40 protein-coding genes, 1 tRNA gene and 6 pseudogenes (2 of these 47 only partly in view) are annotated in these 57671 nt (G+C 62.1%); 30 read left to right on the top strand and 17 right to left on the bottom strand.

Annotated elements, in window-relative coordinates; all coding sequences use genetic code 11:
- On the top strand, positions 1-927 hold the 3' portion of the coding sequence (locus tag ACH79_RS20655) for a hypothetical protein (protein WP_161852632.1). Its footprint begins 186 nt before the window's first position; 927 of the gene's 1113 nt are visible here — the last part of the coding sequence; its start codon lies beyond the left edge, outside the window; the stop codon is at positions 925-927.
- Between the two features lie 200 nt (positions 928-1127).
- Here the strand turns inward: ACH79_RS20655 and ACH79_RS20660 are convergent, their stop codons facing one another.
- On the bottom strand, positions 1128-2387 hold the full coding sequence (locus ACH79_RS20660; protein WP_246738616.1) for a D-alanyl-D-alanine carboxypeptidase family protein: 1260 nt from the start codon (positions 2385-2387) through the stop codon (positions 1128-1130).
- 309 nt (positions 2388-2696) lie between these two features.
- Positions 2697-4478 (bottom strand): acyl-CoA dehydrogenase, encoded by a 1782-nt coding sequence (locus tag ACH79_RS20665; protein WP_161852633.1) that lies wholly within the window; start codon positions 4476-4478, stop codon positions 2697-2699.
- A gap of 282 nt (positions 4479-4760) precedes the next feature.
- Between ACH79_RS20665 and ACH79_RS20670 the strand changes: the two genes are divergently transcribed.
- A tRNA-Gln gene (locus tag ACH79_RS20670) sits at positions 4761-4835 on the top strand.
- A gap of 352 nt (positions 4836-5187) precedes the next feature.
- Here ACH79_RS20670 and ACH79_RS20675 read toward each other — a convergent pair.
- Complete coding sequence (locus tag ACH79_RS20675; RefSeq protein WP_161852634.1) at positions 5188-5481, bottom strand: hypothetical protein; 294 nt, start codon at positions 5479-5481, stop codon at positions 5188-5190.
- A 271-nt stretch (positions 5482-5752) separates the two neighbouring features.
- Positions 5753-7588, bottom strand: a complete 1836-nt coding sequence (locus ACH79_RS43050; RefSeq protein ID WP_202639278.1) for a hypothetical protein — start codon at positions 7586-7588, stop codon at positions 5753-5755.
- 697 nt (positions 7589-8285) lie between these two features.
- Here ACH79_RS43050 and ACH79_RS20685 point away from each other — a divergent pair.
- From ACH79_RS20685 to ACH79_RS20725, 9 genes are all read left to right on the top strand, one after another.
- The gene (locus tag ACH79_RS20685) at positions 8286-11411 is read left to right on the top strand and encodes an efflux RND transporter permease subunit (RefSeq protein WP_161852635.1); all 3126 of its coding nucleotides are present in this window, start codon (positions 8286-8288) and stop codon (positions 11409-11411) included.
- Between the two features lie 46 nt (positions 11412-11457).
- Positions 11458-11892 (top strand): hypothetical protein, encoded by a 435-nt coding sequence (locus ACH79_RS20690; protein WP_161852636.1) that lies wholly within the window; start codon positions 11458-11460, stop codon positions 11890-11892.
- A gap of 62 nt (positions 11893-11954) precedes the next feature.
- Positions 11955-15107 (top strand): efflux RND transporter permease subunit, encoded by a 3153-nt coding sequence (locus tag ACH79_RS20695; protein ID WP_246738697.1) that lies wholly within the window; start codon positions 11955-11957, stop codon positions 15105-15107.
- A gap of 1 nt (position 15108) precedes the next feature.
- Entirely contained in the window at positions 15109-15810 is a 702-nt protein-coding gene (locus ACH79_RS20700) for a hypothetical protein (RefSeq protein WP_161852638.1), read from the top strand.
- Positions 15807-17012, top strand: coding sequence for a PepSY domain-containing protein (locus tag ACH79_RS20705; RefSeq protein WP_246738617.1), 1206 nt, complete (start codon positions 15807-15809; stop codon positions 17010-17012). The genes ACH79_RS20700 and ACH79_RS20705 overlap by 4 nt, the downstream gene beginning before the upstream one ends.
- 149 nt (positions 17013-17161) lie before the next feature.
- On the top strand, positions 17162-17464 hold the full coding sequence (locus ACH79_RS20710; protein WP_161852639.1) for a PepSY domain-containing protein: 303 nt from the start codon (positions 17162-17164) through the stop codon (positions 17462-17464).
- A gap of 74 nt (positions 17465-17538) precedes the next feature.
- Positions 17539-18396: a hypothetical protein gene (locus tag ACH79_RS20715; protein ID WP_246738618.1), complete on the top strand. Its 858-nt coding sequence runs from the start codon at positions 17539-17541 to the stop codon at positions 18394-18396.
- Positions 18397-18543: 147 nt separating this feature from the next.
- Positions 18544-20280 (top strand): peptidoglycan-binding protein, encoded by a 1737-nt coding sequence (locus tag ACH79_RS20720; protein ID WP_161852640.1) that lies wholly within the window; start codon positions 18544-18546, stop codon positions 20278-20280.
- Positions 20277-22250, top strand: a complete 1974-nt coding sequence (locus ACH79_RS20725) for an ATP-binding cassette domain-containing protein (protein ID WP_161852641.1) — start codon at positions 20277-20279, stop codon at positions 22248-22250. Before ACH79_RS20720 ends, ACH79_RS20725 begins: the two co-directional genes overlap by 4 nt.
- A 308-nt stretch (positions 22251-22558) precedes the next feature.
- On the opposite strand, the gene ACH79_RS20730 is transcribed toward ACH79_RS20725, so the two are convergent.
- The gene (locus ACH79_RS20730; RefSeq protein WP_161852642.1) at positions 22559-22969 is read right to left on the bottom strand and encodes a DsbA family protein; all 411 of its coding nucleotides are present in this window, start codon (positions 22967-22969) and stop codon (positions 22559-22561) included.
- A 201-nt stretch (positions 22970-23170) separates the two neighbouring features.
- Between ACH79_RS20730 and ACH79_RS20735 the strand changes: the two genes are divergently transcribed.
- Entirely contained in the window at positions 23171-23803 is a 633-nt protein-coding gene (locus ACH79_RS20735) for a nucleoside deaminase (RefSeq protein WP_161852643.1), read from the top strand.
- A gap of 533 nt (positions 23804-24336) precedes the next feature.
- Here ACH79_RS20735 and ACH79_RS20740 read toward each other — a convergent pair.
- The 3 genes and pseudogenes from ACH79_RS20740 to groL all read right to left on the bottom strand — a co-directional run.
- Positions 24337-24912, bottom strand: a complete 576-nt coding sequence (locus ACH79_RS20740; protein ID WP_161852644.1) for an isoprenylcysteine carboxylmethyltransferase family protein — start codon at positions 24910-24912, stop codon at positions 24337-24339.
- Positions 24913-25194: 282 nt separating this feature from the next.
- Complete coding sequence (locus tag ACH79_RS43055) at positions 25195-25485, bottom strand: hypothetical protein (RefSeq protein WP_202639394.1); 291 nt, start codon at positions 25483-25485, stop codon at positions 25195-25197.
- A 546-nt stretch (positions 25486-26031) separates the two neighbouring features.
- Positions 26032-27346, bottom strand: a pseudogene (gene groL, locus ACH79_RS20745) (chaperonin GroEL); the annotation flags it as partial.
- Between the two features lie 239 nt (positions 27347-27585).
- On the opposite strand from groL, the pseudogene ACH79_RS44945 reads away from it, so the two are divergent.
- From ACH79_RS44945 to ACH79_RS20760, 3 genes and pseudogenes are all read left to right on the top strand, one after another.
- Positions 27586-28133 (top strand): annotated as a pseudogene (locus ACH79_RS44945) (LysR family transcriptional regulator).
- A gap of 35 nt (positions 28134-28168) precedes the next feature.
- Positions 28169-28273 (top strand): annotated as a pseudogene (locus tag ACH79_RS20755) (SDR family oxidoreductase); the annotation flags it as partial.
- Between the two features lie 97 nt (positions 28274-28370).
- Positions 28371-30152: a Rieske (2Fe-2S) protein gene (locus ACH79_RS20760; protein ID WP_246738619.1), complete on the top strand. Its 1782-nt coding sequence runs from the start codon at positions 28371-28373 to the stop codon at positions 30150-30152.
- Between the two features lie 153 nt (positions 30153-30305).
- Here ACH79_RS20760 and ACH79_RS20765 read toward each other — a convergent pair whose 3' ends face one another.
- Positions 30306-30791, bottom strand: coding sequence for an adenosine-specific kinase (locus tag ACH79_RS20765; protein ID WP_161852645.1), 486 nt, complete (start codon positions 30789-30791; stop codon positions 30306-30308).
- A gap of 148 nt (positions 30792-30939) precedes the next feature.
- On the opposite strand from ACH79_RS20765, the gene ACH79_RS20770 reads away from it, so the two are divergent.
- A complete protein-coding gene (locus ACH79_RS20770; protein ID WP_210255658.1) occupies positions 30940-31386 on the top strand; it encodes a hypothetical protein in 447 nt (148 codons plus the stop codon).
- Here the strand turns inward: ACH79_RS20770 and ACH79_RS20775 are convergent.
- Entirely contained in the window at positions 31376-31555 is a 180-nt protein-coding gene (locus tag ACH79_RS20775) for a DUF2905 domain-containing protein (protein ID WP_161852647.1), read from the bottom strand. The two genes, ACH79_RS20770 and ACH79_RS20775, sit on opposite strands and share 11 nt — an antisense overlap.
- Before the next feature lie 182 nt (positions 31556-31737).
- Here ACH79_RS20775 and ACH79_RS20780 point away from each other — a divergent pair, with 182 nt between their 5' ends.
- The 5 genes and pseudogenes from ACH79_RS20780 to ACH79_RS20795 all read left to right on the top strand — a co-directional run bounded on the left by ACH79_RS20780 (position 31738) and on the right by ACH79_RS20795 (position 37383).
- The gene (locus ACH79_RS20780) at positions 31738-33393 is read left to right on the top strand and encodes an amidase (RefSeq protein ID WP_161852648.1); all 1656 of its coding nucleotides are present in this window, start codon (positions 31738-31740) and stop codon (positions 33391-33393) included.
- 14 nt (positions 33394-33407) lie between these two features.
- Positions 33408-33797 carry a hypothetical protein gene (locus tag ACH79_RS43070; RefSeq protein WP_202639282.1) on the top strand — a complete coding sequence of 130 codons (390 nt, stop codon included), beginning with the start codon at positions 33408-33410 and terminating at the stop codon, positions 33795-33797.
- Between the two features lie 231 nt (positions 33798-34028).
- Positions 34029-35714, top strand: a pseudogene (locus ACH79_RS20790) (AMP-binding protein); the annotation flags it as partial.
- A gap of 175 nt (positions 35715-35889) precedes the next feature.
- A pseudogene (locus ACH79_RS44080) lies at positions 35890-36150 on the top strand (PAS domain-containing protein); the annotation flags it as partial.
- Between the two features lie 27 nt (positions 36151-36177).
- Entirely contained in the window at positions 36178-37383 is a 1206-nt protein-coding gene (locus tag ACH79_RS20795) for an ATP-binding protein (protein ID WP_246738698.1), read from the top strand.
- A 45-nt stretch (positions 37384-37428) separates the two neighbouring features.
- On the opposite strand, the gene ACH79_RS20800 is transcribed toward ACH79_RS20795, so the two are convergent.
- Positions 37429-40539, bottom strand: coding sequence for an efflux RND transporter permease subunit (locus ACH79_RS20800; protein ID WP_161852650.1), 3111 nt, complete (start codon positions 40537-40539; stop codon positions 37429-37431).
- Positions 40536-41708, bottom strand: a complete 1173-nt coding sequence (locus ACH79_RS20805) for an efflux RND transporter periplasmic adaptor subunit (RefSeq protein ID WP_161852651.1) — start codon at positions 41706-41708, stop codon at positions 40536-40538. The genes ACH79_RS20800 and ACH79_RS20805 overlap by 4 nt, the downstream gene beginning before the upstream one ends.
- Between ACH79_RS20805 and ACH79_RS20810 the strand changes: the two genes are divergently transcribed.
- Complete coding sequence (locus ACH79_RS20810; RefSeq protein WP_161852652.1) at positions 41707-42630, top strand: hypothetical protein; 924 nt, start codon at positions 41707-41709, stop codon at positions 42628-42630. The genes ACH79_RS20805 and ACH79_RS20810 overlap by 2 nt on opposite strands.
- Here ACH79_RS20810 and ACH79_RS20815 read toward each other — a convergent pair.
- Positions 42627-42998 (bottom strand): hypothetical protein, encoded by a 372-nt coding sequence (locus ACH79_RS20815; protein WP_161852653.1) that lies wholly within the window; start codon positions 42996-42998, stop codon positions 42627-42629. The genes ACH79_RS20810 and ACH79_RS20815 overlap by 4 nt on opposite strands.
- Positions 42999-43255: 257 nt before the next feature.
- Positions 43256-43486 carry a hypothetical protein gene (locus ACH79_RS20820; protein WP_161852654.1) on the bottom strand — a complete coding sequence of 77 codons (231 nt, stop codon included), beginning with the start codon at positions 43484-43486 and terminating at the stop codon, positions 43256-43258.
- A 404-nt stretch (positions 43487-43890) separates the two neighbouring features.
- On the opposite strand from ACH79_RS20820, the gene ACH79_RS20825 reads away from it, so the two are divergent.
- A complete protein-coding gene (locus tag ACH79_RS20825) occupies positions 43891-44568 on the top strand; it encodes a response regulator transcription factor (protein ID WP_161852655.1) in 678 nt (225 codons plus the stop codon).
- A gap of 79 nt (positions 44569-44647) precedes the next feature.
- Positions 44648-46012 (top strand): HAMP domain-containing sensor histidine kinase, encoded by a 1365-nt coding sequence (locus ACH79_RS20830; protein WP_161852656.1) that lies wholly within the window; start codon positions 44648-44650, stop codon positions 46010-46012.
- A gap of 18 nt (positions 46013-46030) precedes the next feature.
- Here ACH79_RS20830 and ACH79_RS20835 read toward each other — a convergent pair whose 3' ends face one another.
- Entirely contained in the window at positions 46031-46324 is a 294-nt protein-coding gene (locus tag ACH79_RS20835) for a hypothetical protein (protein ID WP_161852657.1), read from the bottom strand.
- Positions 46325-46754: 430 nt separating this feature from the next.
- On the opposite strand from ACH79_RS20835, the gene ACH79_RS20840 reads away from it, so the two are divergent.
- Positions 46755-47675 carry an RNA polymerase factor sigma-32 gene (locus ACH79_RS20840; RefSeq protein WP_161852658.1) on the top strand — a complete coding sequence of 307 codons (921 nt, stop codon included), beginning with the start codon at positions 46755-46757 and terminating at the stop codon, positions 47673-47675.
- Positions 47676-47729: 54 nt separating this feature from the next.
- On the opposite strand, the pseudogene ACH79_RS20845 reads toward ACH79_RS20840, so the two are convergent.
- Positions 47730-48925 (bottom strand): annotated as a pseudogene (locus ACH79_RS20845) (acetyl-CoA C-acyltransferase).
- A gap of 520 nt (positions 48926-49445) precedes the next feature.
- Positions 49446-50294: a response regulator transcription factor gene (locus ACH79_RS20850; protein ID WP_246738620.1), complete on the bottom strand. Its 849-nt coding sequence runs from the start codon at positions 50292-50294 to the stop codon at positions 49446-49448.
- 368 nt (positions 50295-50662) lie between these two features.
- Between ACH79_RS20850 and ACH79_RS20855 the strand changes: the two genes are divergently transcribed.
- From ACH79_RS20855 to ACH79_RS20875, 5 genes are all read left to right on the top strand, one after another.
- Positions 50663-51214 (top strand): hypothetical protein, encoded by a 552-nt coding sequence (locus ACH79_RS20855; protein WP_371419438.1) that lies wholly within the window; start codon positions 50663-50665, stop codon positions 51212-51214.
- A gap of 296 nt (positions 51215-51510) precedes the next feature.
- Positions 51511-52320: a hypothetical protein gene (locus tag ACH79_RS20860; protein ID WP_161852660.1), complete on the top strand. Its 810-nt coding sequence runs from the start codon at positions 51511-51513 to the stop codon at positions 52318-52320.
- Positions 52321-52456: 136 nt separating this feature from the next.
- Positions 52457-54385, top strand: a complete 1929-nt coding sequence (locus ACH79_RS20865; RefSeq protein ID WP_161852661.1) for a hypothetical protein — start codon at positions 52457-52459, stop codon at positions 54383-54385.
- Positions 54386-54433: 48 nt separating this feature from the next.
- Complete coding sequence (locus tag ACH79_RS20870) at positions 54434-56602, top strand: type I secretion system permease/ATPase (protein ID WP_202639283.1); 2169 nt, start codon at positions 54434-54436, stop codon at positions 56600-56602.
- A 37-nt stretch (positions 56603-56639) separates the two neighbouring features.
- Positions 56640-57671, top strand: partial view of an HlyD family type I secretion periplasmic adaptor subunit gene (locus ACH79_RS20875; RefSeq protein WP_161852662.1) — the 5' portion only. 333 nt of this gene lie beyond the right edge of the window; 1032 of the gene's 1365 nt are visible here — the first part of the coding sequence; its start codon is at positions 56640-56642; its stop codon lies beyond the right edge, outside the window.

A 57671-nucleotide genomic window follows, 5' to 3' on the forward strand; every position in this document is an offset into this window, starting at 1 on the left:
AAACGCAGCCGCTCCTCTTCGGCGGCCGGTCGTAGCAAAGCCACCAGGGCGACCAAGGCCAAGGCATCGGCAACGGCAACGGAAGCGACCGAGGCCAACGTCGAGCCGGAGATGCCGAACGCGCCGCTTGAGCCGCCGACGGTTTCCGCCGAGGCGGCCGTGCCGGAGGCCGTTTCTGTCGTTCCCGCCCCACCAACGCGCGAACGCACCAGCCGCGCCTTTGCCATTGCTGCCGCTCTCGCGCTGGCGACGGTCGCTGCCTATTTTTCGGTCGCCGGCATGGCCGAAATATTTCCCGGCGATCCCGTTGCGGTCATGGTGCTCGCCGCCACGATGGAGGCCGGCAAGCTCGTGATCGCCGGATGGCTGGCCGCGCATTGGCGCCAGACCAGCTGGAAAATGCGCTCCGTCATGGTCGCGCTCGTCGCCGGCCTCGCGCTGATCAACGCCGCCGGCGTGTTCGGCAAGCTGGTCGAGGCGCATGTCAGCGTCGCGGCCACGGCGCGTTCAGGCGTCACCGAGCGCATTGAATCGCTCGACGCCCGCGTGGTGGCGCAAACGGCTGCCGTCGCCGATCTCACCGGCCGCATCGCGCAAATTGACCGGGCGGTCGATGAATCGACACGGCGCGGGCGGGTGACGCGGGCTCTCAACATCGTCAGCCAAGAGCGCGCGACGCGGGACGGGCTGGATACGCAGCGGCAGGCCGCTACCGCAATGCTGGTCGACCTGCAGGCACAACGCGCGGCGCTGGCCGGCGAACGCGCTCGCATCGAAGCGTCCACCGGTCCGATCCAGTATCTCGCCATGATGGTCGGCGCCGCGCCCGAAGCCGCGGTGCGATGGCTGATATTGCTGATGGTGCTCTGCTGCGATCCGGCAGCAATCGCCCTGACGGTCGCGGCGGCCAGTTCACGCCGCCAATGAATGGTGGGGCGATATCCGGGGCGTCAACTTCATTTGTTCCCGCATCTCGCGGAGCCCGTCATCTCTGCGCGAGCGCAATTGCGCTCGTCGCGGGCGCGCATTCGCGCGACCGTTGGCTCATGCGGGCTACGCGCCGTTCGCTTGACTGATCAAGCCTCGCCGTCTTCCCGCGTGGGCAGGAAGGGCATGCGGCGGACCGGCTACATGGTCCGGCCTTTGGACAATTTTGCCGTTTTGGCATTGGCTGTTTTCGTGCGCTTTGCCGTGCGGTGATTGTCTCGCGCGGTTAAGCGCTCGCGCTTCTTGATGCTCGCTTGCGCTTCCTGCGTCTTCGATCCGCCACGGCGGGAGGCATACTCCTTGCCGTCGATCGGTCCCACATGCGGCGGATCCCGGTCGAGATACGGCCGCCCGATGCCGAACGTCTTGCCGTTTTCGTCGATCCACTTCCAGAGCTTGTCGGTGGAGACCCAACGTTGCGCCCGCGTCGCGCCCTTGACGCTGACGATGTCGGCCGCGAGCCCGTGGCCATAACCGCCACGCAAACTCCCGCCATGGTAGGATCGATCGGTTGCCGCTTTCAGGCCGCTTGCGATTCCCTGGCGGTAGTCGTCGCGAAACGCGCTGGTGATGCCGGGCGATAGTCCGGCCTGCTCGGCGGCGTGCAGGGCATGAAAGAGCTTCAGCTTGAAGCTCTTGTCCATGCCACCGATCACGTAGTCGATCATCGCCATGCCGGCTCTGTCGGCCGCCTTCGGGTCCTTCCAGGTAAAATCCTCGTCGACGCGCTTGGTGAAGGTCCTGGTGACGGTGATCGTCTTGCCCTTCCTCTTGATCGTCACTTTCCGCCGCTCATGCACCTTGATGGCGTCGATCTTGGGCGCCCGCTCATAGAGCGCCCACAGATAGCGATCGATGCAGATTTCCGCGACCAGACATTCCTCGTTGATTTCGATGGTGCTCACCGCCGGCAGGCCAGTGTCGCGCATCGAAGCAGGTGTACTCGCCGCGGCCACATCGGCTGCAGGTGCGTCTGATGCCAGCACCTCTGTCGGATCGGTCAGCGAGGCCACGACAAAAGATTTCGGCTCTTCCGGGGCGGCCGTCGCGTCAGGCGCTTTCGTGATGTCCGGCGCTTTCTCGATCACGGTCGCCGCAGGGAGCGGCGCCTCGATGGCATCGATGGCGGCGCTTGCCAGCGCGATCACCGGCGGCGTGACCACGGGCGGCGTGACCACCGGCTCGGCGCTCGCGATGCGAGAAGGTTCCTTGCGTTCCGCGGTTGAAGCCGCCTCGGCGCTCTCGATCGAAGCGCCGGCATTCCTGACAGAAGCGCTGACTCGTTCGATGGGCGCCGCACCAGGGCTGGCGAGCCAGACGAGAACCCAGCTCAAGAGAGCCACGCCCGAGAGAAGGTTGATTCGACGCTGCGCCTTCGTCGCCAATCGCCATGGGTCCATTGTCCGGCCTCCAAGGCTCCGCAAGAGCCTGATTGCACAAGCACGCGATTGGCTCATTCTTCGGATTGCGAGATGAATGCGCAACGGCCGGAGACTACGGGATCATTCGTTTTTTCAGGGGTGTTGCTGCGGTACAACGCGCTGCGGCATGGAACTTGTTGTGTATTTTTGAGACTTGTGTGCGCTACCCGACAGAGGAACAAGAGATCGCACGACCGTACGGCGGTTAGCGAAGCGTAATCCGCCGTTGCTTCGTCGAGTCGCGCTTGTGAAAGCCGGTTACGTTTCACTAACCCATCTTGCGAATTGTTAGCCCAGCAACACCGCGTCGGCACCGTTCACCGCATCGGCTGAGTCCGTCACCGTCTTCTCCAGCGAGCTCGCCTGCACGGTGATGTTCTCGGCAAAGAATCGCGCCACCGTCACGTAGCGTTGCGGATCGCCGGCCTCGCCATTGCTCTTGGCGGCGAGCGCTTCGCCGGCCAGCATGCAGCCGCCGAGCGTCGACCCGAACAGGCGCAGGTAGGGCGTCGCGCCGGCGAGCGCGTCGTTCGGCGCGGAATTAACGCGCTCCAGCAGCCATTTGCTGGCGCGCTCGAGCGAGCCGAGCGCATCGCGCAGTTTGGCGCCCGTGCTGCCGAAGGCCGGATCGTTCGAGGTTTCGACCTGCTTGACGATGCCGCCCAGTTCGTCGAGCAGCGCCCACACCGCTGCGCCGCCATTGGCGGCGAGCTTGCGCGTGACGAGGTCGATCGACTGGATGCCGTTTGTGCCCTCGTAGATCGAGGTGATGCGCGCGTCGCGGTAGTGCTGTGCGGCGCCGGTCTCCTCGATAAAACCCATGCCGCCGTGGATCTGCACGCCGAGATACGTCACCTCGTTGCCGATGTCGGTGGAGAACGCTTTTGCAATCGGCGTCAGCAGCGCGCCGCGGGCGGCAGCATCGGCGCGCACCTTTGCGTCCTTGGCGCGGGTGGCAACGTCGAGCGCGACGGCAGTAGCGTAGCAGATGGAGCGCGCCGCAGCGGTCATGCTGCGCATCTGCAGCAGCATGCGCTTGACGTCGGGATGCACGATGATCGGATCGAGTCCGTCGCCCGTCTTGCCGACGGCGCGACCTTGCTTGCGCTCCTGCGCGAAGGCAAGGGCCTGCTGATAGGCCCGGTCGGCGATGCCGACGCCTTCGAGGCCGACGCCGAGGCGGGCCTGGTTCATCATCGTGAACATGCAGAGCATGCCCTTATTTTCCTCGCCGATCAGGTAACCGATCGCGCCGCCCTGATCGCCCATCGTCATGGTGCAGGTGGGGGAGGCGTGCATGCCGAGCTTGTGCTCGACGCCGCTAGGATAGATGTCGTTGCGCGCGCCGAGCGAGCCATCGGCATTGACCAGGAATTTCGGAATCAGGAATAGCGAAATCCCCTTGGTGCCCGCAGGTGCATCGGGCAGGCGGGCCAGCACGAAATGCACGATGTTATCGGTCATGTCGTGGTCGCCATAGGTGATGAAGATTTTTGTTCCTTTGATGCGGTAGGTGCCGTCACCGACAGGCTCGGCGCGCGTCCGCAGTGCGCCGACGTCGGAGCCGGCCTGCGGCTCGGTGAGCTGCATGGTGCCGGTCCATTCGCCGGAGACGAGCTTCTCCAGATAGATCCGCTTCAGCTCCTCGCTGCCATGGGCGTCGAGCGCCTCGATCGCCGAGAGCGTCAAGAGCGGGCAGAGGCCGAAGGCGATGTTCGAGGCGCTCCAGATTTCGGTGCAGGCGGCGTTGATCGCCAGCGGCAGGCCCTGGCCGCCGAAGGCTTCCGGCCCCGACACCGCGTTCCACCCGGCCGCGGCCCAGCGCTGATAGGCATCCGGCCAGCCGGGGGCGGTGGTCACCTTGTTGTCCGCCAGCTTGATGCCGTGTTCGTCGCCGACGCGGTTCAGCGGCGCCAGCACGTCGCCGGCGAATTTGCCGGCTTCCTCCAGCACAGCTGCGGCAATATCACCGTCGAAATCGCCGTAATGGCCGGCCTTCACGGCCGCCTGCAGCCCGGCGCCGTGGTTGAGCGAGATCAGGATGTCGGAGATCGGCGCGCGGTAGGTCATGACTAAAATCTCGCTTTTCTGGCCAATGTGCTGCCGCCGTCTTCCCACGAAACCGGGGTTCTCTCAACTCTCCGCCGGACGGTATTCGGCCGTGCAGGCGGCACCAGACCGGCCCAGGAGACCCGGAGCGGTGACCCATTATAAAGGGTCGGGGTCAATGCAGCCGATTTTGACGTGAAATTCGCCCCCACGGCCTGTTGAAATGGCGTGGCTCCCTCTATAGACCGGCGGTGCCGGACAAGGGATCGCGTTGGTCGATCCGACCGTTCCGGCCCGGCCTGTTGGGGCGTAGCCAAGCGGTAAGGCAGCGGATTTTGATTCCGCCATTCGGAGGTTCGATCCCTCCCGCCCCAGCCAATTGATATTGCTCGTCTAATCGCCTTTTTTGGTTGCTTCATTTGGAATGGCGCGATTCCGCTGCCCGTTGAAGAGAGATCGCTATTTCGTTCGCCACCTATTCGTTGCCAGTGCAAGTGACGCAGTCATCGGTGCATCGATGGGAGAAGCGGGTCTCCAATCTCAGGCGCTCATAAACTACGTCATGCGAAAGACTGGTTGAGATATCGTAGGTTCGGTTGGTGTGGGACCGGGACATCCCCGCGTGACGGTCACGCGGCGGCTCGGACCGATGCGCGATAACGGATGCTGTCGACCGGAGACGGTTACAGCATCCTCGCCGATGACATAAGAGCGGCCCTTTGCTTCCTGTCTACCAGCCGCGAATGATGAACCTTGGTCCGCCGTAGCGGCGATCGTAGTAGCCGGGGCCAGCGTAGTAGTTGTAGCCCCGGCCGGGGAAGTAGCTGGGGTCGTAGTAATAGCGCAGGACATAGCGTGGTCCCCGGGTCCGCCAGCAGCGCCCATAATACTCGTTGCAGATCAGACCGACCTGATCGACGTTGGAGATTTCGACGGAGCTGATCGTCGTCGCATTGATGGGCGCGGCGAAAGCGGCGGACGCGAGCAGCACGGAACCGAATACGCCCAGTGCGATGGCCTTCATGGATTTCTCCCTTCGGTTGGCCTTGCCGCAGCGTGCGTCCGGGGAAAGCATCAATTGGCGTTGGAACGCTACCGCTGACGACCGGGTTCTGGTGCTCCGAAACGCTCTCAGTCTGATATCCGGGCGATGAGATTGGCGTTGCCCGCGCGCAGGCCCTCCAAACGCGACCAGCCGCGTTGCTACTAACGCGGCTTGCTCGTCCCCGGGGGATATTCTCAATCGCTTCCAGGATTTCGGCACGCACGTCCTTATTGTGCTGGGCGAAGACGGATCAAAAATTGAGCTGGATCAATCCGAACAAGCCATGCGCGACCCTTCCCGTACCGCCGCTGCTCACCGGGTAGTCCCAATTGGCTGAATATTCCACGGCCACCTTCAGCCCATCCATTACCCACTCGCCTCCGGTAAGGAAAAGCCGGTGTTGCGGGACGAATCCGATCCGGGTTGGCACGCCGTTTTGCAGGATCGAAACACCCGCCATGTCTTTGCTGCCGGAATATCCCACCGAGATGAAATTGCCCTGCGCGCCTATCTCCGTTATCCATGGGTTCCAGTCAAACTGGTAGGCAATCGAGGCCTGCCAAGTCATCGGCATCATGCTCCGCGCAATGCCGAGCCCATCGACAAACCTGGCGTCCTGAATTGCTGCATTTACCTCGCCTACGAACGCGAACGGGCCGAAACTGGTTTTGAGGCTCGCGGCCATTCCGGGAATCTGCCCGATCTGGCTCAGGAACGGGAGGTAAGACGAACGCAGAAATCTGCTTTCGAAAACGGAGCTGCTATAGTCGACATGGAAGTCAAGGGTCCACGGACAAATCCACGAATCCGTCAGTTGGTCATACGGCACGCCGCAATGGCCCCTTGTCCGGAAACCGAGACTGACGTTGTAATCGTCGATTTTCGTTCGGCCGGGTATGATGCTGTCGCTACCTTTGTAGGTCATGACTGAGCCATAGAAGGGCGCCGGGTCGAAGGGGAATGTGACTGGCGTAGGCCGGAACGGACGCTCAGGCAGCGGGGTGTAGCCGAGCCAACCCATGAATTGTCTCACCGCCGGTGCGACGACCAACGGACTTACGCGTGGAACAACGACGGGCGCCGGCGGCGGCTGCCGCGGTGGGGTTGGCCAGGCGAATTCCAGGCCTCCCGCCGTCTGACGGTTTTCAAACACCTCGGTTGTCAGCGGAGTGCCGATCGATAGCGTATCCAGGCGCGCCACGCCCGTGGACGTACCGAAATGCAAAACCTCCACGCCGAAGCGGGCCGCGATCGGGAATTGCATCAGATCGCCTACCAAAATGTGAGTCCGATCAAGCGTGAAGCGATCCACGCCTATGCCAGCGACGTTGGTCGGTACCACTGGTTGATTCCCGGTCGGGAATATCGCGCCAGTGCCGCTCTCGAAGTGGAGAACCAGAGCACCGGTCAACCAGTCGCTCAGCTTGATATCGAAATCGAGTTCAGCTGTACCCAGCGACAGGTTTTCCTGGGTAGGGCCGGTGAATGAGCCGGTCCGCGAGGCCAGGCCTTCAACCACGCCGCTCAGCGAGAGGAAGCTATTAATTTTGGGTCCGGTCTTCGAGAGCGAGTCCCGGATGATCTGGCGCGTCGCGTTCTCGTTCGCCGCCCAGCCGATTTCCAGCCATCTTATACGCTCGTTAAGCGGCCTCTTCGCTGCGGCTTCGGACAAATCCGGAGCGGGCAGAGCGGGCGGAGCGACGGGCGGCGCCACAACAACCGTGGGCGCGGCTGCCGCCGCAGTCGCGGCAGGTGTCGGACGTTGCTGCGCCGGAGCGGGCTTGACACGCCGCGTCGGCGACGCGCCCTCTAGGGCACTGAGACGTTCGGAAAGTTTGCGGTTCTCCGCCTTTAGCTCCCCGAGCGTGCGCCGGAGAGCTGCCACGTCCTCGCTCTCCGCGGCGGCGGTATAAGAAGGGACAAACAACATGAGGCTGAACAATGCCGGTACAGCGCCAAAGGCCAGCGGGTACCGGGAATAGTCGCGGTGCCAACCGCGCGCAGTTGATCTTACGGTGCCAGTTTCTGCATCGTGCCACCGTCGCCCAGATCGGGCGACGCGCTCATTCCGCTTACCCCAGATCATGCGCGGCCCCATCACTACCGCAGTTCGACGTCACTCGGTCGAACCAACTCGTTCATAACAATTGCGCTCTGGTAATCAGACTGTCTCGGCCAGCGTTTCATCCGTCAGGCCGATTGCAGACAAGAGCCCGCTCAACAACGCGGAGCAAATAATTGCCGGAGCCCCCCAGCAATGTTGGGACAAGAGTGACGCGTATGACGAATTACGCAAGCGCCACGAAGTGATCTATCCAAAGTGATGTATCTAGATTACACGCAGGAGCTGCGAACAGCCTCGCCGGCTGTCAGGCAACTTCAAGTGGCGATAGAGTTTTTGCCATCTAAAGTGCGCAAGTGCGTGAAGACGCGTGACCCAATTGGAGCCGGCATGTAGTCCAAATAGGTGGATTGTGCCGACAAGAAGATCAACTTAAAATTTTCACTCGCCTTAATCTAGTCCTCGGTCGGGGAAAGGCAGCATTGCGGAATTTTGATTACGGCGAAGCCTCACTATGGCGTTAGCGCGACCGAAAATAAAGCCGGCGCAAGGCCGACGAAAAATTCGGACTCGTGGGAATAATATAGTTGGTCAACAATTGTGTTGCCTCTACGAGTGACACAGCGATCAGAAAATCCCGCGTTCAACGGGCCCTCGCAAACGGAGTTCGACTACAGCCACAGATCGAAGACAACCAGAGGTCAAAAGAGGGGGCGTCGAAATGTTGGCGTGGCTCATATCCTCTAGCGTGCGTTTGCGCACCCTCGTTGTAGTTGTCGCTGCTGGCCTGCTGATCCTGGGCGCCGTCGATGTCAGGAACAAGCCGCTCGATGTCATCCCCGAATTGGCGTTGCCCTCGCTCACTGTGAAAACGGAATCGCTTGGCCTCTCCAGCGCCGAGGTTGAATCGCTGATCACTGTGCCGCTGGAGGCGGACCTGCTCAACGGTGTGCCGTGGCTGCAGGTTATCCAGTCGGAATCGATGGCGGGGCTTTCGACGATCGAGATGATTTTCGCGCCCGGCACCGATCTGATGAAAGCGCGCCAGATGGTGCAGGAACGGCTGACGCAGGCGCACGCGCTGCCGAACGTCTCCAGCCCACCGACGATGCTTCAGCCGGTGTCCTCGGCCAGCCGAGTGATGAACGTCGGCCTGAGTTCGAAATCCGTCTCACTGATCGACATGTCCGTTCAGGCGCGCTGGAACATCGCACCGCGTCTCGCCGGAGTTCCGGGTGTGGCGAATGTGTCGATATGGGGTCAGCGCGAGCGGCAGGTGCAGGTGCTTGTCGATGCCCGGAACCTGAACAAGAAGGGCGTCAAGCTCGATCAGGTGATCAAGACGACAGGTGAGGCGGTGTGGTCCTCGCCGCTCACCTATCTGAACTCATCCACGCCTGGCACCGGCGGCTTCATCGAAACGCCGAACCAGCGGCTCAGCATCCGTCACCAGTTGCCGATCTCGACCGTAGGTACTTTCGCCAAGGTGCCGCTCAGCGGCACGACTACGAGCGTCGGCGACGTCGCCTATCTCGTGGAGGGGCATCAGGCGCTGATCGGAGACGCCATCGTCGGCGAAAACCCCGGCCTGATGGTGGCGATCGAGAAGTTCCCCGGCTTCAACACGTTGGACGTGACGCGCGGCGTGGAACGCGCGCTCAACGAGCTGAAACCCGGGCTGCCCGGTATCGAGATCAATACGACCATCTACCATCCCGCGAGCTTCCTCGAACGCGCGACCAGCAATCTGGGCAAGGCCATGCTCATTTCGATCATCCTGGCTGCCATCGTGCTTGGCCTTCTGATGGGCAGCTGGAGGAGCGCGGTTATCGCCCTGGTCGCGATCTCATTGTCGTTCGTCTGCGCTGAACTGCTGTTGAAGGCCGCCGGAATCCCGCTCAGCATGATAGTCGTCGGCGGCCTGCTGATGGCATCCGGCGTCATCGTTCATGACAGCATTATCGACTTCGAAAATGTGCTGCGCCGCTTGCGGGCACCGCAACGCGACGGACGGTCCAGCTTCATGGTCGTCGTCCGTGCGATGCTGGAAACGCGTCGGCCGATGCTGTACGCGTCGCTGATCGTCGTACTCGCAGTGTTACCCGTTCTGTTCATGTACAGCCGGTCCGCCGCGTTCTTTGCGCCGATGGCCTGGGCCTATATCGCAGCCGTGTCTATCTCGATGCTGGTGGCGCTGATCGTGACCCCCGCGCTGGCCGCCGTGCTGCTCGCCAATGCGCCACTGACGCCGGCGGACGGTCGGGTGATCAATAGGCTGGCCGTGCCTTTCGATCGGATCGTCGGCCGCGTCATCCACGCCCCGCTCGCCTGCATCGCCGCCTGCGTCGTGGCGGCGATCGCCTGTTTCGCGCTGTGGAGCCCGCTCGAACGCAATATGGTGCCCAGCTTCAGAGAGACCGATCTCTTGATCGAATGGCAGGGTCCGCCCGGCACCTCGCTGCAGGCAATGACCCGATCGACCGAGAATCTGATCCGCGATCTGCGGCAGATCCCGGGAGTTCAGAATGCTTTCGCCAATCTCGGGCGGGCCGTGCTTTGTAACTGCGAACGCGCGACGGACGTGAATGCAGGCCAGGTGTGGGTCAACATCGATCCGAAGGCCGATCGCGAAGCAACGGTGGATGCCGTCGAAGCTGCCATCACCACCTATCCCGGGATGCGCGGCAAGTTAGGGACATACCTGTCCACGAAGCTGCGCGAGGCGCTCACCGGTGACCCGGATTCCATCACCGTGCGTGTCTATGGCAACAGCCTCGATGTCATTCGCGCCAAGGCAGAGGAGATCCGCGCATTGATGGCGAAGATCCCCGGCATTGAAAATCCCCGGGTCGAACTACAGGTCGAAGAACCCTCGATCGAAGTCAAGGTGGATGTCGATCGCGCGGCTGGCTACGGCCTGAAGCCGGGCGATGTCCGCAGGGCGACCTCCGCGATGGTCGGCGGCATCACCGTCGGTGCGCTTTTCGAGGAGCAGAAAGTTTTCGACGTGGTTGTCTGGGGGCGACCGGAGTTGCGCGACAACATCGATGACGTGCGCAATCTGATGATCAACAGCGAGGGCGGGTCCCAGGTTCGCCTTGCTCAGGTTGCAGACGTCCGCATCGCGCCGGCCACCAGCATCATCCAGCGACAGGGGTCTTCGCGTCGCATCGATGTTTCCGCGAAAGTGGACGAGCGGGCGCTCGGTGATGTGGCGGATGATGTCGCCAGGAATGTAAAACAGATCGCATTCCCGTTCGAGCACCGTGCCGAGGTGCTCGGCGAATACAAGGAACAGCGAGCCGCCCTGCGGTCGATATACAGCTACATGGCGGCGGCGGCAGTATTGATGTTCCTGCTGACGCAGGCGGTGCTCCGCAGCTGGACACTCAGCGTCCTGTCGCTGCTCGGTGTACCGGTCGCTGCACTCGGCGGTCTCGCTACCACCGCAATCAATGACGGTGACTTCTCGCTTGGGTCTCTGCTGGGTCTGGCAGCGGTGCTCGCACTGATGGTGCGGCAGGGTATCGGTCTGGTCGCCCATTTCCAGCATCTGCAATTGAACGAGGGTGAGCCGTTCGGCGAACAGCTGGTACGTCGCGGCATGCAGGAACAGTTCCCGAGCATCATCGCGTCGTCGATGACGACGTTCGCGCTGGTGCTTCCGTTCGCGATCATGGGCGATGTCGCCGGACTCGAAATCGCGCACCCGCTCGCGCTCGCGGTCTTGGGCGGCGTCGTTACCATGACGCTCGGAACATTGTTCGTGCTGCCCGCGCTTTACCTGCGGTTCGGCGCCGGCTGGACCGCCGACCGGCTCGATCTTGAAATGGAGACCGCGTCATGACCGCCGCGCGCCTCACTTCGAACGTTGTGAAAGGGAGAAACATCTCATGGCGCGCTTCAGCGCATTGATGGTCGCGGCGTCCACCGCCTGCCTCGCCGCGTCGTGTGTCTCAGCCTCGGCCGCGGAGTCGGACGTCAAGAAGAGCGCGCCCGCGCGGGTCGAGGCCACGAATGACGCAAAGATCAAAAAGATCACGCTCACGCCAAAAGCGGCGGAACGGCTCGGCATCCTCATTGACGAGGTGCGCGCCGATCCGTCGGGCCGACGGATCGTGCCATATTCATCTGTCCTCTACGATCTGACCGGAAAGACGTGGGTCTATATCAGCGCCGATCCGTTGACCTTCGTTCGCGGCGCGGTGGTGATCGATACCATCAAGGGCGACAACGTGTACCTGACTGACGGGCCACCCACCGGCACGAAGGTGCTTGCGGCGGGAGTGCCGGAGGTCTTCGGAACAGAGGTGAAGGTAGGTCACTAGCTGCGCGTCGAAATTGTTTTTCCACAGCGGCTTCGGCCCGAGTGGTGGGATGTTTTCCGATGATGAGGCTGATTATTGGCTCTAGTCTGCGCTTTCGTTATCTCGTCCTCGCCCTTGGCGTGGTGCTGATCTGGTTTGGCTTGGCGCGCCTGCGCGACGTGCCAGTGGATGTATTCCCGGAATTCGCGCCGCCGCGGGTCGAGATCCAGACCATCTGTCTTGGGCTTTCATCCGCCGAAGTTGAGCAACTTGTCTCGGTGCCGCTGGAAAACGCGCTCAACGGCGTCCCTGGCGTCGACGTGATGCGGTCGAAGTCGGTGCCGCAACTGTCGTCGATCCTGCTGATCTTCAAGCCGGGTGCCGACGAAATCCGCGCGCGGCAACTGGTCAGCGAGCGGATGGCGCTCGCGAGCAAGACCCTGCCGACATGGGCCTCGCCGCCCTTCATGATGCCGCCATTGTCCTCGACCAGCCGGATCATGAAGGTCGGCATTACCTCAAAGGACAAGTCCGTGATGGACTTGTCGATGCTCGCCTATTGGACCATCCGGCAGCGGTTGCTCGGCGTTCCCGGCGTTGCGAACGTCGCGATCTGGGGAGAGCAGCTCAAGATGCTTCAGGTCATGGTTGATCCGAAGCGCTTGGCCGAGGTGGACGTTACGCTCGACCAGGTGCAGGAGGCGGTTTCCGATGCCCTCGACGTTGGCCTGCTGCGCTATGCCCGCGGCGCGCATATCGGCACCGGCGGCTTCGTCGAAACACCCAATCAGCGCTTTCAACTCCGCTTCGTCGGCGTCGGCGTTACGCCGGAGACGCTGGCCAAGGTGCCGGTGACCAAACCGGCCGGGAAGCCGCCGCTATTGCTGAGCGACGTGGCCAATCTTGTCTACGCACCGCAGGGCATGATTGGCGATGCCGTTATCAACGACGGCCCGGGCCTCATGCTCATCGTCGAAAAATTCCCCTGGGGCAACACGCTCGCCGTCACCCGCGGGGTGGAGGAGGCGCTGGAGAGGATGAAGCCCGGCCTTCCAGGGGTTGAGATCGATACGACAATCTTCCGGCCAGCGACTTTCGTCGAGGACTCGATCGCCAATCTGTCGTGGGCGTTATTGCTGGGCTGCGTGCTGGTCGTGGGAATCATATTCATCTTCCTTTACGAATTGCGCACCGCGATCGTCTGCATCGTCGCCATTCCGCTGTCGCTGCTCGCGGCGGGCCTCGTCCTGTTCCAGGCCGGCGCCACCGTCAACACGATGATGCTGGCGGGCTTCGTGATCGCGTTGGGGATCGTCGTCGACGACGCGATCATCGACGTCGAGAACATCATGCGGCGCCTGCGTCTCGCGCGGCGGGCGGGCGATGCGCGGAGCACCGCGCGCATCATTCTGGACGCTTCGCTCGAGGTGCGGGCGCCGATCGTCTACGCTACACTCATCGTGGTCGTCGCGGTCGTTCCCGTGCTGTTCATGGAAGGCCTGACTGGATCCTTCTTCAAGCCGCTGATTACGGCCTATGTGCTCGCGATTGCAGCCTCGCTCGTCGTGGCGATGACGGTGACGCCGGCGCTCTGTCTCCTCCTGCTGCGTAACGCGCGGCTCGAAGGGCGCGAATCGCCGGTAATCGTCTGGCTGCAGCGCCGCTACGCGCCCTTGCTGGAACGGGCCACTCGAACGCCGCGCGCGGCCTATGTCGCCGTCGGTGTCGTGACGCTCGTGGGGATCTGCGTTTGGCCACTGCTCGGGCACTCGCTGCTGCCTTCGTTCAAGGAGCGCGACTTCCTGATGCACTGGGTCACCACCCCCGACACGTCATTGCCCGAGATGCTGCGCATCACAACCCGCGCGAGCAGGGAATTGCGCGCCATTCCAGGTGTACGCAATTTCGGCGCCCATATTGGCCAGGCCTTCGCCGCCGATGAGGTCTACGGCGTCCATTTCGGGGAGAACTGGATCAGCATCAGCAAAGACGCCGACTACGACAAGACCTATGCCAAGGTCGAGGAAATGGTGGACGGCTATCCTGGCCTCTACCGCGATGTGCAGACCTATCTGAAGGAACGCATTCGCGAGGTCCTGACCGGGGCTGGTGAGGCGATCGTCATCCGCATCTTCGGCCCGGATCTGGAGGTACTGAGGGACAAGGCGGAGGAGGTTCGCGCTGCACTCGCGGACACTCCGGGCCTCGTCAACCTGCACAAGGAGTTGATGGTCGAAGTGCCGCACATTCAGGTGACGGTGAAGCTGGACGAGGCACAACGCCACGGTCTGAAGCCGGGTGATGTCCGGCGTGCCTCCGCGTCACTGATGGCCGGAACCGAGGTCGGCGACATTTTCATCGAGGGACGCACCTACGACGTGCAGGTGTGGACCGCGCCGGAAGCCCGCCACAGCATGGAATCGGTCCGCGACATGTTGATTGACACGCCGACCGGGCAGCGCGTCCGGCTGTCCGAGGTGGCCGATGTCAGCATTCAGCCGACACCAAATGCGATCAAGCGCGAGGCAAGCTCCCGTCGGATCGACGTGCAGGCGAATGTCCGGGGCCACGATCTCGCCGCCGTCGCCGTGGAGGTGCAGTCGCGCCTGCAGAAGATGGCGTTTCCACTTGGCTATTACGCGGTGCTGCAAGGCGAGTATGCGGAACTGCGCGCCAGCCGCGAGCGGCTGCAGCTGTTCGCCGTGCTGGCGCTCGCCGGCATACTCATACTTTTGCGACAGTCTTTCGACAGCTGGCGTCTGGCAGCGCTCAGTTTCCTCACCCTTCCTTCGGCGCTGGTGGGCGGCGTCCTCGCGGCGTGGCTCGCGGGCGGCGTAATTTCTCTTGGCTCGTTGATCGGTTTCCTGACCGTGCTTGGCATCGCCGCCCGCAACGGGATCATCATGATCAACCACTTCCAGTATCTGGAACGCCATGAGGGAGAGGCGTTCGGCATGAACCTCGTGCTTCGCGGCGCGAGCGAGCGGTTGCGGCCGATCCTGATGACGACCGGTGCCGCCGGGCTGGCGATTCTGCCGCTGGTGATTTTCGGCGACCTGCCGGGCCACGAGATCGAATATCCAATGGCGGTCGTCATCCTGGGCGGCCTCGTGACATCGACGCTCCTAAACCTGTTTATTTTACCTGCATTTTATCTCCGTTTCGGCCGCGGCACGGGCCTGTCGACGGATCGTCTGGCGGTTCCGGCACCGGCACCAGTATCCGGGGGCGCGTGATATGAAAGCCGTACGTCGCCACAATGGTTGGATTGTCGCCGCCGCTGCGACGTTATCTGCTCTTGCGTATCCGGTGACAGGAGCCGCGGCCGAGGATGGCCGCTTTGAAAAGCTCTCCGTCTATCTCGAACGCAATATACAGGATCACGATGCCGAAATCCGGTTCGAGGCTACCGGCGGGGACGATGGCCTGGCAGCGTTGAAGGTGATGGCGCCGGGGGAGCGCACGGTGATCGATCTCAGATCGCCGGACTCGAAGCTGGGAATTCGCAGTCTCACGCTTGAATCGCCCGAGCCCGATGATGACAAGATCGTGCGGGCGGATTTCCCGGCGGGCGCATATCGTTTTGAGGGAACGACGACCAAGGGGGCGAGCCTGCGCGGTGAGGCGCGGTTGAGTCACGTGTTTCCGAAACCCGCCGCGTTCGAATATCCGCGGCCTGATCAGAAAGACGTGCCCGCCACCGCGCTGACCCTGCGCTGGTCTGTGCCGGAGGGGATCGAGGGCTGCGCCGTCGTAATCGAGCAAACCGGCTCGGCCTACGAAATCCAGGCACTGCTGCCCGGCTCGGCCAAATCCTTCACAATACCTGAAGGGTTCTTGCGCGCTGGCAAGGCCTACAAATTTGCGATCGGGACCATCGCCAAGGACGGCAATCGGTCCTTCATCGAAGCCGGCTTCACCACTGTGAGGGCGCGATGAACCAGCCTGCTCGCGAAATGTCAAATCAGCCCAACGGCCACATCGGGCTGAAAACTTCCGCAACCTTGGGCGACAGTTGGTCGGCACGCCGCCCGCAACTGGAGGGCATTGAGATGTTCGACAAGCAGGGTTTGGAGCGACTGGGGAGCGGCCGATCTGGTTGGCTGGCCAGGTGGCGTGGCGCGCTGATGGCGGTCACCGTTCTGACGGCGGCAGCGTTTGCGTTGCCTGGCGGCGCCGTCGCGGGCGAGATCAAGGACCCGCCGCGCTGGAAGAGTGACAAGGATTACTCATCGCTGAAGGATTGGCACCTGAAAGGCGAGAATATCGTCCCGCACGGAGTCAACCCACTCTATTACCCGATCGTGCCCGGCCACAAACACGTGCATGAGCGGCCCGATCACCCGGACGGCAAGTATCGCAAGGAGACCGTAGTCCTGGATAGCACCGAGGATTTCGACGTTCCTGGTATTGGTAAATTCAAGACCGCGGTTGTGCAGGAAGAGGAGTATCTCGATGGCGTCCTGACACAGCGCGCGCTCAACTGGTTCGCCCTCGATAAGACCACCAACAGCGTCTACTCCTTCGGCGAGGTGAGTTGGGAGATCAACGAGGAAGGCAAACCGATTTTCGAAGGCACATGGCGGGTGGGCGAACTCGACGGCGACGGCGTCGCCGAACCGGGGCTGTTGATGCCAGGCACGTTCACGGTTGGCGGCCGCTATATATTCGACGGCAGCCAGAGCACGGCCTATGGCGGCTCCGAGAACATGGAAGCCGGCGTTGAAATAACGGTTCCGGCGGGGACGTTCAAGGGCTGCGTCCGGGTTCGCGAGCAGGGTCTGGTCAAACTCGACGACATCACCGACAAGATCTGGTGTCCGGTCGTTGGTGTTGTGCTCGACACTTCCGACGGCAAGCTTGTCGCTTCCGCCGCGCTGCCGAAGGACAATCCGGCCTCGGACGTTTCAGGCATCGGGAAGCTCCGCGACAAGCCGCTGAAGTATACGCCGCCGGTGGCGAAGGTCTCGGGAGACCAGGCGACGAAGATCGCGCTTGCGCAGATTCCCGGCAAGGCCACGTCTGTGAAGATCGAGCGGAAGAAAGGCAAGAATGTCTACGTAGTCGAGATCCAGACGAAGGATGGCGAGAAGGATGTCTTTGTCGACATCGAGTCTGGAAAGATCGTCGGAACGGACTGATGTGGAACGACGCGATGGTAGCGAAATCGTTGATCACGGGCTCACCCTCGGCGTCATTCCGGCGCCGAGGCCATACGATCGATGCGATACCATCACGGACCGCCGACTGAGCGAACTCTGTGTGGCTCTTTGTTGGAGAGGGTGCCGCCATGAACATGAAGGAGACGATCCGCGCAGGTCTACTCGCCATTCTCCTCCTTGCGCCAGCCGTGGCCATCGTGCAGGCGCAGCAGCCGGGCCCTTCGAAAGAGCGTGCGAAGCCTTCGGCAAAGATCACGGAAGAACAGGCGAAGAAGATTGCGCTTGAACGCATCCCTGGCGAAGTCACCGACGTGGCGATCGAGAAAAAGCGCGGCAAGAATGTCTACGTGATCGAGATTCAATCACCGGAGCAGGGCGAGAAGGACGTCTTCGTCGACGTCGAAACCGGAAAGATTGTCGGGACGGACTGACATGTACCGGCATGTACCGACTGGATACGAGGTTCGTTACTGGAAAGGATAGCGCCATGAAGAGGGCAATTTACTTGGGCCTGTTCGCCGTCCTGTTCACTCCAGCGATCGCCGCAGCGCAGGCGCAGGCGCCCAAGGGCCTCGGCACCGAAGAGTTCGGCATGTCGCCACGCGAGTTGGTTCAGGCGATCGAGAAGACCGAGGAACTGATCGCGCGCTGCATGCGCGAACAAGGCTTCCAGTACATCGCCGCTGACCACAAAACCGTGCGGGCGGGCATGTCGGCGGACAAACAGCTTCCAGGCCTCAGTGAGGAGGAGTTCGTTAGTCGTTATGGCTTTGGCGTCTCCACCTTCTACACGGGTCTGCCGCCTCAACTATCGACCGGCTACAGCCCCGCCCGCGTCGGTCTCGGCGAGCGCAATGTACAGATTTTCCGCAAGCTCTCCCCCGCGGACCAGGTCGCTTACAATCGCGCGTTGCTCGGGGATGACCTGTCCAGCACCCTCGCGGTCGCTTTGGAGATCGAGGATCTGTCGCGGACCGGCGGTTGCACGCGCAAGGCGCTCACTGAAACGTTCAAGCCCGATCAGTTGAAGGCCAGCCACTACAATCCCCAGGATGCGCTGATCAACAAGGACCCTCGCATGAAGGCCGCGCTTGGGTACTGGCAGCGCGAGATGAAGAAGGCCGGGTTCGAATACGGCCACCCGGACGAAATCGAGCCCGACCTGCGGAACCGGCTCAGCGCGCTGACGGAGGGCGGCAAGCTGTTGGTTTCTAAGATGTCGCAGGACCAGAAAGCCGCGCTGCGGAAACTGCAGGATTACGAGCGCCTGGTCTCAGTCAAGAGCTTCAAAATGCAGGAGGAGGTACTGACACCAGTCGAGGAGAAGATCCAGGAGGAGCTGTTCTCCCGGAAAGTGCAATAGACCAATTATGATGTACACGCCCGTACTTCCCCGGATCGGCGGCAATGAGTAATCTCCTTTGCTGGCAGCGCATCGCATGATGAAGGCCGACGCAACGCTTCCTCCGAAGATGGCCCGCACCCTGTCGATGGCGGGAGGGACTACGGCATGGCCGCAAAGCGCGTAAACATTCTCTGGGCGATCTTGGGCGCGGTTGGAGGCATGGCGCTTGGCGCTTGGTACATGGGCTCCAGGATCCAGTCGCCGGCGGAAATGGCGGCGCGCACTGCGGCGCCCGAGCCATCCGCGATCCTTGTACCTGTGGAGTCGCGTGTACTGAGTTCCGATATCGTCACCCGCGGTACGGTCCGGTTCGGGCTGCCTCAGCCGATTTCAATTGCACCTTCAACGGTCAAGGGCGGCGCCGGGCTGATCTCGTCGCTGCCGCGACCGAATGCGAACTTTGGGGAAGGCGAGGTGATTCTATCCGCATCCGGCCGTCCGGTCTTTGTCCTCAGCGGCGCCGCACCGGCTTTTCGCGACATGGCGCCCGGAACCAGCGGCGGCGACGTCCGCCAGCTCGAAGAAGCCCTGGCTCGTCTCGGCTTCGATCCGGGCACAGTCGATGGCAATTACGATCAGAAGACATCCGGCGCCGTCGAGCGCATGTATAAAAAGGCCGGCTGGGATCCGTTTGCACCGACGCGCGAACAACGCGCGGCCGTTGCCGCGCTCGAGAGAGAGTGGTCGGATGCCGCGCGCGCCCAGCTTGCCGCCGAGGCCACGCGCGAAACGGCGGTGAAAGCCGCCGCCGCCGCGCGGGCCACGGCGGAGCAGAACACGCGACAAGCTGCCCTCGACAGCGCGGCGCGTGTTGGTGATAGCCGCCAGCTGGCCGACGCGCGCGCCGGCAAATCGCTCGCGCTTGAAGCCGAACGCGCTCGGGCCGCGCATTCCGCGACCGCGGCTAGTGCCGATGTCGCCACGCAAGTCGCCGATCGTGCCCTGATCGTTCTCGATCCGCGCCAGACCGAAACGGCGCGTGCCGCGGCCGAGGCCAAGCTCAAAGTGGCTCGTGCTGCGCAGCGCAAGGCGAAGCTGGAAGCCGATCTGGCGATTCAGACCGCGGCGCGCGAGGCCGGCCTGGCCGACGAACGGATCCGGGTTGCCGAGGGAGCCGTGAAGGCGGCCCGCCTGGAAGGAGAGCGCAACGTGCGCGCCGCGCAGGAACAGCAGACGCTCGCCGAATTCGACGTCCAGGTCGCAAGCGAGCGAGCAGGGCGGCTCGAACGCGAACTTGCGACGGCGCGTGCGAAGCTCGGAGTGCAGGTGCCTGCGGACGAGGTCGTATTCATCCCGTCGCTTCCGATCCGCGTCCACGAGGTGACCGCTGCGGTCGCAGCCAATGCTTCCGGGCCGGTCCTGAGTGTTACCGACAACCAGCTCAGCATCGACTCGCAGCTGCCACTTGAAGCTGCGCCGTTAGTAAAGCCCGGGATGAAAGTTGCGATTGACGAGCAGGCGCTTGGGATCAAGGCGACCGGCGTCGTCGAGACGGTGGCGAACACACCCGGCACGCGCGGCGTGGACGGCTATCACTTCTATCTCGGGGTCAGGGTGGAGACCACGCCTGTGCTCCTGGCAGGGTTTTCCGTCCGTCTGACTATCCCGATCGAGACGTCGAAGGGCGCGGTCACTGCGGTGCCGACCAGCGCGGTGTCGCTTGCCGCCGACGGCACGTCGCGCGTGCTGGTCGATCGCGGCGGCAAACAGGAATACGTCACCGTGCAGCCGGGACTTTCGACGGGCGGCTATGTCGAGGTGGACACCTCCGACGCGCGACTGGTCCCTGGCCAACTCGTGGTGGTCGGCTATAAAACAGCCGAGCCGGCCGCGGTCAAATGAGGCTCAAGGGGGACATACGGCCGGCGGTGCCGATCAAAGCGGTTGCTGCCGATGCCGACCACGTCCTCGATCTGCGTAAAGTGTGCAAGCGATTCGGGACCGATCCCGCGGTCGACGCGCTGATCGATGTCGACCTCGTACTGCGACGCGGCGAATGGCTGTCGATAACCGGTCCATCCGGCTCGGGGAAATCCACGCTATTGAATATCCTCGGTTGCCTCGACCGGCCAACCAGCGGGCAATACGTTTTTGATGGTATCGAAACGACAAAGCTGAGCGAGAATGAGCGGGCCGGGCTGCGCAGCCGCCGCGTTGGATTCATCTTTCAGTCATTCCACCTGCTGCCCTATCGCACTGTCCTCGAGAACGTCATGCTGGCGGAAGTATACCGCCGGCACACCGGACGCGGGCGGCGCGAGCGGGCGATGGAGGAGATTCGCCGCGTCGGCCTCGAGCATCGCGCGAATTTCTTGCCTTCGAAATTGTCCGGCGGCGAATGTCAGCGAGTGGCGATCGCCCGCGCCCTGATGGGATCACCGAGCCTGCTCTTGTGCGACGAGCCGACCGGCAATCTCGATTCCAAGAACACCGAGTCGATCCTGGACTTCTTCACCGAGCTCAATAAGGAGGGCATGACGATTGTCGTTGTCACGCACGACGAGAACGTTGCGCGCCGGGGCTCGCGCCGGGTCAACATGAAGGATGGCCGGCTCTTTGGTGGAACCGAGACGGCATTGCCACCTCCATCCCGGGCGCGCATTGCGCCTTCGGGGATCACAACGCGCGACCTCGTATCCGAGGCCATCGCCGGGGCGATCGCGCGGCCGGCGCGCATGGCGCTGACGGTGCTTGGCATCGTTATCGGCATGTCGGCGCTGGTCGCCACCATCGGTCTGACGCGAACCGCAGGCAACCGCATCATCAGTCAGTTCGATCAACTCGCCGCCACGGAATTGTTCATCACGGCGCGGCCTGGAATGGCGACCGGCACGGTTGATCCGCGTGCCATTCCATGGGACGCGACGGAACGGCTCACGCGGTTGAACGGTGTCGTGGCCGCGGGCCTGCTCAGCGACGTCAATGTCCACGACATGCTCGTCAGCGCCTCGCCGGTGGTGGATCCGTCCAATCAGACCGCATTCAAACTGGCGGTGCGCGCCGCCTCGCCGGATTTGTTCCGCGCGGTGCGCGCCGACCTTGCCTCGGGACGATTTATCGACGGCGGGCATTCTGCCCGCGCCGAGCGCGTTGCGATCCTCGGCCCCGATGCCGCGCGCCGCCTGGGCATCACCGGGGTCGAGCGGCTGCCCGCGATCTACGTCGGCGACGAGCTTTATCTCGTGATTGGTATCCTCCGTGATGTGGTGCGAAAGCCGGAACTGCTTGGTTCGGTCATCATTCCCGAGGGCACGGCGCGACGGCATTTCAGCCTGTTCGGGCCTGGCATGGTGGTCGTGGAGACAAAGATCGGCGCCGCTTCCCTGATCGCGATGCAGGCGCGGGCGGCGCTGCGGCCGGACGACCCGCGCGCGCTTCGCGTGCAACTGCCGCAGGAGCCGCGGCGCGTGCGCGACGACGTGCAAACCGATCTCAATATGATGTTCCTGCTGCTGGGCGGCCTGTCGCTCGTAGTCGGCGCGCTCGGGATCGCAAATATCACCCTGGTGGGGGTAATGGAGCGGACAGCGGAGATTGGACTGCGCCGTGCCATTGGTGCGACGCGCCGCCACATCGCTTCACAGTTCCTGATTGAGAGTGCGTCCATGGGTGTCGTGGGGGGACTACTCGGATCCAGTGTCGGGGTGCTGATCGTGGTGGGTGTCTCGGCGTATCAGGTCTGGACGCCGGTGCTCGACCCGCTCGCTCCCTTGCTGGCGCCAGCTGTGGGCGGGGTGATCGGTCTGCTGTCGGGGGTGTATCCCGCCTCGCGCGCCGCCGCGCTCGAACCGGCCGAAGCGTTCCGACACTAGTTCGGACATCAAATCCAATTTGGTTCGCAAGGAAAGTCGAGTCGGGTGACGCTTTTGCTTAAGAGGGCATCCTGAATTGAATCGTTGAGCATTCGTCTGAATAGCTTGGCGCTCACGGGCTGGAGCTAGCGCAAATTTGCCAATGATGGATTGGAGCGAGAGTTTAAGCATTTCAATTGGTTAGAGGACCGCGTGTGCACCGGGAGATCAAAGAAAATCTAGCAAAAGCCAACGAGAGCAGCGTTGTAAAACTCGTGTGTCGGCCTCGACTGACAATGTCGTGGCGTCCTCCGGAACGCTGTCTTCGCTTACAACTTGGCCGACAGCCGCCCACGCAGAAGCCAGACCCTGTCAGTGCCCCAGAAAAGCTCGCCGGTTTCGTGCAGCAGGAACGTCGGGACGCCGAACACGCCTCGCTCTTCATCCTCCGCAGCGATCGCACGGCACCGGCCGGCGCCTTCGCCGGATGCGATCAACTCGTCGAAGGCGCGACCCTCCGCGCCCGCCTCAACGAGGAGAGTTCTTATCGCTCTCGTGTCTTCGATATCGAGCTCGCCACACCAGAATCGCTCGCAGTGCGTATCGTGATAGCAACGGAATACGGAATCGCTAGTTCGCGAGGCCAGAAGCATCCCTATGTGCGCGGCAATGGGGTCGTAGATTTTGCGCGTACCACGGATGATCAAATCGCGGCGAGCGCCAAGACGCCGGGCGTCCATGTAGGAATAGCGAATCTTGCGCCAATCGCGGCCGGACAGCCGTCCGGTAGGCTGCTATAATGCCGCTCAGTTTCCCGAGCCGTTGAGCGATCAGCAGAGCTTTCTCGATGTAATTAATACCGTGAGCAGTCATCATTATTGGCGTCCGGGGCAAATCCCGAAATCATCTTGACGGTCCGTCGTACCGCAAAAGTCAGTGCCATGACCAAGCATGATTCAGAAGCATTCGATATAGCAATGATGCGCCGCTGCGTTGCTCTGGCGCAATCCGCGAGTTCAAGGAGGGAATACCCGTTTGCTGCTGTCATCGGACGGCGAGGCGAATTCATTTGCGAATCGCTCAATATGGTCAGACACGAACGAGACGTTACGCGGCACGCCGAGATGGTCGCAATTTCTTCAGCTCAGAAAAAGTTAGGGTCAACGAGCCTTGATGAGTGCACGATCTATTCAACTATCGAGCCTTGCGCGATGTGTTCTTACGCCATCCGGGAAAGCAGGATCGGCAGAGTGATATTCGGCCTACGATCCCCGGTAATGGGCGGTAACTCACGATGGAATATTCTGACCGATGCCGGTTTGTCCTCAACATTGCCGGAGGTATTTGCTTCCCCGCCCGATGTCGTGTCAGGATTTTTGCACGACGAAGTTCAGAGGGTTTTTCAGAAGTGGAATCCGATCATTTGGGAATTCGTGAATGCTCGAAGGATATTCGTGGATGGCTCCGGAGATGATCGGGCCGGGACTTTAAAAGGCAAGATGCGAGTTGGGCCCGGCTCGCGCCTTGCAACTTGGGCAAGGGTTTCGGTTATTGATCGCCTTTGGCGCGGTTAGGATTCTTCACATCTTAGATGTCACCTAGTTGGTTTATTGGGTCTGTTCCTCTTGAATTGTTGTCTCCGACGCGCTCTTGGCGCGCCTCAAGGGCGGGCATAGGCTAAGATTGGCAGAACTGCGACCTTCCGGTATTGGCGCCATTGAGACATGCCGACTGACATTGATGAGCTAAAACGGCGTTTTGACCCTAGCCGACCTCCAGTACCTGGAGTCGCTGCCGGAAAGCGGACGTCCATCGAATCGACGTTGATCGCCATAGGCGATCTTGCCTCAGTCGCTCACTACACCAGCTCCGCGCCCGCGGTCATTTAATCGTCCTGGTCGTACTCTGGCGGAGCCACGAAGAGGGCATGCGAGCTCTGCTCTAACGATGCCGATCGGGTCCTGTTAAGGTCGCGAATGAGGAACTTCGCCGTCGCTGCGGCTTCCGGATATCCATAGTCCGGAGGTCGGGCAGAAGGTAGCGGGCCGAGGTTCGCGATTATTCTTTGCCGCATCGCGTAACGTTAGTCGACACGTCGTGGGCAGGTCTAGAGAAGGTGCGGGATGATCATCTTGGTTCGCTGTCGATAGACCTCGTAGCGCTCGTCAAATGTACGGCTGAGCAGTTTCTCCTCCGCGCGGGCGCGCCAGGCCAAGGTCGGGACGATCCCCGACAGCGCAATAAAGAGAGCCGGCCAGTTGCCGAAGGCGAGCGCTTCGCCCATGACGAGCAGTGCAAGGCCTAGATAGATGGGGTGTCGCACGAGGCGATAAGGACCGGTTGTGACGAGGCCGGTGCTCTGATCTGCTATGGGCGCGTAGCTCCAAGCGGCACCAAGCTCGGCCTGGGATCTGACGACGAGGGCGGCGCCCGCTAGCGCAAGAAGGGACCCTGACAGCGCCAGCAGCAGTGCCGTGAAACCGGCGGGGCTGCTGGGAAAGATCAGAAGCGAAAGGAAGAACAGGCCGAGAGCAGTGAAGTTCGCCACCACCGGTGCTCGGTCGCCACGATCCTGACGTGCTCGCGTCTTGGCACGTCCGCGACTCCAGCTGACCGACAACAACATGAGTCCCGCAAAGGCGAGGAGAGCGACGATACGGAGGACGACGGCCAGTGTTGACATTTCTTAGGCACGGAGTCGTATCAGATAGAGCGCGATGGGTAGCTGGAGTATGGGGAGCACATAGCTCACCGCAAGGGCAGCGACCGGCTGGTCCCAAGCATCCTTCGGAATGAATATCGTTCCGCCCTTCTCGAAAAGGTACAGCGTGCCGTGATAACGAAAGTACCGTGATCAGTATCTCCACGATTGCAGTGCTGAGAATGCCGCCCATTCATCGATGGGTGCAATTCGTGGGAAGGCATCCACGTTTACGGATCCGCTAGGCGGATGCCTACTCGCCGCCTAAGCTTGCCTGTCCCGCTCTTCTCTCACGTAAAGATCCTTCGTTGCTTGTTCGGTATTGTGCTTCTCGGAGCGCGTCCGGCTCCTGTTTCGCGTGATGCCGTAGGCTATCGCCAGTCCGAGCACGATGGCACCGGCGAACAATAGGGCGACCGACATGTGCGATCCGGTCTCAACCGGCAGTCCCTGCGCCGCAAGAGTTTCCGGGAAGGACGGCAGGACTAATAAACCCAGAATCGTTGCCCAATGCCAGTTGCTTCTCCTAAACCACCCAATATGAACCAACCTCATGCCCGGCCTCCTGTGCCGCAAGGGTAACGCCAACAAGCGGATAGCTTAGGAACATCGGGCACAACGATATGTTGCTAGTTGAACTGCGGCAGAGGGACACACGCCAGTGGCGGCTACGGCTCATATGAACGATAACCGGAGCAGGCTGCTCGATTTGTTGACTTGCATTTACTGCAATCAAACGATGAATCTTGAGAAGATTGACCCTGATGACCAGGGGAATGATCTTATTCAATATCGCTGCAAGATGTGTCAGCGGATCGAGACGGTGCGACTGTCCCGCGGTCGGTGGCCTAGCGCGTCTTAACCGTTCGGTCTTTGAACAGGCTCCGGCCTCATTGACGTTGGCCCGGTTTGCCAATCTCGTCGCCGACGTCACGGTCTGATAGAGGTCAATTGCTCAGTGAGCGACGACAAACCTTTCGGAATGGGCATTGAAGCAGTGACGTTGGTCAGCCTGTTGTCACGCTTGGCACGATAATCTGAGAAAGGCGGTTCGGCTAGCAGGACTGAACGTGCTGTTCGCGTCTGTCACGTGGGCACCCCGCCATGCTTCTGGTCCTCGTTGGCAGGCTTCATCCGGTTGAGCACCTTGGCGGCACGCAGCAGTGCGACGCCGCCGCCCGGCAAAATGCCTTCCTCGACCGCCGCGCGCGTCGCGTGCATCGCGTCGTCGACTCGATCCTTGCGCTCTCTCGTGTCGATCTCGGTCGCCCCGCCGACATGGATCACTGCCACCCGCTGGCGAGCTTGGCGAGTCGCTCCTCTAGCTTCTCGCGGTCATAGTCAGAGGTGGTCTCCGCGATCTGCTTCTTGATCTGGTTGATGCGGGCCTCGATGTCCGCCTTCTTGCCGGCGCCTCCGACGATCGTGGTGCTCTCCTTGTCGATCATTGCCGTTCTGGCGCGGCCGAGCATGTCGAGCGTGGCGTTCTCAAGCTTCATGCCGAGATCTTCCAAGATGGCGGTACCACCGGTAGGGATGGCGACGTCTTGCAGCATCGCCTTGCGGCGATCGCCAAAGCCGGGCGCTTTCACCGCCGCGACCTTGAGGCCGCCGCGCAGCTTGTTGACCACGAGGGTAGCGAGTGCGTCGCCTTCGACCCCTTCGGCGATAATGAGCAGCGGTTTACCCGTCTGCGCCAGGGCTTCCAACAGTGGCAGCAGTTCCCGCAAGTCAGAGAGCTTCTTCTCATATGCGAGGACGTAGGGATTCTCCATCTCCGCCCGCATCTTGTCGGCATTGGTGATGAAGTAGGGCGAGAGATAACCCCGATCGAACTGCATGCCCTCGACCACGTCGAGCTCGGTCTCAAGCGACTTCGCATCTTCGACCGTTATCACGCCGTCATTGCCGACCTTCTTCATGGCCTCGCGAGCAACCTGCCGATTTCGGCATCGCCATTGGCGGAGATGGTGCCCACCTGAGCGATCTCGTCGTTGGTAGTTATCTTCTTCGAGTTTCTCTTGAGATCCTCGACGACAGCCTCGGCCGCAAGGTCGATGCCGCGCTTCAGGTCCATCGGATTCATGCCGGCGGCGACTGCCTTGGTGCCTTCGCGAACAAGAGAAGCCGCCAGCACGATTGCAGTGGTTGTGCCGTCACCGGCGACATAGGAGGTCTTGCTCGCGACCTCGCGCACGAGACGCGCCCCCATGTTCTCGAATTTGTTCTCGAGCTCGATATCTCCGGCGACCGTCACACCGTCCTTGGTAATGCGGGGTGCACCAAACGACTTTTCCATTACCACGTTGCGGCCCTTGGGCCCGAGCGTCACCTGCACCGCGCTGGCGAGAATGTCGACACCGCGCAGCATACTTTCACGCGCCCTGCCGGAGAATGCGATTTGTCTGCCTACCATGGATTGGTTCCCGAATTAATCAGGTGACCTCGCGGGCGCCTAAGGGCGTTCTAAGTCGGAGTTTGCGGTCCTCCCTTTGCTTGTCCGCACAACAAGCTAACCCTCGCAAAGCGAGCTCGTGCGGCGCGCTTGCTCTGGTGATTTCAACCCACACGATTTCAGGCCGTCCAATGTTTTAAGCTAGCGGCCAAAAAGCCAATCAAACTGCTTTGCCGCGGCATTAAGAATATCTTATCGGGGTGATTACGACCCGGCAGCTAAGTTATCTTGATGCGCTTGCCCGTCATCAACATTTCGGACGAGCCGCGGCGGAGTGTTGTGTCAGCCAGCCCGCTCTTTCAATGCAGATCCACGAACTGGAAGGGCTTCTCGGCATAGAGTTGATCGAGCGGCGCCCGGGCGCGCCAATGTTCACCGAACTCGGCATCGAGATCGCGCAACGCGCCGGAGCGATCCTTGGTGGAGTTGTGCCAAGGGGCGTTGGACTGTGGCCTCGAGCCTCAGTGCAACGAGCCTTGCAACGGTCATGCAGATGGTGGCGAGTGGATATGGCGCCACGCTAGTTCCAGAAGTCGCGGCCGATGTCGAGTTGCGCGACGACCGAGTGAAGCTCCTGCGTTTTGTCGAACCGCAACCCGGCCGCCGTATCGGGCTGGCGTGGCGCCGGACGTCTCCACGCAAGGTCGACTTCCTGGCGTTTGGTCAGATGGTGAAGAGCGCGCTGAACGCACCCGCCCGGCCGCAATGTATCCACCACGAGCGCACTGCTTTGCGAACGGAAGTCTAGTAGAAATCGGTCTGGGTCTTCTGCGGAACCGAGCAAGGCCCGAGGAGATCGCTGCAGCGGTTCTTTGGCTCTGCAGCCCTGGCTCGAGCTTCGTGATTGGCCACGCACTCGCTGTGGATGGCGGCTACAAAACCCGTTGACGACGAAAACCACGGCATCCTCTCGCCTTTGCCCAAGGGGATGCCTATGTTGCGGAGTGCCTGCAACGGCCCCAAACCGACAATGGGAGGTATGCTCATGGACGCGCCCAGCAAGGAATTTGCGCTGGCGGGCAGCCTTGAGGAGCTGAAGATCAAGGGGCGGCTCGTTGTGCGCGGTGGCCATCGTCCGATCCTCGTCATCTACGACCGCGGGCGCGTCTTCGCCCTCGACAATCGGTGCCCGCACATGGGCTTCCCGCTCGAGCGCGGCAGCGTCGAGGACGGCATCTTGACCTGTCACTGGCACCACGCTCGCTTCGATCTCGAAAGCGGCTGCACCTTCGATCTGTGGGCGGACGATGTGCCGACCTGCCCGGTCGAGGTGCGCAATGGTGACGTCTGGGTAAAGACCACGTTCACCTATGCCGATCTCACCGCGCATTGGCATCAGCGGCTTGCGAACGGCCTTGCCCACGACCTCGGCCTCGTTATTGCCAAGGCCTTGCATGGTCAACTCGCGGCCGGCGTACCACAGGCCGAAATCGTACGGGAAGTGGCTCTGTTCGGGTCGCAGAATCGCGACGGCTGGGGCGTGGGTCTTACGATCCTTACGGCACTCGCCAATATCCTGCCTGTGCTGCCGGAGGAGGAAGCCTATCTCGCTCTATTCCACGGCGCACGCCGTGTGGCGGGGGACTGCGACGGCGAGGCGCCGCGGCGGGAACGCGCGCCGCTTGGAAGCCGGCCGGATCCGGCCGCGCTCAAACGCTGGCTGCGGCGTTGGACAAAAGTGCGCCATCGCGAGGCGGCCGAGCGCACCCTGCTCACGGCGATTGCGGCCGGCTTCTCTCCGGCTGAACTCGCTGATGCCCTGTTCGCCGCCGAGACCGAGCGGGTTTTCGCCGACACCGGGCACTCGCTCGACTTCATCAACAAGGTATTCGAGTGCCTCGACCTGGTCGGCTGGCAACACGCGGCGGCTCTGCTGCCGACTGTCGTCGGCCAGATGGTAGCGGCCCGTGGCGCCGAGGAATCGACGGCCTGGCGCCAGCCCGTTGACCTTGTTGCGTTGTGTGAGGAATCAGCCAGCGTCCTCGCGGACCTGTGTGCTGCCGGACGCGGCTCGCGTGACTGGTCGGGCCACACCGCACTTGCTCAAGAGCTGCTCGGTGACGATCCAGCCAGGATCGTTGACGCGCTCAAGGAGGCGATCCGCGCCGGTGCGGTCCCTGCTGACCTTGGCCGATCCCTCGCCTACGCGGCAGCGCTCAGGGTGGCGCGCTTCGGCAATGCCAACGAGCACGCCGACTGGGAGACGGCGCATCACGTCTTCACCTACGCCAACGCCGTCCACCAGATGCTGACGCGCATCGGGACTGCCAACACCGACACTCACGTCACGGCCGTCCGCGGCGTATTGCACGGAGCGATGGCGCTCTACCTTGCTCGCTATCTCAATGTGCCGCCGGCGCGCATTCCGGGCGACGGCGGCGAGCAGCTCGATGATCTGCCCGCGGATCCAGAGACGATCGGCGCCGCCTTGCTCGACGCCTTTGACCGGCAGCGACAGGTCGATCTCGCCGCACGCCTGGTGGCACGGCATCTCACGCTCGGCCATTCGCCGCAGGCGCTGATCGCCACGCTCGCGCATGCGGTGCTGCGCGAAGATGCAGGCTTCCATGCGTATCAGATGCTGGAGGCGGGAGTCCGGCAATTCGGCGCGTGGGGCGACACGGACGAGGGCCGGCACATCCTCATCGCGGTTGCCCGCTATCTGGCGGCCCATTCACCGACCGAACGCGCGTCACTGCAGACAGCCGACATCGCCCGCCGCTTGATGCGAGGCGGCGAGCTGCATCAAGAGGCTGGATCGTCCTGACATGACGCGCTGAGGGCGCACTAAGGGCGATCTGAAAGCAGACCTGACGCGCTGCGATCTTCGCCGCGATCCTGGCGCGCGCTTCGCGTTCGATGCGTGGCAGCGTCAGCTGCAGTGGTGGTGCATCCTGTCGGGTTCGGCCTCATCCAGCCACTACAGCTTGTAGCCGATCTTGCGCAGCAGGTCTTTCCGCCACGCAATGTCGGCGTCGGTTTCGACACCCAGCGGCGAGGCGCCATCCACCACGCCGAGCACGCCGCGGCCCAGCTCCGTTTGCGCGACGATTACCTGTGTCGGGTTGGCCGTCGCGCAATAGATGCGGCAGACTTCCGGCACCGCGCGCACCGCAGCCAGCACGTTGACGGGAAAGAACCCGTCGCCCAGGAAGATCAGGAAAGTGTGGCCGGCGCCGACGGCCAATGCGTTGTCGCGTGCGAGGGCGAGGGCGGGTTCGTCATTACCCGACCAGCGCACCAGCCGCTTGCCCGAGGCCTCGCAGAAGGCCAGCCCGAACCGGATGCCCGGAACCGCGCCCACCAGCGCCTCGTGGAGGTCTTCCACGGTCTTGATGAAATGCGACTGGCCGAAGATGAAGTTGGCGTCGTCCGGCTTGACGATGGGCACCACGGTGAGTTCCATGGCTGCGCTCCTGCAGGGTGAGCTACGCATTCCATGGTAGCCGCCGGAAGGTGATTGCAAGCCGCCATAGGCGGCCGATTTCGCTGCCATCCACGCTTCGGCTTCCTCGTGGGGCTCGAACACCTAGACCGCTTCGCCGGCTGCGTTGATGGCGCGGAACACGGCGGCCCGCGGGGAGCGGCCATGGTCGCGGCAGCAAGTCCGCGAGCTTTCATTACCGGGAATGATGAGCGATAATCAGCAGCGGGACGGAATCGGGCCGATGCCAGAGCGAACACACAGTCGAGACAGCGATATCGATGCGACGAGCGCAAGCGCTCGTTTGGCCGGCCTCGACATCGACATCATTCACCGGCAATCGCCGAATGGTGATTGGGAGCAGATATCAATCAACCTGCGGGCAACGCCATCCTTCGAAGCGCTCGGGTCCTTGTTCGAGGCAGCTAACCCTTTCACGTTTTGGGTGCAGGCCACACGATTCATGTGGATGCCATGGCTGCTCACGACGCAGACGATGATGCTGCCGGCAGGCCGGACGCGAACACTCCCGACTGCTGTCCACTCTGAGCGCGAGGCGCCGACGACTACCGGTTAGCGAGCCAGAGGGTCAGGGAAAGGATCACGCTGACCAGCAACGATGTTGCGAGCGGGATATAAACGCGGAAGTTGTCGCGCTCGACGAGAATGTCGCCGGGCAACCGGCCCAAGCCGATCTTGTTGATCACTGGCCATTGCAGCCCGAGCGGAACGACCGGTAGGCGCATTAATTATCGCAACGATCCGCTCGGCTATGCCTCCGTCCCGACCTTGTGCGGCTGCTTCGCTTCAGCAGCGTCGGCGATCTCCGCTTGGTGACCGACGCGGCCATCGAACACCGGACGGTCCCGACACTTAGGGCGAGTGGTAGATTGAGAAGTCAAACTATTGGTCGAGGGAGGATATGCCTATGAGAGCATCGCCAAACTATTCGCGTCGTCGTTTCCTTCATGCCGGCACGGCCGGCGCAGCAGCAACCGTTGTCGCTGCGGCGTCAACGCCCCTTCGTGCGGCCGCCGAGGCGGGTGCGCAACCGCTACCCTCGACGGCGACGGCGCCGCGGATTCTGCGCAAGCCGCCGCTGCCTGAATTGGAGCGCATCGCCAAATCCTACAACTTGGCTCTCAGCCGCGACGATCTGACGTCGTTCCGCAACCTCATGGACGGCGTGCTCGCGTCATACCGTCGGCTGGACCAGTTCGCGGAGCCGACATTGGCGGTGAAGTACCCGCGGGACGCGGGGTTCCGACCAGGTGTCTCGGACAATCGGCTCAACGCTTGGTACTGGAAGTGCTCGATCAAAGGCGCAACTTCGGGGCCTCTCGCGGGCAAGAAAATCGCCATCAAAGACAATGTGTGCGTTGCCGGTATCCCGATGATGAACGGTTCCAACGTGCTGGAGGGCTACGTCCCCGACGTGGATGCGACCATTGTGACCCGCATCCTCGACGCCGGTGGGGAGATCGTCGGCAAGGCCGTGTGTGAGCATCTTTGCTTCTCGGGCGGTAGCCATACCTCCGACACTGGGCCCGTGCTCAATCCGCACGATCCGAAGCGATCTGCCGGAGGCTCCTCCAGCGGCAGTGCGGCGCTCGTCGTCGCGGGCGAGTGCGACATGGCCATCGGGGGCGACCAGGGAGGATCGATCCGAATTCCCAGCTCTTTCTGCGGAGCGGTTGGCCACAAGCCCACCCACGGGCTTGTGCCATACACGGGTGTCTTCCCGATTGAATTAACACTTGATCATACCGGACCCATTGCCCGCACCGCCGGCGATGCCGCCCGGCTTCTCGAAGTGCTCGCCGGCGCCGATGGCCTCGACCCGCGCCAACCGGCGGGACTGCGTACGGAAGCGTATACCAAGCAGCTCACCGGAGACGTGCGTGGCCTGCGGATCGGAATCGTTAAGGAGGGATTTGGCTGGCCCAATTCCGAGCCCGATGTCGACGCCATGGTGCGCGAGGCAGCACAGCGCCTGACGCGAGCGGGAGGGAATGTAAGCGAGGTATCGATCCCCCTCCACCGCGACGGCATCCATATCTGGAACGCTATCGCCGTCGAGGGTGCCACGGCGCTGATGGTCGCGGGCAACAGCATGGGAACCAACTGGAAAGGGCATTACACAACTTCGCTGCTGGACTTCTACGGCCGGAGTCGGCGGGTGCGCGCCAACGACCTTTCGGAGACCGTCAAGCTCGTCGTCCTGCTCGGCCAGTACATGCAGGACAATTATCAGGGCCGCTACTACGCGAAGGCCCAAAACCTCGCGCGCATGCTACGCGCCGCCTACGACGAGCAACTCAAAGACGTCGATCTCCTGCTCATGCCGACGTTACCCTTGAAGGCCACGCTCCTCCCCGCCCCGGACGCGAGCCGCGAGGACTATGTTGCGCGGGCACTTGAAATGATTTCCAACACTTGCCCGTTCGACGTCACTGGCCATCCTGCCGCCACGGTTCCGGCAGGCATGTCGGCAGGGCTCCCGGTTGGCATGATGCTGGTCGGACGCCACTGGGAGGACGGCACCGTGTTGCGTGCGGCAGACGCGTTCCAGATCGTCGGGTAGACAGCAGTAGCGAATTGCTGGCTAACGGCACCGTCGGGTCCAAGGTTCGGAAACAGGAGGCCCGCGAGCCGGCGAGCGACGCGGCCTGCCCTGACATCGATGCCAGGCTCGTCTGCCGACGCGGAGTCGGGCCTCGTGCCGAGATCATGAAGAGGCGGGCCATGGAGATCGAACGCACTAGATTCGGCACCATCACGATTGACGGAAAGACTTATGAACACGACGTGATCATTCGTCTGTCCGGCGAAGTGGCAAGGCGGAAGAAGAAGCTGTCGAAGAAGCACTACGCGACCTCGCATGTCTTCTCGAAGGACGAAGCGAAGTTCGTCTTTGAGGATGGATGCGAGCAGCTAATTCTTGGCTCGGGCCGCCTGCAGCTGAATTACGGTCTGCATCCCCGATGACCTGCCACTGCAAGTAGAGCGAAGCTACGCCGACCATCGGTCGCCCGCTTTCTTATTTATACCAACTGATTACCCACCAACGGGTTCGGGTCGATCAAGCCAGGACTTGTAGGACTTTCGATCCGTTGTAATGTAAGGGACGCATGCGGAATTCGTATGGCTGCTTCCCGAAGGGCGCAGCGCACAATAAGCAGGCGCGAATCAACGTGCCGGTTTTAGATAGAGACCGACATGGCCGTTGGCGGATCGTTTGACACGTTCCCCAAGCTGCTGGCGCGAAATGCCGCGCAGTTTAGCAGCCGCCCTGCGTTTCGGCACAAAGATCTCGGCATCTGGCAGACGTGGACCTGGGCCCAGGTCGCAGAGATCGTGCGCGCCTACGCTGCGGGCTTGCATCGACTTGGATTGCAGCCAGGAGACACGATCGCCATCGTTGGCTCCAACCGGCCGAAGCTCTATTGGACGCTGATGGCAGCGCAAGTGCTGCGCGCGATTCCGGTTCCGGTCTATTCGGATGCAGTGGCTGACGAGCTTGCTTATGTCCTCGCTCACGCCGACGTAAAGTTTGTTGCGGCGCAAGATCAGGAGCAGGTCGACAAGGTCTCTTCTGTATCCGACCGGGTGCCGCATCTCCACAAGGTCGTCTATGACGAGCCGCGTGGCCTCGATGACTACGACCACGATCGATTGATCGCAATCCGCGATGTCATCGAAGACGGCCGCGCCGCGCTTGCGGCCAGCGCGGCGCTCGGCAGGCAGATCGATGAGTTCATCCGGCAGGGTGAAGGTTCTGACATCTCGATCATCCTCTACACCTCGGGAACGACCGGCGCGTCGAAGGGCGTCATGCTGTCGGCGCGAGGCTGCATCGACGCTGCGACTGATACCGTCAGGTTTGACAGCCTGACCGACAAGGACGTGGCGCTCGCCTACCTACCGCTCGCCTGGGTTGGTGATCATTACCTCAACTATGCACAGGGCATTGTCGCTGGATTCTGCATGGCGTGTCCCGAGAGCGGTGAGACGATCGAGCAGGATCGGCGCGAGATCGGACCAACCTTCTATTTCGCCCCGCCGCGCGGTTTCGAGGCCATGCTGACGCGGGTAATGATCCGCATGGAGGACGCTGCAGCCATCAAGCGGCGCATGTTTAACTACTTCCTTGGCATTGCGCGGCGTTATGGCGAGTCGATTTTGACCGGAAAGCCGGTGCCGCTGTCTGGCCGGCTGCTCTATGCGGTCGGGCGTTTGATGGTCTACGAGCCCCTCAAGAACGTTCTTGGCCTGTCTCGCGTGCGCGTCGCCTATACTGCAGGTGAGGCCATCGGTCCGGATCTGTTCGCGTTTTACCGCTCGATCGGATTGAACCTGAAGCAACTGTACGGTCAGACCGAAGCGTTCCTTTACGTTACCTGCCAGCCTGACGGTGAGATCTACTCCGATACGGTCGGCCCGGCTGCACCGAACGTCGACATCCGCATTGCGGAAACAGGCGAGGTGCACTTCCGCTCCCCGGGCATGTTCGTCGGATACTTCAAGGATCAGGCGAAGACCGCGGAGGCCATGACGTCCGACGGCTACGTCAAGACCGGCGACGCCGGTTTCTTCGACGAGAAGACTGGGCATCTGAAGATCATCGATCGCGCGAAGGATGTTGGTCGGCTGGCTGACGGCACGATGTTTGCGCCAAAGTATCTTGAGAACAAGTTGAAGTTCTTTCCCAACATCAAGGAAGCGGTCGTCTACGGCGACTCCAGGGATTTCGTTTGCGCCTTTCTTAATATCGACCCGGTCGCTGTGGCGAACTGGGCCGAACGCAACAATATCGCATACGGTTCCTATCAGGAGCTGGCGGGGCATCCGCTGGTCTACGACATGGTGGCGAAAGATGTTGCCGAGGTGAACCGCTCTCTTGCGGAGGGAAGGGGGCTGGATCGCCGGAACCACCATTGTGGTCCTTGTCATCGGGCTTGCCGTGGCCGTGTACGATCGCTCCTCGGCCGAACGCGCCGGTCGCGAAGCCGAGGCGCTCAGGCGAAGCGAGGAGAAGTTCCGCCTGCTGGTGGAAGGGGTGGCCGATCACGCCATCTTCATGCTCGACCCCGAGGGCCGGGTGGCGAACTGGAATCTCGGCGCTATCAGGCTGATCGGCTACGGCGAGGAAATCGTCGGGACGCACTACGCCATCCTTCACACCGACGAGGACCGCGACGCCGGCATTCCGGAGGAAGTGCTTCTGGAAGCCAAGCGGGAAGGCAAGTCGGCAGGCGAAGGGTGGCGCGTCCGCAAGGACGGCAGCCGCTTCTGGGCCGAAGCGACCATACGCGTGGTGCAAAACGAGCGGGGCGAGGCCATCGGCTTTGCCAAGATTGTGCGGGACGTGACGGAACGCCGCCTGGCCCAGGAAGCGCTGGAGCGCACCCGTGACGCGCTGGCGGTATCGCAGAAGATGGAGACTGTCGGGCAGCTTACCGGCGGTGTCGCGCACGACTTCAACAACATACTCGCGGTGATTCTGGGCAGCCTCGAACTCGCGAAGAAGCGTCTCCAGCCGGAAGATCCGAGGATTCACCGGCTCCTCGACAACGCGATCCATGGTGCGCTCCGGGGGGCGTCGCTGACCCAGCGCATGCTGGCCTTCGCGCGCAAGCAGGACCTCAAGCCCGTCGTCGTGGATGTGCCGGAACTGGTCCGCGGAATGTCCGCGCTGCTGAAGTTTAATCCAGCGATCCGGGTCGAGACCCGTTTTCCGATCGAGCTCGCGAAGGTGAAGGTTGATGCCAACCAGCTCGAGCTCGCGATCCTCAACCTCGCCGTCAATGCGCGCGATGCGATGACGGCGAGCGGCGGGACCATCAGCATCGCCGCGCGCGAAGAGCAGGCCATCGATGGCCTTGCCGAGGGACGATACGTCGCGCTTTCGGTAAGCGATACCGGATCTGGCATGGACGAAAAGACGTTGAAGCATGCGCAGGAGCCGTTCTTTACGACCAAGGGGGTGGGCAAGGGAACCGGTCTCGGCCTCTCGATGGTAAAGGGGTTGGCTGAACAGTCCGGAGGCGTGCTGATGCTGAAGAGCCGCATCGGCGAAGGGACCACGGCCGAGATCTGGCTGCCGGCCTCGCAGGACGACAATGTGCCCGAGCCCCATGCGGCGGAGCCGTCACGCTCCGCGCCCCGTAGCAATCGACCCGTCTCCGTGCTGGTGGTCGACGATGACCTTCTCGTCCTCGACAGTATCGCTGCAATGCTCGATGATCTCGGCCACGCCGTGGTCGAGGCGCGCTCCGGCGAAGAGGCCGTCCAGCTTTTGCGCCGAATGCCGAAGATTGACATTGTGGTGACAGACTACGCCATGCCGGGGATGAACGGGCTGCAGCTTGCCGAGACGGTGGCCGCCGAGCATCCCGGCACGCCGGTGGTGCTCTGCACCGGATATGCCGAGCTGCCCGGCTCCGCGCAGCCTGATTTGCCGCGCATTTCGAAGCCGTTCGACCAGGCGGCGCTGGTGGCCGCCATGGAGGAAGTGATGCGCGCGCGGGCAGATGCGCGCTCGGTTTTGCCCTTGCGCCCGAAGCGAGCCTGAGATTGGTGGATCTCATCGCGTCTCCGGGAGCCACCAGGAGGCCCGTCATTCGGCCGCCATCGGCTTGGCATCGCCGTCGATGGCCGGCTTCTTCTTGCCGAACAGCCAGGCTTGCAGCCTGTCCAGGTAGATGTAGACCACGGGCGTCGTGTAGAGCGTGAGCATCTGCGACACGACGAGCCCTCCGACGATGGCGTAACCCAGCGGCTGGCGTATCTCTGAGCCCGCGCCGGTGCCGAGCATCATCGGAATGCCGCCGAGCATGGCTGCCATTGTGGTCATGAGAATGGGACGGAAGCGCATGATGCAGGCGCGATAGATCGCGTCCTCGGCGGACAATCCCTCCCGCTGACCGACATGCAGGGCGAAATCGACCAGCATGATGCCGTTCTTCTTGACGATGCCGATCAGGAGAATGATGCCGACGATCGCGATCACGCTGAGATCGAGATGGACCGCCATCAGCAGCAGCAGCGCACCGAGCCCGGCCGACGGTAGCGTCGAGATGATGGTGATGGGGTGGATCAGGCTCTCATACAGGATGCCCAGGATCAGATAGATCACGAACAGCGCGGCCACGATCAGGATCGGCGTGGTCGACAGCGAGTCTCCGAACGCCTGCGCGTTACCCTGGAAACTCGTCTGCAGCGACAGCGGCTTGCCGAGCTGTTGCTCGATATTCTGGATGGCGCTGGTCGCTTCGCCGATCGCCGTACCCGGCAACAGGTTGAAGGAGATCGTCACCGACGGGAACTGGCCCTGGTGGTTGACCACGAGCGGGGCGACCTTGACCACGCTGTCGACCAGCGTCGATAGCGGCACTTCCTGTCCGGTAGAGGATTTCACATAGATTCCGGTCAGCGCCTCTGGCGAGTACTGGAATTTCGGATTGACCTCCATGATCACATGATACTGGTTCAGGGTCGTGTACATGGTCGAGACGATGCGCTGGCCAAAAGCGTCGTCGAGCGTGTTGTCGATGGTGAAGGGCAGGATGCCGTAGCTCGAGGCCACCTCGCGCTTGATGGCGATGTCGAGCAGGGGACCGGAATTGAGCTGGTCGGTTGCGACATCGGTGATGCCGGGGATCTTCCTGATCCTGTCGAGGAACAGTGCCGCCCAATGGTTCAGCTCGCCTGGATCGGCATCGCCCAGCGTGTACTGATATTGGGTTTTCGAAACCCGGCCGCCGATGGTGATGTCCTGTGCGGCCTGCATATAGAGCGTGACGCCCTGGATGTTCGCCAGGTTCTTCCGCAGCCGGGCAAGCACCGTTTCCATATTGTCGCGCTGGTTGTAAGGCTTCAGCGCAATGTAGACGCGGCCGTTGTTGATGGTGGTATTGCCGCCGCCGGCGCCAATCGCCGAGCCGACGGATGCCACGGCCGGATCCTGCGTAATGGCATTAAGCAGGGCCTGCTGGCGTTCGGCCATCGCAGAATAGGAGATATCCTGCGCGGCCTCGGACAGGCCGATGATCAGCCCGGTGTCCTGCTGCGGAAAGAAGCCTTTGGGAATGACGACGTAGAGATAGCCGGTCAGGGCGATGGTCGCAAACATTGTCAACAGCGTGATGAAGCGGTGACGAAGCACGATTCTGAGCCCCGCCTCGTAGATTCCGAGGAGTGAGTTGAAGCCGCCTTCGAGGATGCGGAACAGCCTCCCATGCGTCCTGCTTTCCGGCTTGAGCAGCCGCGCGCACATCATGGGCGTCAAGGTCAGCGAGATAAGAAGCGACAGAACAAGGGCGACGCTGACGGTGACGGCGAATTCGCGGAACAAAAGCCCGACATATCCGCCCATCAGGAACAGCGGAATGAACACGGCGATCAGCGACAGCGTGATCGACATGATGGTGAAGCCGATTTCGCCAGCGCCCTTCAGCGCGGCCTCGAACGCCGTGGCGCCGCCCTCCATGTGGCGCACGATGTTCTCGATCACGACCACGGCGTCGTCGACCACGAAGCCCACGGCGATCGACAGCGCCATCAGCGACAAATTGTCGAGGCTGTAGCCGAGCTCGTAGAGGACGGCGAGGGTGCCGATCAGCGACAGTGGAACGGTGACCGCCGGGATGACCGTCGCCCAGAAGTTTCTCAAGAAGACGAAGATCACCATCACGACAAGCGCGACCGTCAGCAGCAGCGTGAACTGAACGTCGTGGATGGAGGCGCGAACCGTGTCGGTGCGGTCGGAGATAACGTTGACCTTAACCGCGGGCGGAATCGAGGCCTGCAGCACCGGCATCATCGCCTTGATCCGGTCGACGGTATCAATGACGTTGGCGCCGGGCTGGCGCTGGATCGCCAGGATGACGGCGCGCCGGTTGTTGTACCAGCCGGCGATCAGGTCGTTCTCCGGCGCGCTGACGGCGCGGCCGACGTCGCGGATGCGGACCGGCGAGCCGTTGCGGTAGGCGATGACGAGATTGGCGTAATCGTCCGCCTTCAGGAGTTGGTCGTTGGTGTTCAACGTGAAGGTCTGGCTCGGGCTGTTCAGCGTGCCCTTCGGCATGTCGACATTGGCCTGGCCGAGCGCGGTGCGGACGTCCTCGAGATTGATGCCGCGCGCGGCAAGCGCCTGCGGGTCGAGCTGTACGCGCACGGCGGGCTTCTGCTGGCCGCCGATGCCGACAAGGCCGACGCCCGGTATCTGCGAGATTTTCTGCAGCAGGATGTTTTCCGCATAGGCATCCACCGTGGTCAGCGGCAGACTGTCCGAGGTTAGACCGAGCACCAGGATCGGCGTATCGGCCGGATTGACCTTGCGGATCGTCGGCGGATAGGGAATGCCGGGCGGCAGGAACGGAGACGCGGCGTTGATCGCCGACAGTGTATCGCTGACTGTCCCGTCGATCTGGCGGTTCAGATCGAACTGCAGCGTGATCTGGGTGAAACCGAGCGCGCTCGCCGACGTCATCTGGGTAAGACCCGGAATCTGCCCGAACTGGAGCTCGAGCGGCGTCGCCACCGACGCTGCCATGGTCTGGGGATCGGCGCCCGGTAGCTGCGCGGTGACCTGAAGCGTCGGATAGTTGACGTTCGGCAAGGCCGCGACCGGCAGCAGCGGGTAGGCGACGAGGCCGCCGACCAACAGGCCTACCATCAGTAGCGCCGTCGCGATCGGTCGCTGAATGAACGGTGCGGAAATGTTCATGGGATCACCGCCTGTTGTGCTTGCTGCGTTGCCGCTTCCTCGGCCGCTTCGCCGTGCAGGATCGTGACATGCGTGCCCGGCTGCAGCCGGTATTGTCCGTCGACCACGACCTGCTCGCCGGCCTTCAGGCCGGAATCGATCAGCGCTTCACCGTCGGTGATCTGCGCGACCTTGAGCGGCCGCATCGCCACGGTGTCGTCCGGCTGGATGACATAGGCATAGGCGCCGTTCGGCCCCTGCTGCACGACGTTGGCGGGAACGGTGAGGCCGTTGTGCCGGGTCGTGACGAGCAGCCGCGCGTTCACCAATTCACCGGGCCACAATTGGCGCGATCTGTTGGGAAAGTTGGCCTTCAGCTGGATCGAGCCGGTGGTCTGCAGGATCTCATTGTTGACCAGTGCGAGTTTTCCCTCGCCGAGCTGCAGCGAATTGTTCTGATCATAGGCAAGGACGGGCAGCGGCGTCTTGCTGGCCTGCTGCTGTCGCTGGATCTGCGGCAGCACGCCCTCCGGCAGGGTGAAGATCAGCGAGATGGGATCGAGCTGCGTCACCACGACGAGGCCGTTGGCCGTCGTCGGGCTGATGATGTTGCCGACGTCGATCTGGCGGATCCCGACCACGCCGTCGATCGGCGAGGTCAGCCGCGTGTAGCTGAGCTGCACCTTGGCGGCTTCGATCAGCGCCTGGTCGGTCTTGAGCGCGGCCTCCAACTGGCCGACCTGCGCCTTCTGGGTCTCGATCAGTTGCGGCGTGGCCCAGCCCTTGTCGCCAAGCTGGTTGTAACGCGCGAGATTGGCGCGGGCATTGGTGAGCTGGGCCTGGTCGCGCTCCAGGTTGCCTTCGAACTGGTCGATCTGGGCCTGATAGGGACGCGGGTCGATTTGCGCGAGCAGGTCGCCGGCATGAACCGTCTGTCCTTCGGTGAAGTTGATGCTGATGAGCTGACCTTGGATCTGGGCCCGTACGACATCGGTATTGTAGGCAATCACGGTGCCGACACCGTTCTGGTAGATCGGCACGTCATGCTGCGCGACCACGCCGGCCACGACCGGGACCGGAGCTGGCGGCGCGGCCGCGGCGGCTTTGAACGCATGGGCGTGCGTCAGGTAGAGAAGGCCGCTGGCGGCGGCGCCTAACAAGATGGCGGATACTGCGACTCTCTTTTTCATGGCTGCTTCTCGCGAGTGGGTTTCCGATCAACGGAACATCGTGGCGGCGGCTGAGAGGCCCGGTACCGTGTTTGGCGCCCCTGTGATGTTCGGTATTCCCGTGACATCGGTGGGCGCGGCGACGGCTGTCGTGTTCGGGGCCGGAAGCGTGACGGCGGGCACCGTCGGGATCGCTGGCGCGATAGTGCTGACGGTGGGCGCAACGGCGATGGTCGGTACCACGGCTGCGGAGCTAATCCCGAGATTGCCGATCTCCGTCGAGCCCATTGGAATGCCGGTTCGCATCACGCCGCCCGGCGCCACCGGAGAGGTCGGCATCGATGATGCGGCAAGGTTGCCCGATCCCCCGCCGCACATGCTCGACATCCCGGACGTTTCGATCAGAGCCGATGTCGGCGGAATGCCTGACGACGAAATGGTGGACATCGTGCTCTGCGGCATAACCGTTCCGACCGCCACGCCGCCACCATCGAAGGTCGCTGCCGATCCGAACATCGTCGACGGGGCCGTGCCGATGGTCGAGCACACGGTGCTGCCGATTGCGCCGGTCGACGAGATCGGCATGGGACTTACGCCGGGTGACGCGATTTCCGTCGCGCCAAACGGGATGCCGGTGCCGCCGACCGGCGCGCTCGGCACCATGCCGAGCGGAGAAGTCGACGCGAGCGAAGGCGTCGGCATCACCGCCGCCTGCTGGGCAAAGGCCTGGCCGCACAGCAAGGTCGAGGCTGCCGTGATCATCAGGAAGCGTTTCATGTTGCTCTCCGGTGCCGTTCGATCGGCACGACAAACGCGTGGCGCAAAGTTGTGGGGCTATAAAGTTGTGGGGCTATTGGGAAGCCGGTCCGGAGGACGCCAGGAGGACCGGAAAACGTCCTCCGAACCGACAGCCCGCGCGCGGGGGCCTGCGCGGCGGGATTAACTGCAACTCAGCGGCAAGGGGCTGTTGGGATGCAGGACGTACCAGTCGTAGCAATCGGGATAACCGTAATAGTAGCCGTAGCCCGGTCCGTATCGGTCGAAGCGATGGAAGGCGTGCTGGTGCAGCCCGAAGCCATGCGCGCCGATGTGACCGACGCTGCCGATGTGGCCATCGCCGAGGCCGCCCAGATGTTCGCCGCCCATGCCGCCGATATGGGCGCCGCCACCAAAGCCGCCAATGTGACCGCCGCCGCCGCCGAAACCTCCGCCATGACCGCCGCCACCACCGCCACCGCGGGCCTCAGCCGCGCCGGTCACCAGGCTGGAAGCAAGCAGAGCTGTTGCCAGTATCGTGATCATCCGTTTCATCGTGACACTCCTTTTCAGTCAGATTGTTCGGCGCCGCGACGCGCGAGCTTCAGTCGGTCGCGCGGACGAAACGTCGGATGAGTGACAGGTAGGTGCGATGCACAAGGCATCCATTAAATTCGGCGTTAGTCACGTTCACGAGCCAGAGCAGCGCTACGGGCTTCAAAGGCGAACGCCTTTGGCGCACAGCAAAGAAGACGGGCTGGCGGAGGAAATCCCGCCAGCCCGTCAAGTGTCGTCACATCGCAGCGCGCGGATCAGTAACCCGTGTTGGGCTCACAAGGCGGCACGGTCCACGGTTGAGTGGCATAGGCGCCGACGTCTGGGGCGCGGATGCAGCTATCGCGATCGGCCGAACGCATGACGGACGCCATATTCGTATTGTCGTTGGTTACGACATGCCGCGAGGTGTGTGTGGCGGCGAGCGCCGGAGTAGCAAAGGTGGCTGCGGCGAGTAACGCAGCCGACAGGAGTTTCACTTTGCGCATGGGTATTCTCCATTCGGTGAGGGGAAGCCGGGCTGGCTTCTTCCTCTGACGTGCGGCTGGTCCGTCCTCGTCCAAAGGAATATCGCTTCACGCGCTTTCAACTCGGCGTGACGGCAATGCGGGCCACGATTTGCCAAAATCGCGTCGGCCGGATCGGGCAATGCAGGCCCGCCGGTTCATTAAATTGCTATTTATTGGCGCGACGCGCTGGCGAGGGCTAACTGTCTGGCACGGGCCCGCTGTGCTCGTACCGAGGCGGCGGAACGGCCGCCGGGCGGATGGCGCCCGCCCGATTCCGGAAGGGATGGCAGCGCCGTCCGGCTCCATGAACGATGCGGCGTGTGAACGTCGCCATTGCCACCTGACGGCGAGAGGGTATCTTGATGGCAAATCGGACCGATCAGATGACGAAGGTTCTTCTCATAGAGGATGACGACGAGACGGCCGGGGAAATCACCGCCGAGCTTGCCGATCGCGGCTTTGAGGTCGAATGGTCGTCCGACGGATTGGACGGTCTTGCCAAGGCGCGCGACTTGCGGCCGGATGCCATGATCGTCGACCGCCTGCTGCCGGGGATGGACGGCCTTACCGTCATAGAATCCTTGCGAAAGGATCAGGTGCGCACCCCGGTCCTGGTGCTGAGCGCGCTTGGCGCGGTCGATGACCGTGTGCGCGGATTGCGGATGGGGGGCGATGACTATCTCACCAAGCCGTTTGCGATCGTCGAATTGGTCGCGCGAATAGAGGCATTGCTGCGTCGCCCGCCGGAAACGCGCGAGACCAAACTGCGTGTCGGCCAGCTCGAGCTCGACCTGATCGAGCGCACGGCAAAGCGCGGCGAGCGCAAGATCGACCTCTTGCCGCGCGAGTTTCGCCTGCTCGAATACATGATGCGGCGGAGCGACCAGCTCTTGACGCGTGCGATGCTGCTCGAGGAGGTCTGGAACTACAAATTCGTTCCGGCCACCAACCTGGTCGACGTCCACATGGGCCGCGTGCGGCACAAGGTCGACGGTCCGGGCGACATCCCGATGATCCACAATGTCCGCGGTGCCGGGTTCATTCTGCGCGCCGTGCCCTGACTGATTTTTGGCGACCTTGCCGGATGCCCGCGCCGTCGGGCCGGCAAGGTAATCGGACGGCAGGCTCGGGAAGTTTCAGTTGCAGTTCATCCGCTCGAAGACGTTTCACTGGACCGCGGCGCTGGCGGGCCTATTCGCAATCTTCGTCATCATACTGTTCGGGTTCATCTACTTCAGGATCGACGACTACCTGATCGCACGTTCCGACAACATGATCACGACACAAGCGGGCTTCTTCGCCGGATTGCCGCGCGAGCGCATGATCAGTGCGCTCGACGATCGTCTTGAGCAGGATTCGCGCGGCGTCCAGTTCTCGGGCATATTCGATGCCGGGAGGAACCGGCTTGCCGGCAACATCGCGGCCCTGCCGGACGGACTCGAGATCGGCGCACCGGCTCGGAGCGTGCCGCTGACACGTCTCGATAACAAGGAGGTCGGCGCAACATCGGTTAGAACCGTCGCGCGGCGGCTCGATAACGGCGACATATTGGTGATCGGGCGAAATGTCGATGAAACAGCTGAGGTCTTCAGGGTCGTCGGAGCTGCGCTCGCGCTCGGCCTGTTGCCTGCATTCTGTCTGTGGTTACTGGCCGGCGCCTGGCTCAGTGCGCGCGCCCGCAGGCGCGTCGAGGAGGTCAATCTGCGGGTCCAGCGCATCATCGCCGGAGATCTGCGCGAGCGGCTGCCGCACCGGAACATCGATGAGCCGTTCTCGCGGCTCGCCGGCATCGTCAACGGCATGCTCGACGAGCTGGAGACGACGATCAACGCGCTGGCCGGCGTCGGCAACGACATCGCCCACGATCTGCGAACGCCGCTGACGCGCGCACGCCTGACGCTCGAGCGCGGCCGTACCAACGCGACCACCCTGGAGCAGCTCCAGCAGGCCGCCGACAAGGCTATCGCCGGCATCGACCAGTCGCTGTCGATCGTCACGGCGTTGCTGCGACTCGCCGAGATCGAGAACAGCCGCCGGTCATCCGCATTCGGTGACGTTGCGCTCGGCGAGATGCTGCGCGAAGTCTGCGACATGTACGAGCCGATCGCCGAAGACAAGCAGATTGCGCTCAGCGCGAACATACCAGCCGCGCTTTCCGTGCGCGGCGACCGGGACTTGCTGCTGGAGGCAGTCGCCAACCTCGTCGACAATGCCATCAAATTCACGCCCCGGAACGGAAGCGTCGAGCTTGACCTGCTGCGCGGCGAAGGGGAAACCATTCTGCGGGTGAGGGATACGGGTCCGGGGATCAGCGAGCACGAGCACGAAGCCGTGCTGCGCCGGTTCTATCGCTCGGACAAGATCCGCAACACGCCCGGTGTCGGCCTTGGCCTCAACCTGGTTTCGGCGATCGTAAAGCTGCACGGATTTCGCCTGATCATCCACGCCGGCCCGGGAGGCCGGGTGGAGATCGTTTGCCCCGATGAGCAGGGCGGTCAGACATAGGATAGCTGCCCGCCACCATCACCCATGGCGGCGGTCGTCATGTTCGGCGCGGGATGCGTGGTGGACCTGCCGATGATGCCAGACAGTGGGGCCGGTCATGCCGCTTTCCCTTTCGTTATAGGCCTGCATCACGGAAGGCGGCAGTCCTTCCATTCTGTAAGCCGGCGTAGGCGCACCGCCATTCAGCACGTCCAGATTCGGGTAATAGAATGCAAAAGCACCCGGCTCCTGGATGGCTTCTTGCGCGAGGGCCGGTGCCGCTGCCAGCATCGACAGCAATCCTGCGACGGCGATTGTCTTGATCGAGGTCATTGTTCTTCTCCACATGTCGATGCGAGCGTTCGCCTGGCCGCGCAAGCGCGGCCGTGCGCCGCAACGGGCGCCTTCTTCCGAACGCGAACTGCTCGCTTGAAGCTGCATCGCTCAGCGGATGCATGTGGAGATGTAGGACGTGCGCGACGTCGGCCCACTAAATTGCGTTTTACAAAGCTGAATTGATCAGTGCCGCGAGCAAAGGTTCGCACGGGGAAGCGGCGGTCGAACTCGTGCGGGTGCGAGGGAAGGCTCACCGATCGATGTTTTGCGATCTCGCCCACAACACGATCGCGCGATCTTGAGACCGGGATCGAAGCGTTTGCGGACGCTAACAGCGAATTTAGATTCCTCAATTCCAATTTAATGGCTGCGTTGCGGTGTCTTCTCCTAGGGTCTGCGCGCCGGACCTGATGGATTGGAGCCACCCATGAACGCCCACAGCACAACGTTGATGTCAGACAGGCGGGAGATGCTGACCGCGGACAGATCGCGAGACCTCGTCGATGAATATGCATCTCTCATCAAGCGATACGCTCTGCTCGAACCGGCGCGGGAGCAGCAGCTTGCCCGCCGCTGGCAGGAGCATCGCGACCGCGCAGCTACTGACGCACTCGTCACCAGCCATCTCCGGCTGGCGGCGAAGGTCGCGCGCCGCTACCAGAGATACGACCTTCCGCTCGCCGATCTGATCGGCGAGGCCAATCTCGGCCTCGTCATCGCGGCCTCGCATTTCGAGCCCGGACGTGGCGCCCGGTTTTCCAGCTATGCGCTGTGGTGGATCAAGGCTGCCATCCACGATTACATTCTGCGGTCGCGGTCGCTGGTCAAGATCGGGACGACGGCCGCCCAGCGAAAGCTGTTCTTTGGCCTGAAGCGCGCCATGCGCAAGTTCGGAGGCGATAGAGAAGGGCTCACGCAGGAAGTGGCCGAGGCCGTCGCCCGCGAGCTCGCCGTCCCCGTTCGCGAAGTGATCGAGATGAACAGCCGTTTGACCGGAGACCTCTCGCTGAATGTGCCGATCGGCGACGACGGACCGGCCGAATGGGAGGCGATGCTGGTTGATCAGTCGCCGGATGCCGAGGCAATCGTCACCGATCAGGATGAAAGCACGCAACGGACCAGGGCGCTCCATTCAGCCCTCGACGTGCTGACCGCGCGGGAGCGCCGCGTGTTCGAAGCGCGGCGGATGAGCGAGAATCCGCCGAGCCTGGAGGACCTCGGGCGCGAGCTGTCGATCTCCGGCGAGCGCGTCCGCCAGATCGAAACGCTGGCCTTCGAAAAGGTCAGGCGCGCGGCGACCAGGCATTTGAAAGCCGCCTCCCTCCCGGCGGGGAAGATGGCGGCTTAAATGGAAGAAGCGAGCGACGGCGTTCGCGCCGCTCGCTTCCTTCAGATCGCCCGATCAGCGCATCATGCGCTCGACGGCGATGGCGGTCGCTTCACCGCCGCCGATACACAGCGCGGCCACGCCGCGTTTGAGGTTCTGCGCCTCCAGCGCATGCAGCAGCGTCACGATCAAGCGTGCGCCGGTGGCGCCGATCGGATGACCGAGCGCGCAGGCGCCGCCATTGACGTTGAGCTTCTCCCGGGGGATGCCGAGATCCTTCTGTGCCGCCATCGCTACCACGGCGAAGGCTTCGTTGATCTCGAACAGATCGACGTCGGAGACCGACCAGCCGACCTTGTCGAGCAGCTTGCGGATCGCGGGGATCGGCGCGGCGGTGAACCATTGCGGTTCCTGGCTGTGGGTGGCGTGGCCCTTGATCTCGGCCAGCATCGGCAAGCCCTCGCGATCGGCGAGCGAGAGCTTGGCCAGGATGAGGGCAGCGGCGCCGTCGGCATTGGCGGAGGAGGCGGCCGGCGTGATGGTGCCGCCTGCGCGGAACGCCGGCTTCAATCCGGGAATCTTGGAAGGGTCCACCTTGAGCGGATGCTCGTCACTGGCGATGACGCGCGGACCGGCTTTCTCGGATAGCGTAATCGGCGCGATCTCGGCCCTGAACGCGCCGCTCTCCACCGCCTTGCGCGCACGGGTCAGCGTCTCGATCGCGTAAGCGTCCTGGTCCTTGCGGGTGAATTGATAGGCTCCGCGGTAGCCTCGCCAAAATCGCCCATCGAGCGGCCGGTCTCATAGGCGTCTTCCAGCCCGTCCATCATCATGTGATCGATGATCCGGTCATGGCCGGCGCGGTAGCCGCCGCGCGCCTTCGCGAGGAGATAGGGCGCGTTCGACATGCTCTCTATGCCGCCGGACAGCACGATGGCGGCGGAGCCGGCGTTGATGATGTCGTGGGCTAGCATGGTCGCCTTCATGCCGGAGCCACACACCTTATTGACGGTGGTGGCGCCGGTGGCGTCCGGTAGTCCGGCGCCGCGCGCGGCCTGTCGTGCCGGTGCCTGGCCCTGTCCGGCCGGCAGCACATTGCCCATGAAGATCTCGTCAATGCGTTACGGCGCGAGTTGAGCCCGCTCCAGCGCCGCGCCGATCACGTGAGCCCCGAGCTTGTGCGCGCTGAAGGGAGACAGTTCGCCCATGAAGCGGCCAAGCGGCGTGCGGGCGGCAGAAAGGATGACGACGGGATCAGCGGCTGCGGACATGATAGGTTCTCCTGTTCGTGCACGGATTGTTATATGATGATAATCATATATTGCGGCATTGCAAAGAGGCGCCGCCATCGCAGGGGCCACGATCCATCTGGAAAGTTCCTTGAATATTTCTTGGAGAATGCGGCCGAACGGCCGTTTTCGGTCCTGAGAGGTTGCCGCGCCGTCGCCGTGCGCTATCGCCTCAGCGGCACACGCTAGTGGCGGTAAACGCTGGCGGGCGCGTTGGCTCTCTCCGATCGGACGCTGAGCCTCGCGGCGTCGAAAGGATTAACACCAATGATCCCGTGCCTGCGCCGATGGCATTCAGTGCGGGAACCCGATCGATGCTATGCTTTGCCCTGCAAGAAGAAGTCTCTGAACTTCGGTGAATGCCAGCCCCACCTCCGAAGGCGACCCCGGAACAGCCCCCTGTGGCCGGGGACGCTTTCGGAGCGAAAGACGTCCCTGGTCCAATAGCGTTCGCAAAGCCTTGCCGATGCAATGGTGCGTCCGCAACGCGGGACATGAATCGCTAATGGGGAACGGAGGATTTGACCATAGGCGGCGAGTCCGAGGGGACGAGGTCGACGCCGTCGGAGCCGACGCTGCGGCCGGCGGCGATGGCGACTTGCGTGCGGTTGCACACGCCAAGCTTGCGCATGATTTCCCGGACATGGACTTTCACGGTTGTCTCGGTCATTCCGAGCTTGCGACCGATAACCTTGTTGGGATCACCCTGGCACAGGCAGGCGAGAACCGCATACTGCCGCTCGGTAAACTCGGGCGCAGGCCGAGCACTCTCGGAGCCATTGCCACGCTGGATACCGGGGGACTTCCCATCAAAAAGGGCGCCTTGTGGCTCGTAAAGCCCGCCATCCGGGCCCATCGGCGCCTGATTTTGTTGCTCAGGGTCCGGAACCGTCTGCTCCGGAGCCAAATCCGGCCGCCCGAATTCTATCGGCGACGTTCCGCCGAATGCGCGACCGGCCATGATGACGGCAGGAGGAAAATAGGTTCCACCGCGCAGAACGAATGAAAGCGCTTGCAGTGCAAGATCCGGAGGCATCGAATTGCTGAAGTAGCCCCTGGCTCCCGAACGGATCGCTGAGATGATGGTTGCAGGATTTTCGTCGTCGGAGACGATTGCCAGCGCAGCCTCCCGGCGCAGCATATGCAGCACCTGGATCTCGTTGAATACCTCAAGCGCGGAGGGGGCGCCGACGCTGTAGATCAGCATGTCGCAGTCGCTGCGCTCGACGAGCTTGATGTGCGCCTCTTTAGGACCGAGCGAAATCAGCTCAACCTGTTCGTTCCTGGCCCAAGGACTCAAAAAGCTCTCTGCTCGAGCTCGTCGAAAAGCCATTGCGTCTACAATAAACACCGTCTTCTTAGGTGGGACTGACATAACGCGCCCCCGGACTTTGTGATGCTATCGATAGATTCTTTTCAAATCGCGCTGGTCGCTATTAATTAGTTCACTTAGCGTCAAAATTGTTCAGAAAAAGTTTACTCCTATACGGAAGGGATGCCAAGAAGGAGGAGTGTGACGAGATGTCGTCAAAACTGGGTCATTAAAGTGCGTTTTTCATTCCTCGATTTTAAAAATCACGCGCCACAACCTTCGCTATTATATCTTTCGATATGTACATCCGCGGTGGCCAAGCAGATACGATAGTATCCTCTCGGCCTTGCACGTCGCGGACGCATACGATGTTTGTCAGCAAGCTGCCCCCAAAGCCGGATTTCGAAGTGCTGGCGGCCGCTGCCCCGGCTTCCGCGGATCGTCGCACATTCGTTCACGCCTTAATGGGCAACCTCATCTGCAGCTGGTCGAACAACGAAAGTCTCTTCATCTACGTCCTGATGATCCTGTTGCGAACAGATGAAGCTTCGGCCGCCGTCGTGTTCGCCACGCTGAACACCACCCGTGCGAGACTCGATCTGATCCAGCGGTTGGCCAAGATCAGAGTAACCGACAAGGCGCTCGCCAGGAGTCTGACTGCGCTTGTCGAACGCTTTTCCGAATCCACCCGGGTTCGCAATGAACTGAATCATTGCATGTTCATCTTCGATTCCACAGGCGCCATCACCCACACTCAGTCGATGCGATTGACGGAAACCAAGTCCAGCCTGAGATTCGGAGAGATAAAGGCGTTGGATGAAAGCCGGCTGCAGGAGATGCTGCGGACAACCACCGAGATGACGAAGATCAATCGCGACATCTGGGATCTTCTTCCGCGCCTCGAAGCGCATGTCTGCGGCGGCGAGCAGCAGAAAGACCTTCCTACCAAGGTGGCCTGACGCTATCCGGCGACAACGGAACTTTGTGCCGTCGTCGTGGTCTCATCGGCATTCTCGAATCTCCTGAACGTGACGTGTGTCGATGGTTGATATCGCAAGATACAACGTCAGATCGAATGCATGCATGTTGTCGGCGAGGGTGTGTCGGCAAACTGACAGGGCTGGCATCCGCAATCACGCGGTGCCGGCAGTCGGAAGAACCGACATTGCAGAGCAGCGCCGCGCTTCGCAGACCGCAGACTTAGAAGATCAGCGATCTCGTTCCGCTCGCGATGCTCCAACCTCAGGAGCTCGTCATGGGTAGCCCAAAGAAGAAGTACGACCCCAGGAACAACCAGGACCAGGATCAGGACCAGGACCAGAAGCAAGACCAGTTGCAGGCGCAAGCCAACCTCCAGGCTCAGTTGCAGGGCCAAGGCCAGGGTCAAGGCCAGGGTCAGGGCCAATTGCAGTTCGCCGTTCAGTCGTTGGATTCCAAGAGCGAGAACGAGAACGACAACGACAACGACAACAAGAATGAGAATGAAAACAAGAACGAGAATACCGTCGACAACAAGCTCGACAACAAGGTAGATAACGATCTCGACAACGATGTCGACAACAAGATCGACAACAACATCGAAAACAAGATCGAAAACACCGTCGAGACCAAGGTAGACGTTGATGTCGATGTGGATGTCGACGTGGACACAAGCGGCCTGAGCACCCCGGTCATCGCTCTCTACGACTTCGACACGCACGGTTCTGTCGTCATGCCTGACGTCGTGACCCAGACGATGAACGACGGCAACCAGTTCAATATTGATCAGGTCAACAACCTGGTCGATAACGACACCAACAGCTCGTATGCCACGTACTATGGCGGCAACGGTGGATCGTGGTGTGAGCCGGGTGCCAGCTTCAGCATGGACGCCAAGATCGAGGGCGGGACGTCCAGGATCGACGCCGGGGACATTGGCGATCGTGCAAACGTTTCGTCCAGTGCCGATGCGGTTCTCAACCAGTCTGCCTTCGATCAGAACATCACGCAGGGTGCGAACATCCAGTTCAACAGCATCACCATTCAGGCTGCCGGTGACGCTCTGACTGATAACGATATAGGCTAGTTTTTGCGTTCGATCCGCGCGGCGTTAGCCGCGCGGGTCTTTTTTGCCAGTCATTTCATTTCAGTCGCTGCGTTGCCGATGAGGACTGAGGGCCGTACCGCGGCCTTGACAGTCTACGGCGACCGGGGAGGTTCCCATGGCGTCAGCGAGTTTTGTCGAAATAATTTCCCACTTCGCAGGATATCTGCAGATCTTCCACGATATCGCCCGCGACCGCGTCCAGTATGACGAAAGTCTCGCTCCCCGTCCGGCCGGCGATTACACCACGCTTCGGCCGAACTACGATTATCGCGTCGTGCCTGAGGATTTGGAGACCGCGGCCGGCCCGGTGCCGGAGCTGATGCCGGACGATCCGATCCATTTCGTCAGAGGGCGCGCACTCAAGCTCCGTAGTTCAGAGGAAGACGATTCCGATCTCTTTCCGCGTTCGCCGGCGCCGAGCGTACCGCCGCCGAAACCGCTGGGCGGCGGTGGCGGAGGCGGCAGCCCCGACTTTCACGTCAAGGTAAAATACCAGGACGGTGGCCCGGAAACCCAACTGACGGTTCATCAGTACAACTTCATGCATGATGACGACGTCAATCTGCCCACGGATCTACGGACCGTTGTTGAACCTCTGATCACAAGCCTCAACAGCGATGCGATGGCCACCATCGAGCAGTTGGCGGCCGATGCGAACGCCGAGCTTCCCGCCGAGTGGCAGATGCCGAAGACCGACGGCGGCGTTACGGATTTCCTAGTCGCCCGCGACGCGGCCTGGGCCGACGGCGAGCCGGATGCAAACTCTGTGACGCCTGGCTACTACGTCAACGGCGAGCTGCAGGAACGCCCAATAGAACCGTCGCCGCCAGCTGATGCGCCAGAATTGCCCGATACCGGACACGGAATCGGCCAATGGGCCTCGCTGGGCAACAACTTCAGCATCAACGCCGCGCTGATCGTCGATATCGGCGAGTCCGCCCGCACCATGGTGGTGATGGGAGATTACTTCAAGACCAATGCCATCTTCCAGACCAACACCATTATGGACGATGACCGGGTCCGCGTATCGGGCGGGGACCGCGAGCCATCATCAACCAGCGATGAGAACGTCGCGACCAACATCGCCGATTTTCTTCAGAACCCCAGCATCTACGTCGGCTTCCCGGCCCAATTTGCCGGCCCGAACTGGATCGTCGATGTGGTCGACGGCGACTTCTACAGCGTTCATGCGGTGGCTCAGGTCAACTATCTCTCCGACAACGATGTGGCAACGCAGGTCAGCAGCAGTTCCCACTACAATCTCGTCGGTGGTTACAATACCCAGGGCAACTTGGCCCAGATCCTTGACGGCAGCGTCGAATACGACCTGATCATCATCAAGGGCAGCTATCACGGCCTGAACGTCATCTTTCAAAACAACATCTTGCTGGACAACGACAAGATCAAGATGGCGGCCGACGGTGCTGACCCGTCTCAATCAGCGAGTTCAGGTAACAACAGCCTGTTGAACGAAGCCGCGGTTGCGAACTATGGCGGGGATACCTTCGACGAGCTGCCCGCCAACCTCGAGCTGATCCAAAGCTTGCTGGCCGCCGGCTTGACATCGCTCGATCCCGAACTGGCCGGCGCCCTCATCGGCCATGGTGGCCCCCTGAAGGTGCTCTACATCACTGGAGACTATTACGACATCAATGCGGTCTGGCAGACCAACATCACCTCCGACGTTGACGTGATGTATCAGCTCCAGAACCAGCCGTTGGCCGATCTGATGGCGCTTGATCCGGACGGAGCCGTGACGCAGTCGGTCACCACAGGCGGCAACGAACTGGTCAACGACGCGGCGGTCGTGGACGTCAATCCTGATGCAACTTACGTCGGAGGCCAGATCTACACCGATTCCATTTTGGTGCAGGCCGATCTGGTGCCGACAGCTTCGGATAACACCGTCAACGCCGATACCAACGCCTTAGTGACTGAACTCATTGCTTTCGTCGATGACCACCCTCAGGACACGACGAGCCCGCCGCCGGCAGCGATTGCTAATTCGGTGCAGGCAGACCCGATGGCGAGCGTGCTGCATTAGCCGCTATTGCAGGTATTTTCCCTATTGCAGTTGCAGGAGAGTTTTCAAATGTGGGGCTGGGATGATCGTCCAGGCGGTGCGGGGAGTTCGCGCCTGATTCAGTATGACGAAGCAACGGCGAGCACGGCCAAGATAATTCCGCTCCGCCCGTGGTTTGATCCACCGCCTTCGCGCGCCGAAGAATCGCTCGTCAAATTCGCCGACGAGAACAGTGGCGCGGCCGAAGCCAGGACCGTAGCCAAGACCGCCGAGCCATCCCTGCGGGTTGTGGCCGAGACCCAAGCCAAGCCTGACGCGAAAACTGAAGCCAAGGTTGAGGCCAAGACGGAAGCCAAGACCCCGCCGCCGGGATCCACCGTTGTGATCGAGCAGACGGTTCCGGCTCCTCCACTGCGCACCGGAGGTGACAAGGACGGTGGCGGCTCTTCAGGCCGCGGAGGCGGCGGCGGTGGAGGCGGGGGTAGTAACTCGCCGCCCCTGCATAGGCGTTCCAGCGACAATGAATTCAGGGACGTGCTCGGCAGCGGTCTGGCGAACGCCCGCCGTAACCTGGTGACCGTCGGGTTGTTCTCGGTTGCGGTCAACCTGCTGGTGCTCGCCATTCCGATCTACCTGTTCAACATGTCCGATCGCGTGCTGACCAGCCGCAGCACGGACACGCTGGTGATGCTGACGATCATCGTGGTCATCGCGATCGGGGCCCATGTGCTGATGGACATGATGCGACGCATCATCCTGATGCGGGTTGCGGTCGAGACCGAAGCTAAATTGGGCGGACCCGTGCTGAGCGCTGCTGCCAAATCCGCGCAGAGTGGATCCAGCCGCGAATTCCAGACGCTGGCCGACCTGCAGCACCTCCGCGCGTTTATTACCGGTCCGGTATTGCTGACGATGTTCGATACGCCGGTCGCGCCGGTCTATTTCGCTGTCGTGTTTCTGATCCATCCGCATCTCGGATTCATCGTGCTGGGCTCAGGCGTCGCGCTGGTTATCGTGGCGCTGTTGAACCAGCGCGTCACAGCGGCCCCGTTCAACCAGGCCAACAACTATGGCGCCAGGGCCAACCTGACGGCGGAATCGATGGCCCGCAATGCCCAGGTCATCAATGCGATGGGCATGATCCCGGAAGGCGTCCAGGTATGGGGCCGCGAAACCGTGGAGTCGCTAAAGGCACAGGTGATCGGACAGGATCGCAACATCCTGATGACGGGGGTGTCGAAGTTCCTGCGGCTGTGCACCCAGATCGCCATCCTGGGTTGGGGCGCGTGGCTGGCGCTGGAGGCCCATATCACCAGCGGCATGGTGATTGCGGCCTCGATCGTGGCGAGCCGCGCATTGGCGCCGCTGGAAGGTACCATCGAAGGCTGGCGCAGCTTCGTACAGGCACGTTCGGCCTATGCCCGCATCAGGGCGCTGCTCTTGAACTCGCCGCTCAACTTGGAGCGGCTCCGCCTGCCGCGTCCCGCGGGATATCTCAACGTCGAGCGCATTCTTTACGTGCCGCCACCGAACAAGAAGGTGATCCTGAACGGGATCAGCTTTCAGTTGAAGCCGGGGGAATCGCTTGCCATCGTCGGAGACTCCGGCACCGGGAAAACCATGTTGGCCCGCATGCTGGTCGGATCCATCATTCCGACAGCCGGCAGTGTCAGACTGGACATGATGGATCTGCGCAACTGGGATCCGCGCCAGTTTGGCGAGAGCGTCGGCTACCTGCCGCAGGATGTGCAATTGTTCCCGGCCACCATCAAGGCCAACATCGGCCGGATGCGCGACGACGCACGTGACGAGGATGTGTTCGATGCCGCCGAGACCGCCGATGTGCATGAGATGATCTCGAGCTTCGCCCAGGGCTATGAGACCATCGTCGGGATGGATGGAAGTCCGCTGTCGGGCGGCCAACGGCAACGGATCGGATTGGCCCGCGCGTTCTACGGCAATCCGCGTCTGATCGTACTCGACGAGCCCAACTCGAATCTGGATGCCAATGGTGAGCGGGCGCTCGCCAAGGCGCTGGTACGTGCCAAGGAAAAACAGATCACGGTGGTGACGATCACCCAGCGCGCGGCCCTGCTGATGAGCGTCGACAAGATCATGATCCTGCACCAGGGCGCGGTGCAGGCTTTCGGCAGCCGTGACGAGATCATTCCGATGATTGCCGGACGCAAGCCGAACAACACCCCGATGGGACCGGATAATCCGCCATCGTTGAATTGAAGGCGTCGGCCGGGTTTTACAGGAACGAGGTTGCGCGATGGCCAACAGGAAGATTGCGGACCGCTCCGCGGAATCAGAGGGCACCTGGTACGATTCGCTGCCGCGATCGACCAAGCTGCCAACCGCTGCCGGGGCGCTGATAATGGCAGTGGTGCTGATGGGATTCGGTGTCTGGGGCAACATGGCGCCGATCGCCGGTGCCGTGGTCGCCTCCGGCGTATTCGTCGTGACCGGACAGAACAAGATCATCCAGCATCTCGAAGGTGGAATGATCCGCGAAATCTACGTGCGCGAAGGCGACACGGTAGAAGCCGGACAAATCTTGCTCGAGCTCGACGACACCGCGGCGCGCGCGGAGTTGCAGCGCTTGTTCTTGCGCCGCATCAGACTGACGGCGATGGATGCCAGGCTGACTGCCGAGATGAAGGAGGATCCGGAGATCACGCTTCCTGCCGAAGTCGGCAAATGGCTGACCAGTTCACCCGAGGTGAAGGAAATCGTGGACAGCCAGCAGATGACGTTCACGGCGCGCCGCAACAATCTCAGCAGCGACATCAAGAGCATCCAGGAGAGCATCAACGCCCTGGAGGAGAGAATCCGGGGATCGCGGGTGCAGCTCGAGGCCGTGCATCGCCAGATCGTTCTGCTCGACGAGGAAATCGCCACCAAGGACAAGCTGGTGCAGGCCGGGCTGGTGCGCAAGCCCGAGCTGATGGTGCTGCAGCGTTCCAAGGCCAATCTGGAAGGCGAAGTCGGCCGCATCATGGGCGACATCGGCGATGCCAAGGAGCGCATCGCTCGCGCGCTCGAGCAGATCAATGGCGTGCGCAAGACCGCGATCAAGACTGCGGTCGAGCAGATGCACGAGATCCGCGGCGAATTGGCCGACGTCCGCGAGCGAATGCTGAGCGCCAAGGGCGTACTGGATCGTGTCCGTGTCACGGCGCCGGTCAGCGGCGTCGTGGTGAAGCTGCGCTATCACACGCGGGGCGGGGTGGTCGAGGCCGGCAAGAACATCATGGAGCTGTTGCCCTTGAAGGACGAACTCATCATCGAGGCGCGATTGCGG

It is taken from the genome of Bradyrhizobium sp. CCBAU 051011 (assembly GCF_009930815.1).
GTDB lineage: Bacteria > Pseudomonadota > Alphaproteobacteria > Rhizobiales > Xanthobacteraceae > Bradyrhizobium.

Coding starts and splice junctions, on each gene's coding strand:
- ACH79_RS20730 (WP_161852642.1), bottom strand. CDS start 22,969: ATGGACGCCCGGCGTCTTGGCGCTCGCCGCGATTTGATCATCCGTGGT.
- ACH79_RS20760 (WP_246738619.1), top strand. CDS start 28,371: ATGGACGCGCCCAGCAAGGAATTTGCGCTGGCGGGCAGCCTTGAGGAG.
- ACH79_RS20815 (WP_161852653.1), bottom strand. CDS start 42,998: ATGAAACGGATGATCACGATACTGGCAACAGCTCTGCTTGCTTCCAGC.
- ACH79_RS20800 (WP_161852650.1), bottom strand. CDS start 40,539: ATGAACATTTCCGCACCGTTCATTCAGCGACCGATCGCGACGGCGCTA.
- ACH79_RS20660 (WP_246738616.1), bottom strand. CDS start 2,387: ATGGACCCATGGCGATTGGCGACGAAGGCGCAGCGTCGAATCAACCTT.
- ACH79_RS43055 (WP_202639394.1), bottom strand. CDS start 25,485: ATGAGGTTGGTTCATATTGGGTGGTTTAGGAGAAGCAACTGGCATTGG.
- ACH79_RS20665 (WP_161852633.1), bottom strand. CDS start 4,478: ATGACCTACCGCGCGCCGATCTCCGACATCCTGATCTCGCTCAACCAC.
- ACH79_RS20690 (WP_161852636.1), top strand. CDS start 11,458: ATGGCGCGCTTCAGCGCATTGATGGTCGCGGCGTCCACCGCCTGCCTC.
- ACH79_RS43050 (WP_202639278.1), bottom strand. CDS start 7,588: ATGATCTGGGGTAAGCGGAATGAGCGCGTCGCCCGATCTGGGCGACGG.
- ACH79_RS20720 (WP_161852640.1), top strand. CDS start 18,544: ATGGCCGCAAAGCGCGTAAACATTCTCTGGGCGATCTTGGGCGCGGTT.
- ACH79_RS20695 (WP_246738697.1), top strand. CDS start 11,955: ATGAGGCTGATTATTGGCTCTAGTCTGCGCTTTCGTTATCTCGTCCTC.
- ACH79_RS20840 (WP_161852658.1), top strand. CDS start 46,755: ATGAACGCCCACAGCACAACGTTGATGTCAGACAGGCGGGAGATGCTG.
- ACH79_RS20775 (WP_161852647.1), bottom strand. CDS start 31,555: ATGCGCCTACCGGTCGTTCCGCTCGGGCTGCAATGGCCAGTGATCAAC.
- ACH79_RS20780 (WP_161852648.1), top strand. CDS start 31,738: ATGAGAGCATCGCCAAACTATTCGCGTCGTCGTTTCCTTCATGCCGGC.
- ACH79_RS20805 (WP_161852651.1), bottom strand. CDS start 41,708: ATGAAAAAGAGAGTCGCAGTATCCGCCATCTTGTTAGGCGCCGCCGCC.
- ACH79_RS20835 (WP_161852657.1), bottom strand. CDS start 46,324: ATGACCTCGATCAAGACAATCGCCGTCGCAGGATTGCTGTCGATGCTG.
- ACH79_RS20860 (WP_161852660.1), top strand. CDS start 51,511: ATGGGTAGCCCAAAGAAGAAGTACGACCCCAGGAACAACCAGGACCAG.
- ACH79_RS20820 (WP_161852654.1), bottom strand. CDS start 43,486: ATGCGCAAAGTGAAACTCCTGTCGGCTGCGTTACTCGCCGCAGCCACC.
- ACH79_RS20865 (WP_161852661.1), top strand. CDS start 52,457: ATGGCGTCAGCGAGTTTTGTCGAAATAATTTCCCACTTCGCAGGATAT.
- ACH79_RS20810 (WP_161852652.1), top strand. CDS start 41,707: ATGGCTGCTTCTCGCGAGTGGGTTTCCGATCAACGGAACATCGTGGCG.
- ACH79_RS20705 (WP_246738617.1), top strand. CDS start 15,807: ATGAACCAGCCTGCTCGCGAAATGTCAAATCAGCCCAACGGCCACATC.
- ACH79_RS20825 (WP_161852655.1), top strand. CDS start 43,891: ATGACGAAGGTTCTTCTCATAGAGGATGACGACGAGACGGCCGGGGAA.
- ACH79_RS20770 (WP_210255658.1), top strand. CDS start 30,940: ATGGCGCGGAACACGGCGGCCCGCGGGGAGCGGCCATGGTCGCGGCAG.
- ACH79_RS20725 (WP_161852641.1), top strand. CDS start 20,277: ATGAGGCTCAAGGGGGACATACGGCCGGCGGTGCCGATCAAAGCGGTT.
- ACH79_RS20675 (WP_161852634.1), bottom strand. CDS start 5,481: ATGAAGGCCATCGCACTGGGCGTATTCGGTTCCGTGCTGCTCGCGTCC.
- ACH79_RS20700 (WP_161852638.1), top strand. CDS start 15,109: ATGAAAGCCGTACGTCGCCACAATGGTTGGATTGTCGCCGCCGCTGCG.
- ACH79_RS20870 (WP_202639283.1), top strand. CDS start 54,434: ATGTGGGGCTGGGATGATCGTCCAGGCGGTGCGGGGAGTTCGCGCCTG.
- ACH79_RS20765 (WP_161852645.1), bottom strand. CDS start 30,791: ATGGAACTCACCGTGGTGCCCATCGTCAAGCCGGACGACGCCAACTTC.
- ACH79_RS20685 (WP_161852635.1), top strand. CDS start 8,286: ATGTTGGCGTGGCTCATATCCTCTAGCGTGCGTTTGCGCACCCTCGTT.
- ACH79_RS20735 (WP_161852643.1), top strand. CDS start 23,171: ATGACCAAGCATGATTCAGAAGCATTCGATATAGCAATGATGCGCCGC.
- ACH79_RS20710 (WP_161852639.1), top strand. CDS start 17,162: ATGAACATGAAGGAGACGATCCGCGCAGGTCTACTCGCCATTCTCCTC.
- ACH79_RS20740 (WP_161852644.1), bottom strand. CDS start 24,912: ATGTCAACACTGGCCGTCGTCCTCCGTATCGTCGCTCTCCTCGCCTTT.